This window comes from Prauserella muralis (assembly GCF_003202285.1).
Classification (GTDB): Bacteria; Actinomycetota; Actinomycetes; order Mycobacteriales; family Pseudonocardiaceae; genus Prauserella_B; species Prauserella_B muralis.
In genome coordinates this window covers 283,496-339,850 of record NZ_MASW01000002.1, presented here as the reverse complement: position 1 = coordinate 339,850, position 56,355 = coordinate 283,496, and the positions used below count along the sequence as shown (strand labels likewise).

Genomic DNA, 56,355 nt, shown 5'->3' with positions numbered 1-56,355 from the left:
GGTCAGCGAGCCGCGGGCGACCGCGCCCTTCGACTCCGCGAGGTCCTTGCGCGTCGGGTAGACGGAGCCCACCTTCACGGGCGGCGGCGTCCTGTGCCGCAGCGACTCCAGGTTGTAGAGGATCTCGCCGACGCCGAACACGCCCATGGCGACGATGACGAAGTCGATTCCGTCGAGCAGTTCGTCGGAGCCGAAGGTGAAGCGGGCGGTGCCGAGCAGCGGGTCCTGGCCGATCGTGGCCAGCAGCAGCCCGACGGCGGCCATGAGCAGGCTCCTGGCCGCCGAGCCGCTGCCGAGCGTGGTGACCAGCAGGACGCCGAGCAGAGCGAGCATCGTGTACTCGGCGGGCCCGAAGTCCAGCGCGAACCCGGCCACGAGTGGAGCGACGAAGGTCATCGCGACGATGGCGATCGTGGCGCCGACGAACGAGCCGATCGCGGCGATGCCCAGCGCCGCACCGGCTCTGCCCTGCTTGGCGAGTTCGTGCCCGTCGATCGCGGTGACCACGCTGGACGCCTCGCCGGGCAGGCGCAGCAGCACGGAGGTGATCGTCCCGCCGTACTGGGCGCCGTAGAAGATGCCGGCGAGCATGATGATCGCCGAGGTCGGCTCGATGTTGTAGGTGACGGGCAGCAGGATCGCGATCGTGGCGGCCGGGCCCAGCCCTGGCAGCACGCCGACGAGCATGCCGAGCGTCACGCCGAGCAGGCAGTAGAGCAGGTTCTCCGGCTGGAAGACGACCCCGAACCCGGCCAGCACCGGCGACAGGAAATCCACGTTGACACCCCTAGAAGTGCACGATGTGGGGCAGCGACACCTCGAGCCCGGTGATGAACAGCAGGTAACTGGCGGCGCTCGCGACGAGCGACACGGCGACGGTCATCCGCCACGACTCGCGGCCGAGCACCTTCAGCCAGAGCACGAGCAGCGCCACCGTCGGGATCTCGAAGCCGACGCGCTCGAACAGCAGGGCGTAGCCCAGCAGCGACAGCACGCCGACGGCGACGACGAGCGACTCGCGGCCGAACCGCTCCTCCGTTCCGGTCGGCCGGGGCTGCAGGAACAGCACCGCCGACACCACCACCATCGCGACGCTGACGATGAGCGGCCACAACCCGGGCCCGGGGTCGGCGGTGTCGCCGACCCCGAGCTGCCACGACGCGACCGCGGCGAGCGCCCCGATCGCGAGCGGCACGGCCGCCGCGATGCGGTTCTGCCTGCGGGCGTGAACATCGGTCATGACTGGCCGGACAGGTCGATGCCGAGCCGCTCGGTCATGGCCCGGAAGCCGTCGCGGGCACTCTTGAGCTGCTTGCCGACGGCATCACCGCCGACCTCCCAGCGGCCGATGTGGTTGTCCTCGAGCAGCTTGCCGTACTCCGGCGAGGCGACGGCCTTGTCGATGGCCGAGGCGAGCGTGTCGCGGACGTCGGTGGGAAGCCCGGGAGGTGCGGCGACGAAACGGCGCTGGTCGACGACGATGTCGTAGCCGGACTCGGTGGCCGTCGGCACCTCGGGCAGTGCCTTCAGCCGCTCCTTCGAGAACGCGACCAGCGGGCGCAGGGCCCCGGCCTGGATCTGCTCGTAGGCCTCCGCCACGTGCACGGTGCCGACGTCGACCTTGCCGCCGAGCACGGCGGTCAGCTGCGGCCCGCCGCCGTCGAACGGCACCGCGGTGGCGTCGACCTTGGCCGAGCCGAACAGCAGCGCCTGCGCCAGCTGGTTGCCGGTGCCCGCGCCGGACGTGCCGTACTTGACGCCGTCGGCGGCGAGCACGTCCTCGACGGTCTTGAACCGCGAGCCGGAGGGCACCACCATCACGTAGTCCTCGACCGTGAGGCCCTTGACGAAGGTCATATCCTCCAGCGTGATCGCGTCGGGGTCGTCGACCACGAGCGGGCCGACCGCGAACAGCGACTGGGGCATCACGGCGACCCGGTAGCCGTCGGGGTTGCCGGAGAAGACGTCCTTGCCCGCGATCTTGCCGTTGGCGCCCGGCTTGTTGACCACGGGGATCTGCGCGCCGAGGGGCTCCTCCAGGCTCTTGGCGAGTGCGCGGGTGATCAGGTCGGTGCTGCCACCCGGCTCGGTCGGCACGGTGAACTCGACGGGGCGACTCGGGTAGTCGCCGCCGCCCTCGCCGGAGCCGCCGCCCTGCACGGAACAGCCCGTGAGGGCGAGGGCTCCCGCGGCGAGCACCGCCGCCGCGCGGATGGTCGACGGAATCCTCATTGATCCTCCAAGGTGTAGGTGGGTTACCGGGTCGCGCCGACGAGGGCGAGCCCCGTGGTGAGCAGGGCCTCGAGTTCGGCGAGGTGCTCGGGTGGCGGGTCGGCCAGCGGCGCGCGCACCGGTCCGACCTCGGCTCCTCGCAGCCGGGCAGCGGCCTTCACCAGCGAGACGGCGTAGCCGGTGCCCCGGTCGCGCAGCTCCACGAGCGGCACGTAGAAGCCGCTCAGGAGCTTGTCCACGGTCTCGTCGTCGCCGCTGTGCAACGCGCGGAAGAAGGCCTGGGAGATCTCCGGGGCGAAGGCGTGCACCGCCGACGAGTACGCGGGCACGCCGACGCCACGGTAGGCGCGTGCCTGCAGCTCGGCGGTGGCGGCGCCGTTGAAGAACAGCCACTCGGGCGGCGCGGCCAGCCGCAGCCGTTGCAGCTGGTCGAGGTCGCAGTGCCCGTCCTTGATGCCGATGACGTTGCCGATCGCCGCCAGCTCGGGCACCGTGCCGAGCGCGATCTTGACCTGCGCCCGCTGGTAGACGACGAGCGGAAGGGACGTGCGCCGCGCGACCTCGCGCACGTGCTCGACGAGCCCGCGCTGCGGCGTCTCCACCAGGTAGGGCGGCATGAGCAGCACGGCGTCGGCTCCCGCCCGCTCGGCCGCCGCGACGAACCGCGCCGCCTGGGCCCAGCCGTAGCCCGCTCCCGCCACGACCGGCACGGCGCCCGCGGCCTCCTCGACCGCTGCCGTGACGAGCGCCTCGTACTCGTCCTCGGCCAGGGAGAAGAACTCCCCTGTGCCGCAGCACGGAAACAGCGCGCCCGGCCCCTCGGCGATCTGCCCGCGCACGTGGGACCGGAAGGCGGCGAGGTCGACGCGCCCCTCGTCGTCGAAGGGGGTCAGCGGGAACGACAGCACGGCCGCGTCCATGCCGCGCCGGAGGCGTTCGACGACCTCGGTTGTATACGTGGCGGTCAAGTTGTCTCCGTATGTAGACGACTGTCAGGTGTGGAGGAGTGTGACCCGAAGATTGGTAGGCTGTCAACCGTGGAGAGCGATCGGGAGAGCGGCGTGCGCGGGGTCAAGTCCGCGGCGCGCACCGTGGAACTGCTGGAGCTGCTGGCGTCGAGGCAGAACCGCCCGGCGCGCCTGCGCGAGCTGAGCGAGGCACTGGGCGCGCCACGCAGCAGCGTCTACGCGCTGATCCGCACGCTCGTCGAGCACGGCTGGGTGCGGGTCGACGCCACCGGTACGCAGTACAGCATCGGCATCCGCGCGCTGCTCGCCGGCACGACCTACCTCGACACCGACCCGTACCTGCGGATCGTCCAGCCGCTCATCACCGACACCAGCGCCGAGCTGAACGAGACCATCCATTACGGCAGGCTCGACCGCGGCGACATCGTCTACCTGGCCACCAAGGAGTCCAGCAAGTACATCCGGCCGTTCAGCCGGGTCGGGCGCAGGCTGCCCGCGTTCAGCACGTCCATGGGCAAGTGCCTGCTGGCCGAGCGCCTGGACACCGGCATCGACGAGCACGTGCCCGACTCGGTGACACCGCTGACGCCGAACACGATCGTCGACCGCGACGCGCTGCTCGCCGACCTGCGGCAGACACGGGAGCGCGGGTACGCCGTGGACAACGAGGAGAACTACGCGGGCGTGATGTGCTTCGGTTTCGCGCTGCGCTACTCCAGCCCGCCGATCGACGCGATCAGCTGCTCGCTGCCCGTCGACAGCGTGACTCCGCAGCGGCGCGAGGAGATCGTCAGCGCGATGGAGCGCACGCGGGCGGCCATCGAGCGGATGGCGCCGGTGGACCTCGCGAGCACGGCCGGCCTCCCCACGGGAATCTAGGCTTGGATCCGCTCTCGGCGGCCCTGCTGGCGCTGGCCGGTGTGGCCGCGGGTCTGGCGGGCTCGATGGCGGGCCTGGCATCGCTGTTCAGCTACCCGGCCCTGCTGGCGGCGGGGCTGCCGCCCATCGCCGCGAACGTCACCAACACCGTCGCGATGTTCTCCACCACGGTGGGCGCGGCCGCCGGATCGCGCCGGGAGCTGCGCGGGCAGCGGGGCCGCCTGCTGCGACTGGCCGTGCTGGCGATCGCGGGCGGTTCCGCGGGCGCCTTCCTGCTGCTGACCACCCCGGCGTCCGCGTTCGAACTGGTGGTGCCGTGGTTGATCGCGCTGGGCGCGGCGCTGCTGCTCTTTCGCGACCGGCTGCGGGAGGCGGCCGACGACCGCGCCCGCACGCGCGGCGGGCCGCCGTCGGCCCTGCCGCTGGCGCTGGCGGTGCTGGTCGTCGCCGTCTACGGCGGCTACTTCGGCGCGGGTGCCGGGGTGCTGATGCTCGCGGTGCTCTCGGTGTCGGCCACCGAACCGCTTCCGGTGACCAACGCGGTGAAGAACGTCGTCACGGGCGCGGCGAACGTGACGGCGGCGGTGGCCTTCGCCTTCGTGGCCCCTGTCGACTGGGTGGCGGCTGCCGTGCTCGCGGCCGGCTCCCTGGTGGGCAGCTGGCTCGGCCCTGCCGTCGTGCGGCGGCTGCCGGAGCGGCCGCTGCGGATCGCGGTCGCCCTGGCCGGGTTCGGCCTGGCCGCGCACCTGTGGTTCGAGGCCGTCTAGTTGTCATATAACTAAGCAAGTCATAATATGACTATCCATGACCCGCGACCGCATCTCCCACGTCCGCCTCTCCTCCGTCACGCTGCCGCTGGCCACGCCCATCAGCGACGCGAAGGTGTTCACCGGCAGGCAGAAGCCGATGACCGAGGTGGCGCTGCTCTTCGCCGAGATCCGCACCGAGAGCGGCCACGAGGGGCTGGGGTTCGGCTACTCGAAGCGAGCAGGCGGGCCCGGCCAGTACGCGCACGCCAGGGAGGTCGCGCCGGACCTGCTCGGTGAGGACCCCAGCGACATCGGCCGCCTGTGGACGAAGCTGGTGTGGGCGGGTGCGTCGGTCGGGCGAAGCGGGCTGGCGACGCAGGCCGTCGCCGCGCTCGACATCGCACTGTGGGACCTCAAGGCCAAGCGGGCCGGGCTGCCGCTGGCCAAGCTGATCGGCGCCCACCGCGACTCCGTGCGCTGCTACGACACCTCCGGCGGCTTCCTGCACGTGCCCGTGGAGCAGGTGATCGACAACGCCGCCGCCTCGCTCGGCAGCGGCATCGGCGGCATCAAGATCAAGGTCGGGCACCCCGACCGCCGGGTGGACCTGGCCCGGGTCACGGCCGTGCGCGAGCATCTCGGCGAGGACGTCCCGCTGATGGTGGACGCCAACCAGCAGTGGGACCGCCCGTCGGCCCAGCGCATGTGCCGGGAGCTGGAGCGCTTCGGCCTCGTCTGGATCGAGGAGCCGCTCGACGCCTACGACGCCGCCGGGCACGCCGCGCTCGCGAGCGCGTTCGACACGCCCATCGCCACCGGTGAGATGCTCACCAGCGTCGCCGAGCACGCGGAGTTGGTCCGCGCCGGTGCGGCCGACATCCTGCAGCCGGACGCGCCACGCATCGGCGGCATCACCCAGTTCCTGCGCCTGTCCACGCTCGCCGACCTCCATCACCTGCAGCTGGCACCGCACTACGCGATGGAGATCCACCTGCACCTGGCCGCGACGTACCCGGCGGAGCCGTGGGTGGAGCACTTCGACTGGCTCGAGCCCCTGTTCAATGAGCGCATGGAGATCGCCGACGGCAGGATGCTCGTGCCGGACCGCCCCGGGCTCGGTCTCACGCTCAGCGACAAGGCCCGGGCGTGGACCGTCGAGACGTGCGAGGTGTCCGGCGGGTGAGCCGGACCGAGGACCTGGTCGCCCATCTCACGGCGCGGATCAGGGAGGGTGTCATCCGGCCCGGCGAGCGGCTGCCCACGGAGAGCGCACTCGTGTCCGAGCACGGGGTGAGCCGCACCGTCGTGCGCGAGGCCGTGTCACGGCTGCAGGCGGCCGGGCTGGTCGAGACGCGCCACGGCCGGGGCAGTTTCGTGTTGGCGCAGCCGAGCAGCACGCGGTTCGAGGTGGGCGCGGCCGGGGAGCTGACCGCGGCCGACGTGCTCGACCTGCTGGAGTTCCGCGCCGCCGCGGAGACCGAGGCGGCGGCGCTGGCCGCGCGGCGACGCACCGCGGCCCAGCTCGCCGACCTGCGCGAGGCGGTGGATGCCTTCGCCGCCGCCGCGGACAACCCGAGCGCGGCGGTGCACGCCGACTTCCGCTTCCACCTGCGCATCGCGCTCGCCTCGGGCAACCGGTACTTCGCCGACCTGCTGCGCTCGTTCGGGCCCGGGATGATCGTCATGCACCGCGACCGGCTGCCCCCCGACGCCGATCGCTTCGCGCGCATCGCCGCCGAGCACGAGCACGTCTACGCCGCCATCGAACGCCAGGATGCCGATGCCGCCCGCGCCGCCGTGCGCGTGCACCTGTCGAACAGCCGCGCCCGCTTCCAAGCCGCACAAGCGGAGCCATGACGCCGGCGAAAAAGCTCCCCAATGCGGCATTGGTAGCGCTCAACGCAACGAATGCCGCATTGGTGGCGTTGAACGCCACGAATGCCACATTGGGGAGCTTCAGGCGGCCACCACGCCGAGGGCGGTCAGCAGGATCGCCAGGGCGGGCAGGAAGTTGTTCACCTGGTGGGCGACGATGCTGCCCAGCAGCCGGCCGGTGACCAGGCGCGCGAGCCCGATCGGCACGGCGATCACGAGCAGCAGCGTGGTGCGCAGCGGCTCCAGATGGCTCATCGCGAAGACGGCCGTGGACAGCAGGAACGCCGCGAGCCGTCCCCATTTCTCCTGGCCCCACTCCAGCCGTTCCGTGGCACCCCAGAGCAGGCCGCGGTAGATGATCTCCTCGCAGATCGGGCCGAGCAGCCACAGGTACAGAAACATCACGACGGCCGCCGACACCGACATCGGCTTGTTCGCCACCAGCGCGCTGATGGCCGACGTCGCGTTCTGCTCCCCCACCACCTTCGTCCACACGAACACGCCGACCGTCGTGCACACCAGCCCGAGCACGCCGAACCGGAGGCCGACCTTGACGTCGGCCCAGTTCCACGACAGGCGCAGATCGGTCAGCGGGCCGTTGCCACGGATTCTGGTGATCGCCAGCGCGGTGAGGGCGGCGATCACCGTGGGCGCCATCGTGCCGATCAGCACGTCCCGCACCGGCAGGGAGCCAGGTGTCTGGCCCCTGCTGATGAGCACGCCGACGAACGTCGCCGTCGCCAGCAGCACCGCCTCGACAAGGAGGAACGCGCCGAACCCCCAGCGGTGCCCCGGCGGGGCGGGCGCCTCTGCCCCTGCCCCGGGTTCGGGGCCGTCGGCGGGAGCGGAGGCCGCGGACTCGACGCCGGACACCGGTTCCCCCGAGTTCGGTGACGTCACGCCGGCCCTCCTTGTCGCACCAGATGCTCCCGCGAGCCTACTGTGAGCACACGGCCGGTCACGAGGAGGCGAACAGCAGCAGTGCGGGCGGCAGGTTGTTGGCGGCGTGCGCCACGAGGCTCGCACCCACGCGACCGGTCACCATTCTGGCCGTGCCGATGGCGATGCCCTGCCCGAGCAGCGCCAGCATCCGAGTGGGTTCCCCGTGCAGTTGCGCGAAAACCAGCGCCGTCAGCACCAGCGTCACCCACTGGGGCACCCGGTAGTGGGCGAGCGCGTTCCACAGCGCGCCCCGCACGAGCAGCTCCTCGGTGAGGGGCGCGCCGAGCACCACGATCAGCGCCGCGACGACGAGCCACGCGGTGTCGCCCGCGATGCCGCCGAACACCTCGTGCAGGGGATCGTCGAACCGGTCGGGTCCGTAGACCTGCATCAGCACCAGGTTCACCACATAGCCGGCGAGCAGCGCGAAGCCGCCGCAGGCCAGCCCGACCCTGAGGTCCCTTCCGTTCGGCAGCAGCCCGTAGTCGGCGAGCAGACCCCGGCCCCACCGCCACGAGCCGAGCGCCGGAGCGAGGCCCAGCAGGACGTTCGGCACGAAGGCGAGCAGCACCAGGGGCCCGAGCGCGGGCAGCTGGGTCGCGCCGAGCCCGATGTCGCCGCTGAACACGACACCGGCCACGAGCAGGGAGAGCAGGTAGTAGCCCGCGAGCCCGCCGAGGAAGGCGAGGACGCCCCAGTGGGCGCCGAGTACCAGGCCGTCGACGGCCCGGGGTGCCGGCTGCTCGTCGCCGTGCTCCACCCGCACCTCCCCGCGTGACGTGCGGCCGCCCGTGCGCCCCCGGCCGCCCGGCCGTCACGCTACTTGATCACGGCGCCGCGGAGCACGATGTGCGCGGGGCTGCGCAGGACGCTCAGGTCCTCGCGCGGGTCGGCATCGAGGACGACCAGGTCGGCGGGGGCGCCCTCGGCGATGCCCTCGTGGCCGAGCCACGCCCGCGCCGCCCAGGACGCGGAAGCCAGCGCCTGCTCCCGCGACATGCCCGCCCGATGCAGCGCCTCGATCTCGTCGGCGATCCTGCCGTGGGCCACCATGCCGCCCGCGTCCGTGCCCGCGTACACGGCGACACCGGCGTCGAGCGCGGCGCCCACCATGTCGCCGACCCCGGCGTGCAGGGCGCGCATGTGGGCGGCATAGGTGGGGTACTTGGCTGCCTGGTCGGCGATGCCGGGGAAGTTCTCAATGTTGACGAGTGTGGGCACCAGCGCCGTGCCGCGGCGGGCCATCTCGCCGAGCAGGTCCGGCCAGAGGCCGGTGCCGTGCTCCAGGCAGTCGATGCCCGCGTTGACCAGGCCGGGCAGCGCGGCCTCGCCGAACACGTGCGCGGTCACCCTGGCACCGGCCTGGTGCGCCACCGCGATGGCCTCCGCCAGCACGTCGTCGGGCCACAGCGGCGCCAGATCACCCACCGACCTGTCGATCCAGTCGCCGACGATCTTCACCCAGCCGTCGCCGTCGGCGGCCTGCTCGGCGACCGCGCGGGGCAGGTCGTCGGGGCTGTCCAGGTCGATCCCGAGCCTGGGCACGTACCGCTTCGGCAACGCCAGATGCTGCCCGGAGCGGATGATCCGCGGCAGGTCGGCGCGCCGCTGCAACGGCCGGGCGTCGATGGGCAGCCCGCAGTCGCGGATCAGCAGGGTGCCCGCGTCCCGGTCGGTGAGGGCCTGCTCGGTCGCCTCCTCCAGCGTGGTCGGCCCCTGCACCCCGATGCCGGGATGGCAGTGGGCGTCCACGAGGCCAGGAAGGACGTACCCGCCGTCGCTGAGCGTGCGAGCCCCGTCGACCGGCTCGAAGGTGATCCGGCCTTCGGTGATCCAGACGTCGCGTTCGTCGCCGTCCGGCAGGACGACACCACGCAGGTGCAGCATCGCGGTGACTACCTCGGGTGCGGCGCTACTTGTTCTTGGGCAGCTTCAACTTCGACGGGTCGAAGCCGGGGGGGAGGTCGTTGAGGCCGCCGCCGAGCTGCGACAGGTCCGGCATCCCGCCGCCACCGCCCGCGGCGGGCGGAAAGGCACCGGGGAAGCCGCCGCGCACCTTCGGCTGCGTGGGGCCGCGCCCCTTGCCCTTCTTGCCCTTCTTGCCCTTGCGGTTCTGCTTCTTGGTGGCGCTGCCACCGCCGAAGCCGAACCGGCCCGCCATCTGCTGCATCATCTTCCTGGCCTCGAAGAACCGGTTGACCAGGTCGTTGACGTCGCGCACCGCCACGCCGGAGCCGCGCGCGATGCGCTGCCGCCGCGACGCGTTGATCATCTTCGGGTTGGCGCGCTCGGCGGGCGTCATGCCGCGGATGATCGCCTGCAGCTTGTCCAGGTGCTTGTCGTCGACCTGGGACAGCTGGTCCTTCATCTGCCCCGCGCCCGGCAGCATGCCGAGCAGGTTGCCGATCGGGCCCATCTTGCGCACGGCGAGCATCTGCTCGAGGAAGTCCTCCAGCGTCATGTCCCCGGTGCCCAGCTTGGCCGCCGCCTGCTCGGCCTGCTCCTGGTCGAACGCCTGCTCGGCCTGCTCGATCAGGGTGAGCATGTCGCCCATGCCGAGGATCCGGCTGGCCATCCGGTCCGGGTGGAAGACGTCGAAGTCCTCGAGCTTCTCGCCGTTGGAGGCGAACAGGATCGGCTGGCCGGTGACGTGCCGCACCGACAGCGCGGCACCACCGCGGGCGTCGCCGTCGAGCTTGGTGAGCACGACGCCGTTGAAGCCGACGCCGTCGCGGAAGGCCTCCGCGGTGGTCACCGCGTCCTGGCCGATCATCGCGTCGACCACGAACAGCGTCTCGTCGGGCTGCACGGCGTCGCGGATGTCCGCGGCCTGCCGCATCAGCTCCTCGTCGACGCCGAGCCTGCCCGCCGTGTCGACCACGACCACGTCGTGCTGGGCGCGCCTGGCCTCGTCGATACTGCGCCGCGCCACGTCCACCGGGTCGCCGACGCCGTTGCCCGGCTCGGGAGCGAACGTCGGCACCCCGGCGCGCTCGCCGACCACCTGCAGCTGCGTGACGGCGTTGGGGCGCTGCAGGTCACAGGCCACGAGCAGCGGCGCGTGGCCCTGCTTCTTCAGCCACATCGCCAGCTTGCCGGCCAGCGTCGTCTTACCGGAGCCCTGCAGACCGGCCAGCATGATCACGGTCGGCGGCGTCTTGGCGAGGTTCAGCCTGCGGGTCTCGCCGCCGAGGATCGCGATGAGCTCCTCGTTGACGATCTTGATGACCTGCTGGGCCGGGTTGAGCGCCTGGGACACCTCGGCGCCCTTGGCCCGCTCCTTGACCTGGCTGATGAACGCCCGCACCACGGGGAGCGCGACGTCGGCCTCCAGCAGCGCGATACGGATCTCGCGGGCGGTGGCGTCGATGTCGGCGTCGGTCAGCTTGCCCTTGCCGCGCAGGTTCGCCAGGACCGACGTGAGCCGGTCGGAGAGTGTGTCGAACACGAGGTGCACGCTCCAGCGGGTCGTGGGTACTCAGCCGGCACACGGGCCGACAACATCCCAGGGTACTGACCACACGTCGGGCGTGGGCCCGCCGGGCCACCCGGCCGGCTCCCCCTGGTCACCGGCCGGGTGGGTGGATCCCCGGTGGGCGCCGGACGCCCGGCACGTTCGCCTGACCCCCAGTACAGGCGAGCGTCGCGGGCACGGGCACCTCACCGAGGCGGTTACCAGCCTGCCGGGCACGACCCCGGCCGCGGCAGCGTGAAGACACCGGATCGGGCGTGGGTAGAACTACTCAGCGAGGGCAGCCGCCGGGCGCCGAGCCCAAGGACACCGTGGGTACGCACCAGGTACCCGAGGTGCCCTTCGGCTCGCGGCCGGCAGGACGCTAACGCTTGCTCCTGGGCGCGGAGCGGGCCTTGCCGGCGGCCTTCGTGGCGCGCTCCGCGGCGGCTCCCGCCTTGCCCGCGGCGGCCTGTGCCCGCTCGACGCGCTCCTGTGCCTGCGCCTGGTCGGTGTCGGCGCGCTCCTGGCTGCTCTCCTGGAGTGCGCGCAGCAGCTCGGCCACGCCCTCGTCCTGGACGGCCGCGGTGGGCCTGGCCACCTCCCTGCCCTCGTGCCTGGCCTCGATGAGGGCACTCAGCGCGTCGGCGTAGCCGTCGGAGTAGTCGCCGGGAACGAAGTCCCGCGACAGGTTCTCGATCATGTTCGCCGCCGCCCGCACCTCCGCGACCCGCAGGTCGACGTCGGTGTGCAGGAACGGAAAGTCCGGCGCGCGGATCTCGTCGGGCCAGTGCATCGTGTCGAGCATGATCACCTGGCCGCGCACGCTCAGGGCGCCGAGTGTCTCCCGCTGCCGGAGGGCCACCTTGACCAGTGCCACGCGCTCGGCCTGCTGCAGCGCCTCGCCGAGCAGCACGTACGGCTTGAGCGCGGGAATCTCGGGCTCCAGGTAGTAGCTCTTGACGAAGTAGAGCGGGTCGATCTGTGCAGGCGGCACGAAGCCGAGGATCTGGATGGACTGCGCGGTCGGCAGCGGCAGGGAGTCCAGGTCCTCGTCGGTGAGCACCACGACGTCACCGTCGGGGGTGGCGTAGCCCTTGCCGATCTCCTCGGCCGGGATCTCCGCCTCGTCGACCTCGCAGACCCGCTTGTACCGCACGCGCCCGCCGTCGGTGGTGTGCACCTGGGTGAGGCCGGTGCTGCGTTCACCCGTGGCGCTGTAGGCCTTGACGGGGATGGCGAAGCTGCCGAACCCGATGGTGCCCTTCCATACGGTGCGCATGAGGACTGAGCCTAGCCAGCGGCGCGGTCCGTCCCATAGCTACAAACGGGTGTCCAGACCAGCTGTTCGCGCGATTTCCGTTGCCAGCGGGGCACTTTCGCCGAGTGCTTCGGCTGAACAGCCGAACGCGTCCGCCGCTGCGTGGAGTACGTCGGCCAGTGCCTCGACGTCGGCCGACGGCGCGGCGGCCAGCGCGCCGCTGTGGTGACCCTCGCTCACGCGGGCGGCCAGCGAGCCGAGCGCGCCCGCGAGCAGGCGTTGCCCGGCGACCACCTGCTCCAGCATCGTGGTGAGCTCCCCGAGTTCGACGCGCCCCGCACCCGCCAGCTCACCGGCACATGCGCGCAGGTGGGAGGCCGTCACCGTGACCGGCAGGACCGCGGGCTGCAGCTCCGTCATGCGCGTCATCCTGCCACCCGGCCCCCGCCGCCGCGCGGCACGACACCCCGGGTGGTCGCCGCGACCCGCCAACGGGGAACCAAAGCTCCCCAATGCCACATTTGTTCCACTCAGTGGAGCGAATGCGGCATTCGCTCCATCCAGTGGAGCGAATGCCGCATTGGGGAGCTCCCCCCGGCACCGGTGCGAGGTGGGCACGCGGGTACCGGCCCGGCGGCGGGGGCTCAGGAGGCCGCCGCGAGCACCGCCTGCTCCACCCGCGCCCGCCACGCCGCGTCGAGGCCGCCGTGGCGTGGCGAGACGGCGAACGAGTCGACCACCGCGCCGCCGAGCGTGGCGACCCTGGCCCACCGCACCTCGGCGTCACACCGGCGCAGCGCGCCCGCCACCCGGTACAGCAGGCCGATACGGTCGGCGGCGCGAAGCTCCAGCACGACGGTGCGCGGCCCGGACGTCTCGTCGTCGAACCACAGCACCCGGGGTGCCGCGGGCACGGCCACCGCCGCGTCGTAGGCCTTCTCCTTCTCCGCGAGCTTCTGCGTCAGCGGCAGCCCGCCCGCGACCGCCCTGGCGAACTGCTCGCGCAGCAGGCTCACGTCGGGCAGCGAGCCGAACTTCGGCGACGCGGTGAACACCCCCACCCGGCCCCCGCCGTGGCCCCGCAGCACGGCCGTGTGCACTTCGAGGGAGTTCAGCGCGAGCACCCCGGCGGCGGGGGCCAGCAGCTCGGCGGCGCCGGGCACGGCGAGCACCACGGTGGCGAGCTTGCCCTCCGTGCCGACCCGCACCTGGCCGCGTGCCGACGCGACCGCGGCGGCCACCAGCTCCCGTTGCGTGTCGTCGAGGTCGGCGGGCGGGGAGAACCCGTTGCCGTGCAGCACCTCGCGGCAGCGGCTCACCAGCTCGGCGACCAGCCCGGCCTTCCACTCGGTCCACACCCCCGGCCCCGTGGCCAGCGAGTCGGCCTTGGCCAGCGCGTGGAGCAGGTCCAGCAGCAGCGGCTGGCCTTCGAGCGTCTTGGCCACGCGCTCCACGGTCTCCTGCTCGCTGATGTCGCGGCGCGTGGCCGTGTGGGGCAGCAGCAGGTGATGCCGCACCATCCCGGCCACGATCGCGCAGTCCACATCGGACAGACCCACTCTGGCGGCGACCTGGGCGGCGATCTTGGCACCCAGCTCCGAATGGTCGGCGTCGCGGCCCTTGCCGATGTCGTGCAGCAGCGCGCCGAGCAGCAGCAGGTCCGGCCGCGCGACGTCGGTGGTCAGCCGGGACGCCTCGACGCAGGCCTGCACGAGGTGGCGGTCGACCGTCCAGGCGTGCACGGGCTCCCTCGGCGGCAGGTCGCGCACGGCGCCCCACTCCGGGAACAGCCGGGCCCACAGACCGGTGCGGTCGAGCGCCTCCACGGCGTCGACCAGCCCCTCCCCCGCGCCGAGCAGCTCGGTCAGCGCCTGCCGGGCCGACTCGGGCCACGGGGCGCGCAGTTCGGGCGCGGAGTCGGCGAGCGTCCGCAGGGTGCCGTGCGCGATCGGCTTGCCCGTCCGCGCCGACGCGGCCGCCACCCGCAGCAGCAGGCCGGGGTCGCGGGCGGGCACAGCGTCGCGCGCCAGCGCGACCTCGTTGCCGTGCAGCACCACGCCGTCGTCCAGCGGGGTGCGGCTTGGCCGCCTGCTGAACCGCCCGCGTGGCGGCTCGTCGGCAGCCCGCAGGGCGACGTCCACGGCGTAGGCCACGGCCCTGCCCGCGCCGGAGAGCCTGCGCGCCAGCGAGAACCGGTCGCCGAGCTCCAGCTCGGCGGCCACGAGCTCGGCGTCGGCGGCGCCGAGCACGTCGCGGTCGCGGCGCAGTTCCCTGCGCAGCTCGGTGCGCACGTCCAGCAGCAGGCCGCGTGCCTCGCGCAGCTCCTGTCCCGGCCGGTCGCACAGCTGTGCCGCGGCGAAGGCGTCGAGCAGGCCGAGGTCACGCAGGCCTCCCCGGCCGTACTTGAGGTCCGGCCCTGCCGACTGCGCGATCTCCCCGCTGCGCTGCCAGCGGGCGCGCGCCGACTCCGCCAGCTCGGGCAGGCGTTTGCGGGCCGTGCGCCGCCACTGGTCGCGGGCGGCGGCGGCGAGCCGGGCGGACAGCTCGGCGTCACCGGCCAGGTGCCGGGTGTCGAGCAGGCCCATGGCCGTGCGCAGGTCCTCGGAGGCCACCTTGAGTGCCTCCGCCGGGGTACGCACGGCGTGGTCGAGGCCGACCCTGGCGTCCCACAGGGGGTACCAGAGCGCGTCCGCGACCTTGCCGATGTCCGGGTTTCCGTTGTGGACCAGCACCAGGTCGAGATCGGAGAACGGCACGAGCTCCCGACGGCCGAGGCCGCCGACGGCGACCAGCGCGACACCGGGTTCGGCGGTGTCGACACCGGCCGCCGTGGCGGCCTTGCTCAGCCAGAACTCGTACAGGTCGACCAGCGCGGCGCGCAGTGCCGCCGCGCCCAGCCGTCCGTGGCGACCCTCCAGCAGCCGGTTGGCTGCCTCGACGAGTCCCCCTACGACCACGGCACGTGCCTAGAGAGCATCCGCGCCACGCTCGCCGGTGCGCACCCGGATCACCGTGTCCACCGGGGTCACCCACACCTTGCCGTCACCGATCTTGCCGGTGTGGGCGGCGCTGACGATCGCGTCGATGACCTTGTCCACGTTGGCGTCGTCGGTCACCACCTCGATCTTGAGCTTGGCCACGAAGTCGACGGCGTACTCGGCGCCGCGGTAGACCTCCGTGTGCCCCTTCTGGCGCCCGTAGCCCTGCACCTCGCTCACCGTCATGCCCAGCACGCCGAGCTGTTCGAGCCCCGAGCGGATGTCGTCGAGCGTGAACGGCTTGACGATCGCGGTGATCAGTTTCATGACTTGCTTCCCTCCAGCTTCTTGGCGTTGCCGGAGGCGACACTGGTGTCCACCGAAGCGGGCCTGCCACCGCGACCACCGGCGAAGTCGTAGGCCGACTCGGCGTGCTCCGCCTCGTCGATGCCGGCCACCTCGTCCTCAGTGGACACCCGGCCACCGGTGATCGCCTTGACGATGAGGCCGATGACGACAGCCGCGATGAGCGAGTATGCCAGCACCGCGAAGGCGCCGATGGCCTGCTTGCCCAGCTGTTCCGCGCCACCGCCGTAGAACAGGCCGTCCACGCCGTCGGCGTTGACGTTGGTGGTGCCGAGGAAGCCGATCAGCAGCGTGCCGACGAGGCCGCCCACGAGGTGGACACCGACGACGTCGAGCGAGTCGTCGTAGCCGAAGCGGTACTTCAGGCTCACCGCGAGCGCGCACACCACACCGGCGATGGCGCCGATGGCCAGCGCGCCCCACGTGTCGACGAACGCACACGCCGGGGTGATGGCGACCAGGCCCGCGACCACACCGGACGCGGCGCCGAGGCTGGTGGCCTTGCCGTCGCGGAGCCGCTCCAGCAACAGCCAGCCGAGCATCGCGGCGCAGGTGGCGGTGAGCGTGTTGATGAAGGCGACACCCGCGGTTTCGTTGGCGCTCAGCGCCGACCCGGCGTTGAAGCCGAACCAGCCGAACCACAGCAGGCCGGCGCCGAGCATGACGTAGGGCAGGTTGTGCGGCTTCATCGGCTCCTTGGGCCAGCCCGCACGCTTGCCCAGCACGAGCACGAGACCGAGCGCCGCGGCACCGGCGTTGATGTGCACCGCGGTGCCACCGGCGAAGTCGAGGGCACCGAGGTCGAAGATCCAGCCGCCCTCGGCCCACACCCAGTGCGCCACCGGGAAGTACACCAGGGTGGCCCACAGGCCGCCGAACAGCAGCCACGCGCCGAACTTCATGCGGTCGGCGACCGCACCGGCGATCAGCGCGACGGTGATGATGGCGAACATGCCCTGGAAGGCGACGAAACCGGTGCCCTCCAGCGCGTTACCGCCCATGAGGCCGGAAAGACCCATGATCTCGAAGGGGTTGCCGAGCAGCCCGCCCACGTCGGAGCCGAACGCCATCGAGTAGCCGTAGACCACCCACAGCACACCGATCAGGCCGATCGCGCCGAAGCACATCATCAGCATGTTCAGCACGCTCTTCGAGCGGACCATGCCACCGTAGAAAAACGCCAATCCCGGTGTCATCAGCAGCACCAAAGCGGCGCTGGTGAGCAACCAGGCCGTGTCTCCTTGCACGCTTCTCCTCCTTCGAGAGCCGGATCAGCCGGATCAACCCGGATCAGCCGAACTACTGAACTCGCAGTTGCGGCACAGCATCGGAAAGGCGTGTTGCACGGAGAGGCTCGGCAGGTTTCGACGTTGTGAACCGATCGGGCGGTCATGTTACGGATACGTTTCCCGCCACCGGTGCCGATTCGTCCCGATGCGAAACGTCGTGGTCGAATATGGTCCATGACCTCGCCCGAGAAGTCCGCGCGGTTGTTACCGTCCGCTGTCCTGGCGGCGCTGCGCTGCTCCGTCTGCGGGGGCGAGTTGGCGGTCTCCGGTCACGCGGTGTGCTGCGAACGCCGCCATGCGTTCGACATCGCGCGACAGGGCTACGTCAACCTGCTGCACGCCAAGGTGGCGGCGGGGACGGCCGACACCACGGACATGGTGGCGGCCAGGGTGGAGTTCCTCGGCGCGGGGTTCTACGCGCCGCTGGCGCGCCTGCTCGCGGCGCGTGCCGCCGCGCAGAGCCGCGCGCGGCTCGTGGTCGACGCGGGCGCGGGAACCGGCTACTACCTGGCCGCCGTGCTCGACGCGCTGCCCGCGGCGAGCGGGCTGGCGCTGGATGTGTCGGTGCCCGCGCTGCGCCGCGCGGCGAAGGCGCATCCGCGGATCGGGGCGGCGGTGTGGAACCTCTGGCACCCGTGGCCGGTCGGCACCGCCTCGGCCGACGTGGTGCTCAACGTCTTCGCGCCGCGCAACGCCGCCGAGTTCCACCGGGTGCTGCGGCCGGGTGGCACGCTGCTCGTGGCTTCGCCGGGCCGGCCGCATCTGCGTGAGCTCGCCTCGCGGCTGGGGCTGCTCGACATCGGCGAGGACAAGCAGCAGCGGCTCGACACCGCGCTCGCGGGCCGGTTCGAGGCCGTGGACCGCGACCGACACGAGGAGACGGTGCCGCTGCCGCCCGCCGACGCGCGGCGGGCGGTGCTGATGGGCCCGAACGCGCATCACCTGCACCGCGACGGGTTGCGTGAGCGGCTCGACGGACTGACCGGCACCGTCGAGGTGACCCTGTCGTTCCAGGTCTCGGTGTACCGGAGGCTGCCGTGAGCGTGGAGGTGTCCGCGACCGTGCTGGCCGACGAAGCGTGGCTCGCGGAGGACCTGGGCCGGGCACGGCGGCTGTACGGCGAGGCGAGCGACCGCGTGCTGGGCACGATCCGGTGGTACTCGGCGTCGTCGGTGCTCGTGGCGCCCGCGTTGGAGCCGCTGGTGCACACGGGGACCGCGCGCGATCCGTCACTGGACGCGGTGGTGTTCGACATGATGCCCGACGGCCGGTATCTCGACGCCCGCTCGGAACGCGTGCTCGGCCGCGACGTGGCCGCGCTGGGCGAGCGGCTCGGCGAGGCGGTGGGCACCGCCGTCGACGCGATCGCCGCGGTGTCCGGCGCGACGGCCCGCTCGCTGTGGGCCGTGGCCGTCGATTCGATCGCCAACCGGCTGCTGTGGGCGGGCTCGGCGGTGGGCGACCCCGCACGCGCCATGCGCCTTGCCGAGACGCTCGGTGAGGCCCTCGGCCCCGGCGTGCCCCGGCCCCGGTTCGTGCACGTCGGACGGCGGCCGGTGGTACGCCGGGCCTCCTGCTGCCTGATCTACGAGGCGACCGGCGGCGACAAGTGCGCGAGCTGCCCGCGGCAGACACCCGCCGAACGCGAGGAACGCCTGCGCCTGCTGCTCGGTTGACGCCGGGCCCTGCGAGTCGCGCGCCGCCCCTCGCCGCGCGCCGAGCCGAGCCCGAGGTCACCTTGGGTACACACCACGTGCCCAAGGTGACCGTGGGCACGACGACGGACGCGCGCTGTCTGGACCGGCTCCGGGAAACGCGGCAACCACGGCTGCCCCGCCCCCGGCGTACTGGCTCACGACGCCGCGCTGAAGCGCTCCGCGATCTCCTTGCGGCCGCGCTCGGTGAGCCCGCCGAACAGCCGCAGCCGGGCCAGGCCGCCGTCGGGATAGATGTCGAGCCGCACGTGGCTCGCCTCCCGCTGCTCGGGCACGGCGAAGCGGTGCCGGGTGTCGGGTTGCAGGCGGGTCTTCGGCAGCAGCTCGAACCAGGTCTCGCCGTCCACCGAACCGCTCAGCGACGCCCAGCCGGGCGCGTTGCCGCGCAGGTTGCTCGTGTCCAGCTCGGCGAACCGCACGATCCCGGAGCCCGCCAGCCGCACCACGACCCAGTCGTTGCCGCCGTCGCGCCTGCGCGCGGTCTCCCAGCCCTCGGCCTGGTTGGCGGCGAGGCCGGGCGCCAGCAGGTTGCCCGGCGACGAGTAGAACATGTCGCTGCACGCGGTGACCGCCGCGCCGTTCTCCAGCGCCGCGAGGTCGAGCGCGTCGGGTTCCAGCATGGCCGGGTCCGGGATCGGCTCGCCGTGCACGCGCAGCCGCGCGATCCCGCCGTCGGGGTGCATCGTCAGCCGGACGTGGGTGTAGCGGCGAGGCGAGTCCACCGCGAAGACGTTCTCGGCGTGCCCGGCAACGGGTGCGTGGGCGACGAGGGTGTCCCAGCCGGCGGCCGCCACCTCGGCGGCGCTGGGATAGCCCGGCAGCGCGCACGCCTCGACCGACACGAACGGCGGGTAGTTTCCCTTGAAGAACGCCGTGTCCACCACCACGCCCGCGATCGCTCCGGGCACGCCGAGCCGCAGGATGGCCTGGTCGTCGCCGGGTTCGCGGTGGCGCCGGGTCTCCCAGCCGTCGTAGAGCTGCCCCTTCGGGCCGAACGTCTCCGGCTGGTGGCGGGGCGGCCACGGGTTGACGAGGTTCTCCTTCTCCGCGAACAGCTCGTCGCTGGCCCACATCACGGTGCCACCGCAGCGCCGCGAAGCGAGGTCGGTCAGCTGTGTCCACTCCGGACGGTCGGTCACGGGTCCTCCCTGCGCAGTAGCATGCCGTGCGGCGCATCGCCGGTCACCGGTTCGCCGCGCAGCCAGGTCTGCCGCACGACACCGGCCAGCGGCCGGTCGTGGTAGGCGCTCACCGGGTTGCGGTGGCGCAGCCTGGCCGCGTCCACCACGAACGCCTCGTCCGGCGCGAACACGCAGAAGTCGGCGTCACACCCGGGGGCGATCCGGCCCTTGCGGTCAAGACCCACCTGCTCGGCGGGACGGCGCGCCATCCAGCGCACCACGTCGGCGAGCGTGAACCCGCGCTGCCGCGCACCCGTCCAGACGGCGGGCAGGCCCACCTGCAGGCTCGCGATGCCGCCCCACGCCTCGCCGAAGTCGCCGCTGTCAAAGCGTTTCAGCTCGGGCGTGCACGGCGAGTGGTCGCTCACCACACAGTCGATGACGCCGTCGGCGAGGCCCTGCCACAGCCGCTCGCGGTTGGCCGCCTCGCGGATCGGCGGGCAGCACTTGAACTCGGTGGCCCCGTCGCGGATCTCCTCGGCCGTGAAGCTCAGATAGTGCGGGCATGTCTCGACGGTCACCGGCACGCCCTCGGCTCGTGCGGCGGCGAGCATCGGCAGCGCGCCGCCGGAGGCAAGGTGCAGGATGTGCACCCGTGTGCCGGTGCGCCGGGCCAGCTCGACCACCCGCTCGATGGCCGTGTGCTCGGCCTCGGGCGGCCGGGAGCCGAGGAAGCCGCCGTAGTCCCGGCCGTGGGCCGCGGGCGCGCCGTCGATGGTGCCCGCATCCTCGGCGTGCACGATGAGCAGCCCGCCGAAGGCGCGCAGCTGTCGCATCGCCTGCTCGAGCCCTTCGGAGTCCAGCGGAGGGAACTCGTCCACGCCGGAGTGCAGCAGGAAGCACTTGAAGCCGAACACGCCCGCGTCGTGCAGCGGGCGCAACTCGGCGGCGTTGCCGGGCACCGCGCCGCCCCAGAACCCGACGTCGACGTGCACCCGCCCGGCCGCGGTCTTGCGCTTGACCTCCAGCGCCGCCACGTCGACGGTCGGCGGCAGGCTGTTGAGCGGCATGTCGACGATCGTGGTGACGCCTCCGGCCGCCGCCGCACGGGTCGCGGTCTCGAAGCCCTCCCACTCGCTGCGGCCGGGGTCGTTGACGTGCACGTGGGTGTCGACGAGGCCGGGCAGCAGCACCACGTCGCCGTCCAGCTCGACCTGCCGCGCGCCCTCCAGCGGCGCGTCGTAGGGCTCGACGGTGGCGATGCGGCCGTCGCGGACGCCGACGGTGCACGCCGTCTCGGTGTCGCCGGTGATGGCGCGCGGCGCCCGGATGACGAGGTCCATGCCGCTCATTGTCCGAGCCTCACCAGGGTCTGCGCGAGTTCGACGGCGGCGGGCACCGGGTCCACGACGGGCCGCCCGATCGCCTCGGCCACGGCGGGTGCCAGCCCGGCCATGCCGCCGCAGCCCAGCACCACGACGTCGCCCTGCGCCCGCTTGGCCACGTCGATCACCACGGACTGGGCCTCCTCCCTGCGGCCGACCAGGTCGGGCACGCCGAGCCCGGTGGCCAGCACCTCAGCGCAGCGGCCGTCGAGATGCAGCGTGTGCAGCCGGTCCTCGACGACGGGCACCGCCTCCTCGGTGGAGGTGACGACCGTGTACCGGCGGCCGCGCAGCTGGGCGAGCGCGGGCCCGCACTCGGTGATGTCGAGCACCGGGACCCCGGCGAGTTCCTGCGCCGCCTCCCTGCCGGGCTCGCCGAACCCGGCGAGCACGATCGCGTCAGCGCCCTCCCGCAGGCTCTCGACGCGGTCGAGCACGCCGATCGCCGAACGCAGGACCTCGTTCTGCCCGCTCAGCACCACGGGCCCCGAGGCGGGGTGGGTCACCTCGACCTCGGTGCCCGGTGCGGCCGCCGCTGTCGCGACGGTGCGGATCAGCTCGGTGCAGGCGTCGACCCGGTTGGGGTTGACGACGAGGATGCGCACGCAATCACCTCATTCGGTAGGGGGCCGGTGCGGACGCGGCCGCTGCGCCAGTAGTAGATGCCGCCCGCGATGCCGACGCCCAGCACCCACGAGAACGGGGCCACCGCGGAGAAGGCGGGCACGAGCGCGAGCACGCCGGACACCACCGCGGCGGGCAGGAAGGCCTGCAGCGCGATGGGATTGAAACCGCGGCGGTAGTAGTAGGCCGCCGACGTCTCGTCGGTGAACAGGTCGTCGACGACGATGTGCCCCCGCCGCACGAGGTAGTAGTCGACCAGCAGGATCGCCACCAGCGGCGCGAGGAACGCCGCCAGGCCGCCGAGGAAGTAGTTCACCACGACGGGGTTGGAGTACAGCTCCCACGGCATCACCAGCACGGCGAGCACGGCGCTGATGAGCCCGCCACGCTTGAAGTTCAGGTACTTCGGCGCCAGGTTCGCCAGGTCGTAGGCGGGGGACACGAAGTTGGCGACGATGTTGATGCCGACGGTGGCGACGATGAACGTGATCGCGCCGACGAGGGTGACCCACGGGTTGTCGATGCGGGCCACGATCTCGACCGGCTCGGTGATGGCCTCGCCGAACACCGCGATGGCGCCCGCCGTCGTGAGCACCGAGGCCAGCGCGAACAGCGAGAAGTTCAGCGGCAGGCCGAGCAGGTTGCCGCGCCGGTAGGCCCGGTGGCTCTTGGTGAACCGGGCGAAGTCGCCGTAGTTGAGGATCAGCGTCATGAACGTGGCGATGGTCAGGCCCACCGCCGCGATGCTCTGCCGCCACTGCTCACTCGCGGGCAGGTCGGTGAGCGAGTCGGTGAGCGAGATGTCGAAGCCGGCCTTGATCAGCAGCCAGCCCGCCAGGAAGAGCATGATGATCCACACCAGCGGACCGGTGGCCCAGTCCTGGACCTTGCGGATGGTCTCCATGCCGCGGGAGAGGATCAGCAGCTGGACCAGCCACATGAAGCCGAACGCCGCCCAGCCCAGAGTGGACAGTCCAAGGACGTCGTTGGTGGTGTGGGGCGAGAGCCCAGGGAACACCTGCACGGCCAGCACCACCAGCGCCACCGAGGCGAGCCACGTCTGGATGCCGTACCAGGCGATGGCGATGATCGCGCGGATCAGGGCCGGGATGTTGGCGCCGTACACGCCGAAGCTGACCCTGGCCAGCACGGGGAACGGCACACCGGTGCGGTGCCCCGCGTGGCCCATGAGGTTCATGCCGATGTAGACGATCGTGATGCCGACGAGCAGGGCGAGAAAGACCTGCCATGCGGCGAGGCCGAGAACGAACAGCCCGGCCGCGAACGTGTAGTTGCTGATGGCGTGCGTGTCCGCCATCCAGAGGGCGAAGATGCTGTAGGTGCCCCACGTGCGTTTGCGCACGGGCGCGAGGTCGTCGTTGTAGAGGTGCGGCGCGTACCGGACGGGCCGCGTGGTCGCTGCCTGTGTCGTGCGTGCGGGAGTGGCCATCGCCAACCTCCGTGCTCGGGTGCGTTCAGGGTAGCGAGTGTGAAGCTATAACTGAACACCTTGTGAAGGGTTTCCTTCACGTAAAGACCCGAGCCCGCTGCGTAACAGGCTCGTAGACTGGGGCTCATGCTCCCCGGTGCGCCGCCCGACGACCAGGAACTCGGGGCCCGGATCCGGGCACTCCGGGAGGAGCGCGGCATGTCACTGCGCGCGCTGGCAGGGGCGCTCGGCATCAGTCCCAGCGCGCTGTCGCAGATGGAGCGCGGCAAGATGCGGCCGTCGGTGACGCGGCTGTTCCAGATCGTGTCGATCCTGGAGGTGCCGCTGGCCGCCGCGTTCGGCGAGGACGCGCCCGAGGCGCTCGCCGAGGAGGCCGCCGCCGAGGTCAAGCCCGACGACGTCGTGGTCGCGCGCGCCGGCGAGGGGCCTGCCCTCTCGCTCGGCCACGGCGTGCGCTACCGCAGGCTCACCCCGGTGCCGATCCCGGGCGTGGAGATCTTCGAGTCGACCTACCCGCCCGGCTCCAGCTCCAGCCAGGATTCCGAGTACCTGCGGCACAGCGGGCACGAGATGGGCAGCGTGCTCACGGGCAGGCTGACCCTCGACATCGGCTTCGAGCAGTACGAGCTGGGGCCCGGCGACTCGATCCGGTTCCCGTCCACCACCCCGCACCGCATCCGCAACGCGGGCGAGGACCCCGCGGTCGCCATCTGGGTGAACCTGCCCTGACAGGCGGAAACGGCCCGCTCCACGATGCCGGGGAACGGGCCGTTCGCCGCGCGGGTCAGGACGGTTCGAACTCCCTGACGTTGTCCAGCGCGGTGCCCATCGCGGCGTTGGCCTCGCGCTCGATCATGATCTCCACGAGCACCGGGCGGCTGGTGCGGTCGGCCTCCTTGCGGGCCCACTCCAGCGAGCCGCGGATCTCGCCCGGCTCCACCACGCGCACCCCGGAGCAGCCGTAGGCCTCCATGATCTTCACGTTGTCGGTGCCGTACTCGTCGTAGTGCAGATCGACCTGGAAGTTCATGTCGTAGCCCGTCTCGGCCTGCCGGATCAGGCCCAGATACTCGTTGTTGAGCATGATCAGCACGAACGGGATGTCGTACTGCGCGGCCACCGCCAGCTCCTCGACCAGGAACTGGAACGAGTAGTCGCCGACGACGCCGACCACCTCGGCGCCGGGCCGGGCCTTCTTGACCCCGATGGCGGCCGGGATCTCCCAGCCGAGCGGCCCGGCCTGCCCGCACACCTGGTAGTGCCGTGGCTTGTGCGCACGCTGGAACTGCCCGGACCAGATCTGGTACAGCCCGATGGCGGTGACGAAGTAGGTGTCCTCGCCGTAGCAGTCGTTGATCTCCTTGAAGACCCTGGGCGCCTTGATCGGCACGGCGTCGAAGTCCTCGCGCCGGGGCAGCTCCTTCTTGAGCTCGGCGATGCGGTTGACCCACACCGGCACGCCCGGGTCGATCGGCGCGTCCCGTTCGTCGATGGCCAGCAGCAGCGCCTCCAGGAACGCGCCGGTGTCGGCCACGACGCCGAGATCCGGCCCGAACACCTTGCCGATCTGGGTCGGCTCGATGTCGACGTGGATGAACTTGCGCTCACCCCGGTAGACGTCGAGCGCGCCGGTGTGCCGGTCGCCGAACCGCGCGCCGAGTGCGAGCACCAGGTCGGCCTCCAGGAACGCCGCGTTGGCCCAGCGCTGCGACGTCTGGATGCCCGCCATGCCCGCGAACAGCGGGTGGTCCTCGGGAAAGCACCCCTTGCCCATGAGCGTCACGCCCACCGGCACGCCCAGCCGTTCCGCGACGGCCCGCAGCCGCTCACTCGCGTCGCCGAGGATGACGCCGCCCCCGGCGAGGATCAGCGGCCGCCGCGCCGCCAGCAGCATGTCCAGCGCCCGCTCGACCCGCGCGGGCGAGGGTGCGGGCGTGACCACGGGAAACGGCGCGTCGATGGCCGAGTCCCACTGGATCTCCTGCTTCTGCACGTCCAGGGGCAGGTCGATGAGCACGGGCCCCGGCCTGCCCGACCGCGCGACCCGGAACGCCTCGCGGAAGATCCACGGGGCCTGCGCGGCCTCCTTCACCTGCACCGCCCACTTGGTGACCGGCTTGGCGATCTCGACGATGTCGACCGCCTGGAACGCCTCCTGGTGCAGCTTCGAGGACACGGCCTGCCCCGTGATGCACAGGATCGGGATCGAGTCGGCCTGCGCGGTGTACAGGCCGGTGATCATGTTGGTGCCCGCGGGACCCGACGTGCCGATGGCGACGCCGACGTTGCCGGTCGTGCGCGCCCAGCCGTCGGCCATGTGCGTGGCGCCCTCCTCGTGGCGCACGACGAGATGCTCGATGTCGCTGTCCTGCAGCGCCTGGTACAGCGGCAGGATCGCCGCGCCGGGGCAGCCGAACGCGGTGTCCACGCCTTCGGACGCGAGCACCTCGACGACCGCCTGCATCACCGGAATCTTCGCCATGGTCTCTGGTGTCCCTTCAGGCCCGGCCGGAGAGCTGCTCGGTGACCTTGAGCAGCGCGGAGTGGTCGAGTGAGCCGTGCCCCATCGCGCGGGCCGCGGCCACGAGCTGCGTCACCAGCCCCGTCATCGGCAGCGACACGTCGGCCTGCCTGGCCGCGGCCATCGCGATGCCCATGTCCTTGTGGTGCAGGTCGATGCGGAAGCCGGGCTCGAACTGCCGGGCCACCATCGACTCGCGCTTGAGGTCGAGGATGCGGTTGGCGGCCAGGCCCCCGGCGAGCACGTCGAGGCCGGTCTTCGCGTCGACGCCGCAGCCCTCCATGAGCACGATGGCCTCGCCCACCAGGGCGTAGATGCCACCCACCACCAGCTGGTTCGCCGCCTTGACCACCTGGCCGGCGCCGTGCGGGCCGACGTGCACGATGGTCTTGCCGACGGCCTCCAGCAGCGGCCGCGCGACGGCGAAGTCGGCCTCGTCGCCACCGACCATGATGGACAGCGCGGCCTGCCTGGCCCCGGCCTCGCCGCCGGACACCGGGGCGTCGAGCACGCGCACGCCCTTCTCCTGCGCGGCCTTGGCCACCTCGATCGAGGTCTCCGGCCGGATCGTGCTCATGTCGACGAGCAGCGTGCCCGGCTTGGCGTTGTCCAGCACCCCGCCCGCGCCGAGCACGACCTCCTCGACCTGGGGATGGTTGGGCAGCATGGTGATGACGACCTCGGCGCCCTCGACGGCGTCGGCCACCGACGACGCGGCGCGCCCGCCCGCGGCGGCGAGCTTCGCGACGGCCTCGGGAACCACGTCGTAGCCGCCGACCGCGTGGCCCGCGGCCACCAGGTGCCCGGCCATCGGCGTGCCCATGATCCCGAGACCGATGAATCCGACGTTCATGACTGCGCCCTCCTTGCCTCTTCTGCCCGTGCCGCCCTGCGAGCCCTCGGCAGCCAGCCGAGGGACGACTCGCTGTCGGTGGTCGGCTTGTACTCGAGTCCCACGAACCCGCCGTATCCGGCGGCCTGGAGTGCGGCGAGGTGACCGTCGAGGTCCAGCTCGCCGCTGCCCGGCTCGCCGCGGCCGGGCGCGTCGGCGATCTGCACGTGACCGATGCGCCCGGTGTGCTCGGCGATCACGCTCGCGAGGTCGTCGCCGTTGACGGCGAGGTGGTAGAGGTCGGCCAGCAGCGTGACGTTCGGGCGGCCGACCTTGTCGATCACCGCGAGCGCGTCGGCGGCGGTGCGCAGCGGGTAGCGGGGTGCCGCCGACAGCGGCTCGAGCACCACCTGCCCGTCGAGCTCCGCGACGGCGCCCGCGAGCTGGTCCAGAGTGGACAGCGCCAGCTCGTCCTGCTCGGCGGGTTCCACGCCGTCCACCCGGTTGCCGTAGAGCGCGTTGAACGTCCGGCAGCCGAGCCTGCGCGCGATGCCCAGCGCCACGTCGACGCTGTCGCGGAACTCCGGTTCCCGGCCGACCCAGGACACCAGCCCCCGGTCGCCACCCGGCATGTCGCCGGCGAAGAAGTTGAGTCCGACGAGCGCGACGCCGGCGTCGGTGACCGCGGAGACGAACGCGTCGACCTCGGCGTCGCCGGGCACCGCGACCTCGAACGGCCACCAGAACTCGATCGCGTCGAATCCGGCCGCCCTGGCCGCCTCCGGCCGCCGGAGCACCGGCAGCTCGGTGAACAACAGGGACAGGTTGATGTCGTAGCGCAGGCCGTGCCGTGCGCCGGAGTGATCGGCCATAGCACCGTACTTCCGGGACGAATTTCGCAATACGGAATCAAACTTTCGTACTATGACAGTAACCAGGTGACGGCGGTCTCGTCAACGGCCTGGCCGGGAGCTACGTTGCGGGTGTGGAGCTGGAAGCGGAGTTCACGAGCGAACCGTTCCGGGGCGAAGGTGAGCCGCCCGAGCACGCCGTGCGGGCCCGGCAGGCGGCCGACGACGCGGGTCTGACCACGTCGTTCGGCCCGCTCGGCACCTCGGCGCGCGGCGAGGCCGACGCCCTGCTGGACGCGCTGCCGTCGATCGCCCGCGCCGCGCTGTCCGGCGGCGCCACCCGGCTGACGTTGCGGCTGCAGGTGCCCGGCGGCGAGCCCGCCGCGGCTCCCGCCGCCGAACCGGGCAGCGTGCTGGCCCGCATGCTCCGCGAGGTGGAGAACGAGCTCGGCCGCCCGCTGGCCGGCCTGGACCGGCCCGGCAAGCAGCGGGCCGTGCGGCTGCTGGAGGAACGCGGCGCCTTCCAGCTCAGGAAGTCCGTCGCGGCGGTCGCCGACGCGCTCGGCGTCACGCGGTTCACCGTCTACAACTACCTGAACCGCACCTCGCCGGAATCTTGATCGAGTTCAACAAATTGTTGACGCCGTCGGATTGTCGGCTTACGTTCTTGCGGGTGACCGAACTCCGGCTGGCCGAGTTCAACTCCGCCGATCCCGACCGGCTCCGCGCACCCCTGACCGAATGCCTGGCGGTGCCGCGCTGGGTCGACACCGTGCTGTCCGGGCGCCCGTACCCCGACACCGAAAGCCTGCTCGCCGCGGCGGATCTTCCGCTGCGGCCCGACGAGATCCACGCCGCCATGGCGGCACATCCGAGAATCGGCGAGCGGCCCTCGGCGGGGCACGCGAGCTCCGAACAGTCCGGTGTGGACGACGAAGCGGCGCGGCGGTTCCGTGCGGCCAACGCCGAGTACGAGGACCACTTCGGACACGTCTTCCTTGTGTGCGCCAGCGGGCGCAGCGGGGAGGAGCTGCTGGCGAACCTGCGGCGGCGCATGAACAACGACCCCCAGACCGAACTCGCCGTCGCGGGCGGCGAACTGGTGAAGATCGCGAAGCTGAGGCTGGCGAAGATGGTGATCCCATGAGCCTGGTGACCACGCACGTGCTCGACAACGCCGCGGGGCGGCCCGCCGCCGGTGTCCCGGTACGGCTGGAGGACCGCGACGGCACCGTCCTCGCGCGGGCGCACACCGACGCCGACGGCCGCGCCCGCGACCTCGGCCCCGACACCCTTCCCGCCGGCGTCTACCGCCTCGTCTTCGACACCGAGTCCTACCTCGGCGCGGACGGCTTCTTCCCCGAGATCACCATCGCCTTCCGCATCAGCGACCCCGCCGCGCACCACCACGTCCCGGTGCTGCTCAGCCCGTATGCCTACTCCACCTATCGAGGGAGCTGATCGGTATGGCCATCACCCTGGGCCCCAACCAGTACGGCAAGGCCGAGGTCCGGCTCGTCACCGTCGACCGTGACGGCCCCGTGCACAACCTGACCGACCTCACGGTGTCCACCGCCCTGCGCGGCAACCTCGACGCCACGCACCTCACCGGCGACAACGCCGACGTCGTCGCCACCGACACCCAGAAGAACACCGTCTACGCCTTCGCCAAACAGGCCCCCGTCGGCGAGATCGAGGATTTCGCGCTGCGGCTGGGCAGGCACTTCACGTCCTCGTTCGAGCAGATCACCGGCGCCCGCATCCTCATCGAACGGCACGGCTGGCAGCGCATCGACGTGGGCGGCACGCCGCACGACCACGCGTTCTCCCGCTCCGGCGACGAGCGGCGCACCACGGCGGTCACGATCGCCGACGGGCAGGCGTGGGTCGTGTCCGGCGTGAGCGGTCTGGTGGTGCTCAAGTCGACCGGCTCGGAGTTTCACGGCTTCCCCCGCGACCGCTACACCACGCTCGCCGAGACCAGCGACCGCATCCTGGCCACGGCCGTCACCGCACGCTGGCGCTACCGCGACGTCACCGGCATCGACTGGAGTGCCTGTCACGCGGACGCCCGCGCCGCACTGGTGGAGACGTTCGCGACCAAGCACAGCCTCTCGCTGCAGCAGACCCTCTACGCCATGGGCGAGGCCGTGCTCGAACGGCGCCCGGAGATCGCCGAGGTACGGCTGTCGCTGCCGAACAAGCACCACTTCCTGGTGGACCTGAGCCCGTTCGGGCTCTCCAACGACAACGAGGTCTTCCATGCCGCCGACCGGCCCTACGGGCTGATCGAGGGCACCGTGCTCAGAGACGACGCCGGCGATCCCGGCCTCGCCTGGCACACCCTGCCCGCCTTCTGAGCCTGCTCACCTGGGAGTCCCCATGCACCCCGTCGACCAGAAGCCCCCGTTACCGCAACTGCTCGCCGGCGGCCTGCAGCACGTCGCCGCCATGTACGCCGGGGTCGTGGCCCCACCGCTCATCATCGGCGCCGCCGTGGGCCTGAGCCCCGGCCAGCTCAGCCTGCTCATCAGCGCCAGCCTGTTCACCGCCGGGCTCGCCACCCTGCTGCAGACGCTCGGTGTGTGGCGCTTCGGCGCCCGGCTGCCACTGGTCAACGGCGTCACATTCGCGACGGTCGCGCCCGTGCTCGCCATCGTCGAGCAGCACGGCGAGCGCGGCTCGCTGGGTGTCGTCTACGGCGCCACGCTCGTCGGCGGCCTGCTCGTGGTGCTCGCGGCGCCGTTCTTCTCCCGGCTGACGCGGTTCTTCCCGCCGCTGGTCACCGGCACCGTCATCACGCTGATCGGGGTGTCACTGCTGCCGGTCGCGGTCGGCTGGATCGCCGACCAGCAGTCCTCGGCCCAGGGCTCCGGGCTGCTGCTCGCCGCCATCACGCTCGTCGCCGTGCTGGCGTTCAACCGGTTCCTGTCCGGATTCGCCGGCCGGATCGCGTTGCTGCTGGGGCTCGTCGTCGGCACGCTCGTCGCCTGGCCACTCGGTGAGGTGGACTCGTCGGCGCTCACCGAGGCGCCCGCGTTCGGCATCGCGACGCCGTTCCACTTCGGAACGCCGGTGCTCGACGTCGCGGCCACCGTCTCGATGGCGATCGTCATGCTCGTCGTGATGGCCGAGAGCACGGCGGACATGCTGGCGCTCGGCGAGATCGTCGAGCGGCCCACCTCCGAGCGCACACTGGCGGACGGGCTGCGCGCCGACGGCTTCGCCACGGCCGTGGCCACCGTGTTCGGCGGCTTCGCCTGCACCGCGTTCGCCCAGAACGTCGGTCTCGTGGCGCTGACGAGGATGGTGAGCCGCTACGTGGTCGCGGCGAGCGGTGCGATGCTCGTGCTGCTCGGCATGTTCCCGGTGACGGGCGGGATCATCGCGCTCGTGCCGCAACCGGTGCTCGGTGGCGCGGGCCTCGTGCTGTTCGGCAGCGTCGCCGTCGCCGGAGTGCGCACGCTGGCGAAGGCCTCGTTCGAGCGGCCCGCCAACATCACGATCGTCGCCGCCGCCCTCGGCATCGGCCTCATTCCCATCGCGGCGCCGGAGTTCTACGCCCACTTCCCGTCGGCGGTGCGCACCGTGCTCGACTCCGGCATCAGCGCGGGCTGCGTGGCGGCGGTGGTGCTCAACCTCGTGTTCGGCGACCGGGCGGCCATGCGCCGCAAGGTGCCCACGCCGACCGGATAGCCCCGGCGAGCCCCGGCGAGCCCACGGAACCCCCGCGAACCCCGCGAGCCCAAGGGCACCCCGGGCACACACCAGACACCCAAGGTGCCCTTCGGCTCGGTGCCACCGCCGAACGGCTCGGTTCCGCCGCCGCTGCCCTGAAAAAGCCGTGCGCTGCGGGGCGCTTTCCCGCACTACGCTGGGTCGATGCGGGTGCTGTTCTCCTCCACCGCCGGGGCCGGGCACGTCGGGCCGCTGCTGCCGTTCGCGCGGTCGTGGCTGCGGGCGGGACACGACGTGCTGTTCTGCGGCCCGCCTGCGCTCGGCGAGGCGGGCCTGCCCGACGGCGCGCGGTTCTGGCCGGTGGACGACCCCGCGGAGGACGTCATGGCCGGTGCGCTCGGCAGGCTGCGCGGCATGTCCCACCACGAGGCCAACGAGTTCATGTGCCGCGACATCTTCGGCAGGCTGCGGCCCGCCGCCGCGCTGCCGCGCCTTGCCGAGGCGGTGGGCACGTGGCGCCCGGACGTCGTCGTGCGGGAGTCGGCGGAACTGGCCGCTCCGGTCGCGGCCGAGCTGTACGACGTCCCGCACGCCCGGATCGGCATCGGACTCGGCGCGATGGAGGAGTACCTGCTGCGGCTGGTCGCCGCTCCCGTCGGCGCGCTGCGCAGGGCCCACGGCCTGCCCGAAGACCCGGACGCGGCGCGCCTGCGCGGGTCCGCGTACCTGACCCTGTTCCCCGCTGGGCTGGAGGATCCCGCGCTGCCTGCCCCGCCGCACGCCCAGCGGTTCCGGGATCCCCCCTGGGCCACTCCCCCGGACGGGCCGGGCGGCGAGCTGGTCTACGTGACCTTCGGCAGCGTGACCGGCGCGATGCCCGAGCTGAGCTCGGTGTATGTGGAGGCGATGCGCGCCGTGGCCGATATCGGCACCGACGTCCTGCTCACCGTCGGCCACGGCGCGGACCTCTCCGCGCTGGGCACACCGCCACCGAACGTCCGGATCGAGCGCTGGGTCGACCAGGCCGAGGTGCTGCCGCGCGCCGCCGCCGTCGTGTGCCACGGCGGTGGCGGGACCACCCTCGGCGCCCTCGCGGCCGGGGTGCCGCTCGTGGTGGTCCCGCTGTTCGCCGAGGACCAGCATCTCAACGCGCACCGGGTCGCCGCTGCCGGAGCGGGAGTCGAGACGACGACGGCGCAGGCCGGCGCCATCCGCTCCGCGCTCGAGGAGGTTCTCGGCTCGGCGTCCCACCGCAAGGCCGCGCGGGCGCTCGCCGCGGAACTGGCGGGCCTGCCGAGCACGGACGACGCGCCGGTCGGTGGTCTCAGCCCAGCCACGCGGTGATGCCCTCGATGGCGAAGTAGACGGTGAACACGGCCGCCAGCCCGCCGAGCAGCCACCCGATCTCACCCACCTTGCCCTTGCACAGCTTGACGACGACATAGGCGACGAGCCCGGCGCCGATGCCGTTGGTGATCGAGTAGGTGAACGGGATCAGCGCCGCGATGAGGAACACCGGAATCACCACGTCGGTGTCCTCCCACGGGATCCGGCGGCACTGCGCCATCATCATCCCGCCGATCACCACCAGCGCGGGCGCCGCGGCCTGTGCGGGCACCACGGCGGCCAGCGGGGTCAGGAACAGCGTCGCGGTGAACAGCCCGCCGGTGACGACGCTGGCCAGCCCGGTCCGCGCACCCTCCCCCACACCGGCCGCCGACTCCAGGAACACCGTGTTCGGCGACGAGCCGGTGACACCGCCCGCCACCGCACCGAGCCCGTCGACGAACAGGATGCGGCCCATGCCCTCGACCTTGCCGTCGCGCACGAGCCCGGCCTCCTGCGCCACCCCGGTGATCGTGCCCATCGCGTCGAAGAAGCCGGACAGCACCAGCGTGAACAGGAACACGCAGGCCGTGACGACGCCTGCCGAGACGAACCCGCCGAACAGGTCGATCCTCCCGAGCAGCCCGAAGTCGGGACTCGCGACGAGCTGCCCCGGCACCGACGGTTCGACCAGGCCCCAGCCGTCGACGTCGAACGCGCTGTTCACGGCGATCGCGAGGACGGTGGCGGCGACGATGCTGATGAGCACCGCCCCCGGCACGGCACGGCTCACCAGCACGATCATGAGCAGCAGCCCGAGGCAGAACACGGCGATGGGCCAGCCGGTGAGGTGCCCGCCGTCGCCCATGCGCACGGGCACCGTGGAGTTGGCCGCGTCCGGGGTTCGCGTGACGAACCCGGCGCTGACCAGACCGACCAGTGCGATGTAGAGACCGATGCCGACGGTGATCGCGGTCTTGAGCGCCATCGGGATCGCGTTGATGATCCGCTCGCGGACACCGGAGACGGCCATCAGCACGATGCAGAAGCCCTCCACGACGACGAGACCGAACGCCTGGCCCCACGTCATCGCCGGGGCCAGCTGGAAGGCGACGATGCCGTTGACGCCGAGACCGGCCGCCAGCGCGAGCGGCGCGTTGCCGATCAGTCCCATGAGGACGGTGGTGACCCCGGCAGCGAGCGCCGTGGCGGTGGTGACCTCCTCGGTGCTCAGCCGCGCGCCGGTGATGTCGGCCGACGCGCCCAGGATCAGCGGGTTGAGCAGCACGATGTAGCACATGGCGACGAACGTGGTGATGCCGCCGCGCACCTCGCGGCCGGTGGTGCTGCCGCGTGCCGAGATGCGGAAGAAGCGGTCCAGCGGCGAGCCGCCGGGGCCGGGGGTGGGCTGGTGCTGGGGTCGGTCCGCGCGCAACTGCGTCATGGCAACCTCCACGGTGAGGCGGTGGGGAGCGCAGGCGGAAGCCCCGGAAAGGGCACCGCACCCTTCCCGGCCTCCGGCTACGGCCCGCTCAGGCCGTCAGATGATGTGCTCCGGGCGGACGGGCACCCTGGTGAGGGGCTTGCCCGTGGCCGCGCGGATGGCCGCGACGATCGCGGGGGTGGACGAGATCGTCGGCGGTTCCCCGACGCCGCGCACGCCGTACGGCGCGTGCGGATCGGCGAGCTCCAGCACGTCGATGTTCATCGGCGGCATGTCGAGCACGGTCGGGATGAGGTAGTCGGTGAACGAGGGGTTGCGGATCAGTCCGCCGTCGGTCTGGATCTCTTCCATGACGGCCAGCCCGAGGCCCTGCGCGGAACCGCCCTGGATCTGGCCGAGCACGGCCTGCGGGTTGAGTGCCTTGCCGACGTCCTGCGCGCAGTCCAGCGCCACGACCTTCACCAGGCCGAGCTCGGTGTCGACGTCCACCACGGCGCGGTGCGCGGCGAAGGCGTACTGCACGTGCGCGGTGCCCTGCCCGGTCTCCGGGTCGAGCGACTCGGTGGGCCGGTGCCGCCACTCGACGGTCTCCTCCAGCACGTCGTCGCCGAGCACGTCGACGATGTCGGCGAGCACACCGTCGCGTGTGGACACCACCTTGCCGCCGGACACGCTCAGCTCGCCGGGCACGTGGCCGACCCGGCCGAGCAGGCCCTTGCGCACGGCCAGCGCGGCGGCGCGGACGGCTCCGCCGGTGACGTAGGTCTGCCGGGAAGCCGAGCTGGACCCTGCGCTGCCGATCGAGGTGTCCATCGGTTCGACGGTGACCTGCTCCACGCCCAGTTCGGTCCGCACGATCTGCTGCAGCACCGTCACGAGCCCCTGCCCCACCTCGCAGGCGGCGGTCTGCACCGTCGCGGCGGGTTCGCCGCCGACGGCCTGCAGCCGCACCCGCGCCGTGGAGTAGTCGTCGAAGCCCTCGGAGAAGCAGATGTTCTTGATGCCCACCGCGTAGCCGACGCCGCGCACGACGCCCTCGCCATGGGTGGTGTTGGACACCCCGCCGGGCAGGCGGCGCAGGTCCGGCTCGCCGGAGGGCCCGGCGGGCAGCGGCATGTCCCGCACCCTGCGCAGCAGTTCCGCCACCGGGGCGGCCGAGTCGACCACCTGGCCGGTGGGCATGACGGTGCCCTCGCTCATCGCGTTGCGCGTGCGCACCTCCACCGGGTCGAGACCACACGCCTGCGCGAGCTTGTCCATCTGCGACTCGTAGGCGAAGGCGGCCTGCACCGCGCCGAACCCGCGCATCGCGCCGCACGGCGGGTTGTTGGTGTAGACGCCCCAGCAGTCGACGCTGACGTTCGGCACGTCGTAGGGGCCGACGCCGAGCGTGGCCGCGTTACCGGCGACGGCGCCGGTGGTGGAGGCGTACGCACCGCCGTCGAGCACGATCCGCGCCCGCACGTAGACGAGCCTGCCGTCCCGGTCGGCGCCGTGCTCGTAGTGCAGGACCGCGGGGTGCCGGTGCACGTGGCCGTAGAACGACTCCTCGCGGTTGTAGACCATCTTGACGGGCTTGCCGGTGTGCAGGGCGAGCAGGCAGGCATGAACCTGGATCGACAGGTCCTCGCGGCCGCCGAACGCTCCTCCGACGCCGCCGAGGGTGAGCCGCACCTTCTCCGGCGGCAGCCCGAGCGCGGCGACGATCTGCTGCTGGTCGACGTGCAGCCACTGCGTGGCGACGTAGAGGTCGATGCCGCCGTCCTCGGCGGGCACCGCCAGCCCCGACTCGGGTCCGAGGAAGGCCTGGTCCTGCATGCCGACCTCGTAGGTGCCGGTGACCACCACGTCGGCGGTGGCCCGCGGGTCGCCGCGGCGGATCGGCACGTGCCGGACGACGTTGCCACCAGGGTGCACCGCGGGCCCCTTGCCCTCGGCGGCGGCCTGGGCGTCGGTGACGGGCTCGAGTTCCTCGTAGTCCACGCGGATGCGCTCCATGGCACGGCGGGCGGTCTCCGGATGGTCGGCCGCCACGAGCGCCACCGGCTCGCCCTGGTACCGCACCACGTCCTCGGCGAGCACCGGCTGGTCGGGCTGCTCGAGGCCGTAGCGGTTGACGCCCGGCACGTCGGCGTGCGTGAGCACGGCGTACACACCGGGCACGGCGAGCGCCCCGGCGATATCGAGGCCCGTGATCCGCGCGGAGGGGTGGGGGCTGCGCAGCGTCGCGCCCCACAGCATGTCCTCGTGCCACAGGTCGGAGGAGTAGGCGAACTCGCCGCGCACCTTCGTGGTGCCGTCGGGGCGGACCGGGCTGGAGCCGATGCCGCCCGCCGCCTCCTCCGACGTCCTTGCCGGCGTGGTGACGGGTGTCGTGGATGTCGGGGATGTCGCAGACGTCATCGCAGCCTCCCGCTGGCGGAGCTCAGTTCCGTGGCGATCGTGGTCTCGTCGGCCGTGCGCAGCTCGCCGTCGGCCACGACGGTCCGCCCGCCGACGAGCAGCAGCCGCACGTCGGGCACGGCGCCCAGCACGAGCGCCGCGACGGGGTCGTCGATCCCGGCGTGCCGCAGCCCGTCCAGCCGCCACACGGCCAGGTCGGCGAGCTTGCCCGGCTCCACCGAGCCCAGCTCGGCCTGCCTTCCGAGGCAGCGCGCGCCACCCATCGTGCCCAGCCAGAGCGCCTGCCGGACGGTGAGCGCGCGCGGGCCGCCACGCTGGCGGGCCTGCAGCAACGCCTGGTGCAGCTCCTCGCCGAGGCCGCCGGACTCGTTGGAGGCGGCCCCGTCCACGCCGAGACCCACCGGCGCTCCGGCGTCGAGCAGGTCGCGCACGGGCGCGATGCCGGTGCCGAGCCTGCCGTTGGACGTCGGGCAGTGGGCGGATCCGGTGCCGGTCTCGCCGAACCTGCGGATCGCCTCCGGTGCCAGGTGGACGGTGTGGGCGAGCCACACGTCGTCGCCGAGCCAGCCGAGGGACTCGGCGTACTCGGCCGGCGTGCAGCCCACCTCGGCAAGGCACTGCTGCTGCTCGTCGAGTGTCTCGGCGAGGTGCGTGTGCAGCCGGACGCCCTTGCGGCGGGCCAGCTCGGCGGCCTCCTTCATCAGCCGCTCGGTGACCGTGAACGGCGAGCACGGGCCCGCCGCGATCCGGACGCGCGCGTTCGGCGCCGGGTCGTGGTGGGCGTCGATGGCCCGCTCGGTGCCCAGCAGCGCCGACTCCAGGTCCTCGACGAGGGTGTCCGGGGGCAGCCCGCCGTGCGACTCGCCGCGGTCCATGGACCCGCGCACGAGATGCCCGCGCACACCGACGCGGTGGACCGCCTCCACGAGTGCGGCGATCTGGTCGCCGCCGTCGCGCGGGAGCACGTAGTGGTGGTCGGCGACGGTGGTGCACCCGGTCAGCGCGAGGCGGGCCAGCCCGGCACTCGCGGCGGCGTGGGTGATCCCGGCATCCAGCCGGTTCCACACCGGGTACAGCCGAACCAGCCATTCGAACAGGGTGCAGTCGGCGGCCAGTCCCCTGGTCGCCCACTGGTAGAGGTGATGGTGGGTGTTGACGAGCCCCGGGGTGACGAGGCAGCCGGTGGCGTCGAGGCGCTCGCCGCCGAGGCCCTCCGGCGCGGGGCCCTCGCCGACGGCGGTGATGTGCTCGCCGTCGATCACGACGTGCCCGCTGCGGTGTTCGGTGCCCGCGGCGTCCACCGTGGCGATGGCGGCGTTCTCGATGATCATGACGTGGCCGCCGCATTCCGTACCGCGTCGAGGATCTTCTCGTAGCCGGTGCACCGGCAGAGGTTGCCCGCCAGCGCCTCGCGGATCTCCTCGTCGCTGGGGTCGGGCACGCGGTGGAGCAGGTCGTGGGCGGCGACCACGAGCCCGGGTGTGCAGAACCCGCACTGCACCGCCCCGGCATCCACAAAGGACTGCTGCACCGGGTCGAGGGTGTCGCCGTCGGCCAGCCCCTCCACGGTGCGCACGTCGTGGCCCTCGGCCTGGCCTGCCGCCACGAGGCACGAGCACACGGGCACGCCGTCGAGGTAGACGGTGCAGGAGCCGCACTCGCCCTGCTCGCAGGCGTTCTTGGAGCCGGGCAGGCCGAGCCGTTCGCGCAGCACGTAGAGCAGGCTCTCGCCCTCCCACACGTCGTCGGCCTGCTTGGGCTCGCCGTTGACGGTCACGTTCAGGCGCACTGCCGCTCACCTCCGTTGTTCCGGTAGTCGTCCCACGCCCACGTCAGTGCCCTGCGCGCGAGCACGCCGAGGGCGTGCCTGCGGTAGGCGGCGCTGCCGCGCACGTCGTCGATGGGATCGGCCGCGCCCGCGACCAGCTCGGCGAAGGCCCGCTTGAGCGAGTCGGCCAGCGGCACGGGGGTCTGCCACGGCAGCTCCGCGACGAGGAAGCGCTCGGCCTCGGCGGCGCGGCGCGGCACCGGGGCGGCGGAGCCGAGCGCGACGCCCGCGTACCCGGGCCGCAGCACGACGGCGAACGAGCACACCGCGATGACCATGGCGTTGCGCGTGCCGACCTTGGCGAACTGCTCGGCGCCCGAGGCCGGAGGCAGGTGCACGGCGGTGATCAGCTCGTCGGGCTCCAGCGCGTTGCGCTTCACGCCCGTGTAGAACGCCTCGGCCGCGATCGTCCTGCCGCCCCGCACCGAGGCGACCTCCACCCGGGCGCCCGTGGCCAGCAGCACCGGGTGGGTGTCGCCCGCGGGCGAGGCGGCGCCGAGGTTGCCACCGACCGTGCCGCGGTTGCGGATCTGCGGGGAGCCGACCGTGCGCGAGGCCATCGCCAGGCCCGGCAGCACATCGCCCAGTTCGGTGATGACCCGCGTGTAGGGCACTCCGGCGCCGAGGCGCACCTGCCCGTCCGAAGTGGACCACTCCGCCAGCTCGGCGACGCCCGTCAGGTCGAGCAGCGCCTCGGGGCGGCGGTGGTCGAAGTTGAGCTCCACCATGACGTCGGTGCCGCCCGCGATGGGCACGGCCCCTGGTCGCTCGGCCTTCAACGCGAGCGCCTCGTCGAGGGTGGTCGGTCGCAGGAAGTCCACGCTGTCTCCAGTGGTTTCGGGGTGTGTTCCAGTACACACAGCGGCGGCGGGCACCGGCAACGGCGCGGAAGCATGAAAGACGGGGCAGCGTGAACCCGGCCGGTTGTGCTTTCCTACAAACCTCATGACGCTGGTGCGAACTCTGCTGGAGCTGCCCGAGCTGCGCCTGCGGCTGCGGGCCGGTGGCGACCTGCTCGACAACGAGGTGAGCCGGATCTACGTCACCGAGCTGCCCGACCCCAGCCGTTACCTGGCGCGGGGCGAGCTCGTGCTGAGCGGCCTGCTGTGGTGGCGCGACGCCGGTGACGCGGAGCCGTTCGTGGCCGCACTCGCCCGCGCCGGGTGCGCCGCCCTCGCCGCCTCCGGCGCCGATACCGGCGGCATCCCGGACGAGCTGGTGCGGGCGTGCGAACGGCACCGCCTCCCGCTGCTGGAGGTGCCTGCCGACCTGTCGTTCGCCGTGATCACCGAGCGGGTGGTGCTGGCTCTGGCGGCCGAGTCCGGAGGGGCGCGCAAACGCTTGCTCTCGGCCGCGGCCGACAACGCGACGCTGACGGCGTTGCTGCAGCAGGGTGCCGCCGAGCTGGGTGCCGACTGCTGGGTGCGCTCGGCGACCGGCAGGGTCGTGGCCGCGAGCACGCCCGCGCCGCCGCGCCAGCGCTCCGTGGTTCGCGTCGGCGGGCGGCACGCGATCCCGTGGTCGCTGGTGGTGGACGCCAGGCTCGGGCCGGGCGCGGCGGAGGTGGCCGACGAGCTGGCGGGCCTGGTGGGGCTGGCCCGGTCGCGGGAGGACGAGGTGCGCGCGGCGCGGATGCGGGTGGCCGAGCCGCTGCTCGCGCTGCTGGCGAGCTCCGGCGGCAGCGCGGCGGAGCTGACCACCGCGTTCGCCGCCACCGGCCTGCCGCCGGACACCGAACTGCGGGTGCTCGTCGCGCGCACGCCCGGCAGCCGCAGGGCGGCCGAGGTCCTGGGTGAGCTGCTGGCCGAGCACCCGGAGCCGGTGTTCGTCGGCAGGCCGGGCTCCGGCGACGACGAGGCGTACGCGCTGGTGGCGCTCGCCCGCCCGTGGCCGGCGGACTGGGCCGCGACGGCGGAGCACGCGCTGTCGGCGCTGGGCGGCGGGCGGGTGCTCATCGGCACGGGCGGGCCCGCCACGGTCGCGGGCCTGCGCGGGGCGAGTGAGGAGGCCCGCCATGCCGTGGTGGCGGCCGCGCGCAGCGACGACCGGGTGGCGGTGGTGTCCGGCGAGCAGATCGGGCCGCACCGGCTGCTGCTCGCGGGCGCGCCCGACGAACTACGGCTCGCGCTGCGGCAGCGGATGCTGGGCCCACTGCTGGACCATCCCGACCTGCTGCACACGGTGCGGGTGTTCCTGGAGCGCTCCGGCTCTCCCGCGCGCGCGGCGAAGGTGCTGCACGTACACGTCAACACACTGCGGTACCGCATCGCGCGGGCCGGTGAGCTGCTGGGAGCCGACCTCAGCGACTTCCGCACGCAGGTGGACCTCTACCTGGCGCTGTCGGTGGAGAACTGACGCTCCCGGCGTAGAGAGGTCTTTCGACTCTGCTGCGCACCGGGGGCCGCGTGAAGAGTCGGTGGAGCACGCAGTACCTGCCGCAGGCCGGAGAACCACCATGTCCCCCTTCACCGACATCGAGACGCTGTCCCCCGAGGAGTGCGTGCGCCTGCTGGGCTCCGCACCGGTCGGCAGGCTCGTGTTCACCGAGCACGCCATGCCCGCCATCCGCCCGGTGAACTTCGTGCTGGACGGCACGGACGTGATCGTGCGGACGGCGGCCGACTCGTGGGCGCGCGGGCTCAACGGCGCGATCGTCGCGTTCGAGGCCGACCACATCGACCCGGAAACGCACACGGGCTGGAGCGTCGTGGTGCTCGGCAAGGCGTCCGCGGTGACCGACGTCGACGCGCTGGTGCGGCTGAACGATCCGTCCCGGCGGCCGTGGGCGCCGGGCAGGCACGACCGCTGCATCCGGATCAGGGCCGGTCAGATCACCGGCCGCCGCCTGGTCCGCACGGCTGCGTGAGCACGGCGGTCACGCGAACGGGCGTACCTCGACACCGGCGTCCAGCAGCCCCTCCCGCACCCGGCGGGCGATCTCGACCGCACCCTGGGTGTCGCCGTGCACGCACAGCGAGCGGGGGCGGACCGCGACCACGCTGTCGTCGATCGCGGTGACGGTGCCGTCGGTGGCCATCCGGACGCTGCGCTTGACCACCTCGTCCGGCTCGTGGACGACGGCGCCGGGCTGGCGGCGCGACACGAGCCTGCCCTCCGGCGTGTAGGCGCGGTCGGCGAAGGACTCCTGCACCGGCCGCAGCCCCGCCTCCTGTGCCTGGCGCAGCAGTTCCGAGCCGGGCAGGCCGAGCACCGGCAGCTCCGGGTCGTAGCGCCGCACGGCGTCGACCACCGCGGCCGCCTGCTCGGCGTGGTGGACGACGGCGTTGTAGAGGGCGCCGTGTGGTTTGACGTAGCGGACCCGGGTGCCCGCGACCCTGGCGAAGCCGTCGAGGGCGGCGATCTGGTAGATGACGTCGTTGACCAGCTCGTGCGGATCCATGTCGATGAATCGCCTGCCGAAGCCCGCGAGGTCGCGGTAGCCCACCTGCGCCCCGATGACCACGCCGCGCTCGGCGGCCTGCTCGGTGACCCTGCGCAGCACCGACGGGTCACCGGCGTGAAAGCCGCAGGCCACGTTGGCGCTGGTCACGATGCCGAGCAGCGCCTCGTCGTCGCCGAGGGGCCACGCCCCGAACCCTTCTCCCAGGTCACTGTTGAGATCGATCACCGTGTCCGCCACCCCGCCAGGGTAACTCCGGCGCTCAGGCGGCGCGGCGGGCCAGCGCGTCGAGGCGGGCACGGTCGAGCGTGGTGAGTTCGGCGACCTCGGCCTCGTCGACGGCTCCGCAGTCGAGGCCCCGCGCGAGGTAGGCGGCCAGCGCCTGGGCGGTCGCCGGCTCGTCCAGCACCCCGCCCTCGGTGGCCGTCACGTAGTCGCGCAGCCGGGCCGCGGTGGCCGGCAGGTCCTCCCTGAAGAAGGCGTACGTCGCGGCGAACCGGCTCGGCAGCTGGTGCGGGTGCAGGTCCCAGCCCTGGTAGAAGCCGCGCTCCAGCGAGCGGCGCACCAACCGCTGGTGCTCGGCCCACGCGCCACGGACCGCGTCGGCGTCGCCGACGGGCAGCCGGTTGGTGGAGCCGTCGGACAGGCGCACTCCGGTGCCCGCGGCGGCCACCTGCATCAGCTCCTTGGCGAAGTCGGCCGCCGGGTGCTCCATGCTCTGGTAGGCGCCGCTGATGCCGAGCCCCGCGCTGTAGTCGTAGGTGCCGAAGTGCAGCCCGCTGCACCGGCCGTGTGCGGCGGCGATGATCCGCGGCAACGCCACCGTGCCGTCGTGGGCCAGCACCGACTGGGCGGTCTCGATCTGCACCTCGAACCGCAGCGCGCCGGCCGCGAGCCCGTGCGCCTTCTCCACCTCGGCCAGCACCTCCGCGGCGGCCTCGACCTGCTCGATCGCCGTCACCTTCGGCAGGGTGACGACGAAGCCGGGCGGCGGCTCGCCCAGCGCGGAGAGGAACACGTCGAGCGTGCGGATGCCGCGGCGGCGGGTCGCGGCCTCGAAGCTCTTGAACCGGATGCCGGAGAACGGCGTCGCCGCCTCCGCCGCCAGCTCCCGGGCGCAGCGCCGCGCGTCGGCGTCCTCGGCCTCGTCGCCGGGATGGCCGTAGCCGTCCTCGAAGTCGAGGCGCAGGTCCTCGATCGGCTGGCTCGCCAGCTTGGCGCGCACCCGCTCCAGCACGGCGGCCGGGGCGCCGAGCGCGTCGCCGTGCTCGGCGAGCACGGCCTGCGCCTGCTCGCCCCACTCGGCGACGAGCCCGGCGCGGTACCGGCCCGCGGGCACGTAGACGGTGTGCACCGGCTGCCTGCCCGCGGGCTCGCCCGGGTACGCCGCGGCCACGCGCGCATCGGCCTCGGCGAGCGAGGCGTCGATGCGCGCGTAGACCTCCTCGGACAGCCCCGCCACTACTTGATCCGCTCGTAGGCGGGCAGGGTCAGGAAGTCGGCGAAGTTCTCGGCCAGCGCGACCTCCTCGAACAGCTCGACGGCCTGCGCCAGCGCGTCGGCGGGCACGACGTCGGACAGCTCGGCGCGCACGTCCTCGAGCACCGAGCGCACCAGCTGCTCGGTGACCTGCTCGCCGCTGTCGAGCGTGATGCCGTTGCGGACCCACTGCCAGACCTGCGAGCGCGAGATCTCGGCGGTGGCGGCGTCCTCCATCAGGTTGTGGATGGCCGCCGCACCGTTGCCGCCCAGCCACGAGGCGATGTAGCGGACGCCGACGTCCACCGCGCCGCGCAGCCCCGCCATGGTGGCCTTGCCCTCGGTGGAGGCGATGTCGAGCAGCGCCTCGGCGGTGACGGAGACGTCCTCCCGCTGGCGGTCCACCTGGTTCGGCCTGTCGCCGAGCACCTTGTCGAACTCCTCCTTGCAGAGCTCGACCATGCCCGGGTGCGCCACCCAGGAGCCGTCGAAGCCGTCGCCTGCCTCGCGCGCCTTGTCGTCGCGGACCTTGGCGAAGGCCTTCTCGTTGGTCTCCGGGTCCTTGCTGGGGATGAACGCGGCCATGCCGCCGATGGCGAACGCGCCGCGCCGGTGGCAGGTGCGCACCAGCAGCTCGGTGTAGGCGCGCATGAACGGCGCGGTCATCGTGACGCTGTTGCGGTCGGGCAGCACGAACGCCTCGCCCGCGTCGCGGAAGTACTTGATGATGCTGAACAGGTAGTCCCAGCGGCCCGCGTTGAGCCCCGAGGCGTGCTCGCGCAGCTCGTAGAGGATCTCCTCCATCTCGAAGGCGGCCGGGATCGTCTCGATGAGCACGGTGGCGCGGATGGTGCCGTGCTCGATGCCCAGCTCGCGCTCGGCGTGGGTGAACACGTCGTTCCACAGCCGCGCCTCGAGGTGGCTCTCCAGCTTCGGCAGGTAGAAGTACGGGCCACGGCCGCGCGACAGCAGCTCGCGGGCGTTGTGGAAGAAGTAGAGCCCGAAGTCCACCAGCGCGCCGACGGCCTTGCGGCCCCCGATCTCGATGCCGCGCTCGTCGAGGTGCCAGCCGCGGGGGCGGACCACGATGGTGGCGTGCTCGACGTCGTCGCGCAGGGCGTAGTGCTTGCCGCCGCTGTCCAGCTCGATGGTGCCCCTGATCGCGTCGGAGAGGTTCACCTGGCCGGACACCACGTTGGCCCAGTGCGGCGTGTTGGCGTCCTCGAAGTCGGCGAGCCACACCTTGGCGCCGGAGTTGAGCGCGTTGATCGTCATCTTGCGGTCGGTGGGACCGGTGATCTCCACGCGGCGGTCGCGCAGGGCGGGTGGCGCCTCGGCCACCTGCCACTCGGACTCGCGGATCTCCCTGGTCTCGGGCAGGAAGTCGAGCCTTCCCGTGCGCTTGGCCTCCTCCCGGCGCTGGGCGCGCGCCTCGAGCAGCTTGTCCCGCGTGGCCGCGAAGGCGTCGTGCAGACCGCCGAGGAACCGCAGAGCCTCCGGGGTGAGCACTTCGTCGCCACGCTCGACCGCGTCGCCGACCACACGAACTTCAGACATGCGAACACCTCAAACAGTGCCTCTGGATGCCAATCCGGCCGGACGAGCCTCCGGCCTCTTAGCATGACGATCATCTTGTTTTACATCTCGGACTATAGTTTCTACATTGCGGAAGCTCAACGTGAGTGATCGCGAGAGGAGAGCCAGTGGCCCCCGAGAGATCAGCAGGCGGCGGGGTGCAGTCGCTTCAGCGTGCCTTCGAGCTGCTGGAACGGCTCGCGGACACCGGAGGCGAGGCGAGCCTGTCCGAGCTCGCGACGTCCTCCGGACTGCCGATGCCGACGATTCACCGGCTCATCCGCACGCTCGTGGCGCTCGGCTACGTCCGGCAGAACACCAACCGCCGCTACGCGCTGGGGGCCCGGCTGATCCGGCTCGGCGAGAACGCCAGCCTGCAGTTCGGCACGTGGGCCCGGCCCCTGCTGGCCGAGCTGGTGGACGAGGTCGGCGAGACGGCCAACCTCGCGGTGCTGGAACGCGACGAGGTGGTCTACGTCGCGCAGGTGCCGTCGCGGCACTCGATGCGGATGTTCACCGAGGTCGGCCGCAGGCTGCTGCCGCACGGCACCGGCGTGGGCAAGGCGATCCTGTCGACCCTGCCCCCGGACGAGGTACGGGCCCTGCTGGAGCGCACCGGCATGCCCGCCTACACCGACCACACGCACACCGACGTCGAGCGGTTCCAGCGGCACCTGGCCAAGATCGCCAAGCAGGGCTGGGCGCTCGACGAGAGCGAGCAGGAGCTCGGCGTGCGCTGCCTGGCCGTGCCCGTGCCGGGCGCGCCGACGCCCACCGCGGTGTCGGTGTCCGGGCCGGAGGGCAGGCTGACGAAGGAGGTCGTCACGCGCATCGCGCCCGTGGTGCAGCGCATCGCCACCGCGCTGTCGGAGCAGCTGACCTCGCGCGACCTCTCCGCGTAGGCCTGTTCCGCGCTCAGCCGAGCAGGGCGTCGACGAACGCCTTCGGCTCGAACGGGGCGAGGTCGTCCGGGCCCTCGCCGAGGCCGACCAGCTTCACCGGAACGCCCAGCTCGCGCTGCACCTGGAAGACGATGCCGCCCTTGGCGGTGCCGTCCAGCTTGGTGAGCGCGATGCCGGTGACGTCCACGACCTCGGAGAACACCCTGGCCTGCGCCAGGCCGTTCTGCCCGGTGGTGGCGTCGAGCACGAGCAGCACCTCGTCGACCTTGGCCTGCTTCTCGACCACGCGCTTGACCTTGCCCAGCTCGTCCATCAGGCCGGTCTTGGTGTGCAGCCTGCCCGCGGTGTCGACGAGCACCGCGTCCACGCCCGTGTCGATGCCCCGCTTCACGGCGTCGAAGGCCACCGAGGCCGGGTCGGCGCCCTCCCTGCCGCGCACGACCTCGGCGCCGACACGCTCCGACCAGGTCTGCAGCTGCTCGGCCGCGGCGGCGCGGAACGTGTCGGCCGCGCCCAGCAGGACCTGGCGGCCCTGCGCGACCAGCACCCTCGCGAGCTTGCCGGTGGTGGTGGTCTTGCCGGTGCCGTTGACCCCGGCCACGAGTACGACAGCGGGCTGCTTCACGCCCTCGACGGTGTGCGGCAGCGCGCGCACGGAGCGGTCGGCGTCCGGCCACAGCGCGTCGGTGAGCACCTCGTGCAGCAGCGCGCGCGCGTCGTCGGACGTGCGGACCCCGCGCGCGGACAGCTCGGTGCGCAGCTTCTCGACGATCTCCGTGGTGGTCGAGGCGCCGAGGTCGGCGACGAGCAGCGTGTCCTCGATGTCCTGCCAGGAGTCCTCGTCCAGATCACCCGCGCCGAGCAGGCCGAGCAGGCTCTGGCCGAACGCCGAGCGCGACTTCGACAGCCTGCCGCGCAGCCGCTCCATGCGGCCCGCCGCGGGCTCGGGCTCCTCGGTCTTCGCCGCGGGGGCGGCCTCCGGTTCCGGCGCGGGCTCCGGCCGGGCCTCCGGCTCCGGTTCGGCCTCCTCGCGCGGCTCGGGCACGGGTGCCTGCCGCTGCTCGTCCGGGAGGCCGACGTCGACGATGCCGCGCCTGGGCGCGTCCCTCGGCACGGCGGCATCGTCGCCGACGCCGGGCTCGCCGTCGGTCTCGGTGCGCTCCTGCGCCGGGTGCTCGGGCGCCTGCGTGCCACCCGGGGCGAACGCGATGCCGCCACCGGCCTGGTAGCTGCCGCGCTGCGGCGCCTGCTCGCGCTCGCGTTCGAGGCTGATCCTGCGCTTGCGGGAGATCACCAGCCCGGTGACGAGCGCGGCGATCACCACGACAACCGCTACGACGACAATCCAGATCCAGGCGCTGCTAGACACGCCTGTCATCCTCGCATCCGCGCAGGACCGGAGCAGGGCACCCCTGGAGGTCGTCAATGACCAACGTCGTTTGCGTATTTTTGGACAAACTTTCACCGAATGTCTTGCGCGCGGCCGCTGACCTGGACTAGACCACTGCCGTGGCCGATTCCCCTGCGGCGCTGCGGGTCGCCGGACTGATCTCGGGCACGTCGGTCGACGGCATCGACGTCGCCCTCGCCGCGCTGCACGCCGACGGCGAGGACCTCGTGCTGGAGCCGCTCGGCCACCTGGAGGTGCCCTACCCCGGCACGCTGCGCGACGACCTGCTCGCGGCGCTGCCTCCGGGCGCGTGCGACGCGGAGCGGCTCACCCGGCTCCACACCGGGGTCGGGCAGGCCTTCGCCGAGGCCGCCGTCACCGCGATCGACCGGTTCGGCGGCGGCCACGCCGACCTCGTCGCCTCGCTGGGCCAGACGATCTTCCACTGGGTCGAGGGCGGGACCGCGCGCGGCACGCTCCAGCTGGGGCAGCCTGCGTGGATCGCCGAGCGCACCGGGCTTCCCGTGATCGCCGACCTGCGCGCCAGGGACGTCGCCGCGGGCGGCCACGGCGCGCCGCTGGCGAGCACGCTCGACGCGCTGTGGCTGCGCGCGCTCGCCGAGCGGGAGCGCGAGCCGGTGGCGGCGCTCAACCTCGGCGGCATCGCCAACCTCACCGTGGTGCGGGCAGGTGGCGCGGTGCTCGCCTACGACACCGGGCCCGGCAACGCGCTGCTCGACGCCGCCGCCACCGAGGTCACCGGCGGCGCGTGGCACAGCGACGTCGATGGGGCGCTCGCCGCGCAGGGCACGGTGCACCCGGGCCTGCTCGACCGGCTCCTCGCCGACCCGTACTACGCGGCGCCGCCGCCGAAGTCCACCGGCAAGGAACACTTCCACGCCGCCTACCTGCACGAGGCGCTGGCCGGGCTCCCGCAGGTGAGCGGCCCGGACCTGCTCGCCACGCTCACCGAGCTCACGGCGGTGACCGTCGCGCGGGAGTGCGCGCGCCACGGCGTGAGCACCGTCGTCGCCTCCGGCGGCGGCCTGCGCAACCCGGCGCTGGTGCGGGCGCTCGGCGCGCGGGTGCGCCTGGCCGCCAGCGACGAGCACGGGCTGCCCTCCGACGCCAAGGAGGCCTACCTCACCGCCGTGCTCGGCTGGCTGGGCTGGCACGGCGTCTGCGCCAACGTGCCCGCCGCCACCGGGGCGCGCGGGCCGCGCCTGCTGGGCAGCATCACACCCGGCGACTCCCCACTGTCACTGCCGGCGTCACGGCCGGTCATTACCCGCCTGCGAGTGGCGAAGCCCACACCGACACGGTAGGAGAGAGCAATGCGCGCACTGGACCTCGTGATCGTCGCGGTTTTCCTGGTGGGCACGCCGCTGCTCGGGGTGGCGCTCGCGGGCAGGCAGCGCTCGTCGGCCGACTACTTCGTGGGCAGCAGGCAGATCCCGTGGTGGGCGGTGACGTTCTCCGTCGTCGCCACGGAGACCTCGACGCTGACGGTGATCAGCGTGCCGACCGTCGCGTACCTCGGCAACGTCACGTATCTGCAACTGGCGATCGGCTACCTCATCGGGCGCGTCGTCGTGGCGTTCGTGCTGCTCCCCCGCTACTACGCCGGCAACCTGGTGAGCGCCTACGGGTTCCTGGGAACGCGGTTCGGCAGCGGCATGCAGGGCACCGCGTCGGTGACCTTCCTGGTGACGCGCCTGCTCGCCGACGGCGTCCGGCTGTTCGCCACCGCGATCCCGGTGAAGGTGATGCTCGCCGCGTTCGGGGTGGAGGTGCCGTACTGGGTGGTGGTCGCCGCGATCGCGCTGGTCGCGGTCGTCTACACCTATCTCGGCGGCATCCGCGCGGTGATCTGGGTGGACGTCGTGCAGATGGGCATCTACGTCCTGGGTGCGCTCGCCGCCGTGTTCGTGCTGGCGGGCAAGCTGCCGGACGGCTGGTTCTCCTCCGCCTCGGCCGAGGGCAAGTTCCAGCTGTTCGAGTTCTCCTCCAACCTGCTCACCGACCAGTACGCGTTCGTCACCGCCGTGGTGGGCGGCGCGCTGTTCGCGATGGCCTCGCACGGCGCCGACCAGCTGATGGTGCAGCGCCTCCTCGCCTGCCGGAACGTCCGCGACAGCCAGAAGGCGGTGATCGCCAGCGGCGTCGTGGTGTTCGTGCAGTTCGCGCTGTTCCTGTTCGTCGGCGCGATGCTGTGGTCCTTCTACCGGGGTGCCGACCCGGCGCGGCTGGGAATGAGCGCCAGCGACGAGCTGTTCCCGACGTTCATCGTCGAGCAGCTGCCGAGCGGGCTGTCCGGCCTGCTCGTCGCGGGGATCCTCGCCGCCGCGATGAGCACGATCTCCTCGTCGCTGAACTCGCTGTCCACGTCGACGATCAGCGACCTGTACCAGCGGCTCACCAAGCGCCCGCTGCCCGACGCCGCCGTGCTGAGGCAGGCCAAGCTGTGGACGCTGATCTGGGCGGGCGTGTTCGTGCTGTTCGCGTCGCTGTTCACCAGCACCGACCAGCCGGTGGTGGAGCTGGGCCTGAGCATCGCCAGCTACACCTACGGCGCGCTGCTCGGCGCCTTCGCGCTCGGCATCCTCGTCAGGCGGGCCAGGGAGGCCGACGCGATCGTGGCGTTCGTGGCGACCATCGTCGTGGCCGCGGTGTTCGTGCTCGGCGTGGAGTTCACCGTCGACGGTGAGCGGGAGCCGCTGGCCTTCCCGTGGTACGTGCCGCTGGGCGTGGTGGTGACGCTGCTCGTCGGCGGGCTACTGTCGCTGCGACACCGCACCCCCGACCCGAAGGCCGTCGAGGAAACCCCCCGTGAAGCCACCACCTGAGCCCGGAGCGCGCACGCTGCTCGACATCGGCGAGTTCTGCACCACGTTCCTGCGCGCCCAACCTGCGTCCTGCTGGGACGACCGCGCACCGGACATGGAGTGGACGACGCGGCAGGTCGTCGCCCACATCGCGAACACCCTGCTGTGGTACGCCTTCGACTTCGCGGCGGGCGACACCGAGCTGTCCACTGCGGACGTCGCGGTGCGCGACGACGCCGAGCCCGCCGAGCTGGTGCGCACGGTCTCGGCGAGCGTGCGCCTGCTCGCGGCGCTGGTGCAGACCGCGGAGGGCGACCGGCGCGGCTGGCATCCGCGCGGGCGCGCCGACGCCTCCGGCTTCGCGGCGATGGCGTGCGACGAGCTGCTGGTGCACACCGACGACGTGGCCCGCGCGGCAGGCGTGCCGTTCGCGCCGCCGCCGGAGCTCGCCGAGGCGACGCTGCGCAGGCTGTTTCCCTGGGCGCCCGCGGACGGCGAGCCGTGGCCGAACCTGTTGTGGGCCAACGGGCGGATCGCGCTGCCCGACCGTCCCCGGCTCGAGACGTGGACGTGGCACTGCGCGCCGCTGTCCGAATGGGAGCCCTCAGACTCCGGCTGTGCCTGACACCGAGCCGACGAAGCGAGCCCTGCCGTCTGCCTGCCACTCCACCGGCACGCCGAGCCGGGTCGGCGGGCGGCGCAGCGACTCGTGCAGCTCCTCGTACGGGATGCGGCTCAGCCTGCTCCAGCTGCGGCGGATCCCGGCCACCCTGGCCGTGCCCGCGCGCAGCTGTTCCCACTCGGCCTGCGGGATGACGTTGCTCGCGCGGTCCAGCACGTCAGGATCGGCGGTCGCCCACACGACGGGGGACGCCTCGAAGTTCCACCACTGCCTGCTCCACGGCGGTGCGACGAAGCCGTGCATCACGCACGGAACCCACTGGCCGGGCACGAACCGGGTGCCCTCCCTGGCCTCGAAGGTGACGAGGCGGTAGGCGAACGCGGGCGGGGCCGCCGGGTCGCGGGAGGTGTCGCCGAGCACGAGCAGTTGCACGGTGGCGTCCGCCTGCTCGACGACGAGGCCGGGGACCAGCGGCCCGCCGCGGTAGGGCTTGCTCGCGTTGCCGGCCAGCAGGCCGCGCACCAGCAGACCGAGGCCGACGACCAGCGCGAGCGCACCGAGCAGCACCGACCACCAGCGGCCGTCGACGATGGCCCACGCGCCGAGGCCGATCAGCCCGCCGCCGACCCCGAGCCCGAGGGCGATCCACACGGCGCGCCGGTAGACGTTCGGGCTGCTCGCGCGCAGGTGAGCGGGGTCGATCGGGGCGTCGAAGAACCGCCGGGGATCACCCGAGGGCCAGCCGTCGTCACTCATGCGGGCATCTTGGCAGAACCAGCCGCCGCCCGGCACCGCCTCACCGATTCCCGCCGCCAGAAGCTCCCCAATGCGGCATTCGCTCCACTGGATGGAGCGAATGCCGCATTCGCTCCGTTGAGTGGAACAAATGTGGCATTGGGGAGCTTGGGGGCGCGGTCAGACGGGGGCGGGTTCCGGTTCGGTGACCTCGCCCTCGTCGGTGCGCAGGCGCTGGGAGATCACCTTGGTGATGCCGTCGCCCTGCATGCTCACGCCGTAGAGCGCGTCGGCGATCTCCATCGTCGGCTTCTGGTGCGTGATGATGATGAGCTGCGAGTTGGCGCGCAGCTGCTCCAGCAGCCCGATGAGCCGGCGCATGTTGGTGTCGTCCAGTGCCGCCTCGACCTCGTCCATGACGTAGAACGGCGACGGCCTCGCCCGGAAGATCGCCACCAGCATCGCCACCGCGACCAGCGACTTCTCGCCACCGGAGAGCAGCGACAGCCGCTTGACCTTCTTGCCGGGCGGCCGGGCCTCCACGTCGACGCCCGTGGCCAGCATGTCCTCCGGCTCGGTGAGCACCATGCGCCCCTCGCCGCCGGGGAAGAGCACCGAGAACACGGTCTCGAACTCCCGCGCGACATCGTGGTAGGCGCTGGTGAACACCTCGAGGATCTTGTCGTCGACCTCCTTGATGACGGTCAGCAGATCCTTGCGGGTGGCCTTGAGGTCCTCCAGCTGCGTGGACAGGAACTTGTAGCGCTCTTCCAGCGCGGCGAACTCCTCCAGCGCCAGCGGGTTGACCTTGCCCAGCAGCGCCAGGTCCTTCTCGGCGCGCTTGGCCCGGCGCGCCTGCGTGTCGCGGTCGTACGGGATCGGCTGCGGCGCCATCACCGTCTCACCGCGCTCCTTGGCGGCCTCGTACTCGGCCATCTCGCCCGCGCCCGGCGGCACGGGCACGTCCGGCCCGTACTCGGCGACCAGGTCGTCAAGGCCGATGCCGAACTCCTCGGTGATCTTCGCCTCGAGCTGCTCCAGCCGCAGCCGCTGCTCGGCGCGCTGCACCTCGTCGCGATGCACGGCATCGGTGAGCTTCTCCAGCTCGCCGGTCAGCTCGCGGACCCGGGCGCGCACCTGGGCCAGCGCGGTCTCCCGCCGTTCCCGCTGCGCCTGCGCGGCGTCGCGTTCCTGCGCCGCCCGCTGCAGCGACGTCTCGATGCGCTCCAGCGCGATCTCGCCGCCGTTCACCACGGCCGCCGCGATCTCGGCGCCCCTGGCCCGGGCGATCCGGGCCTTCTCGGCGCGCTCCCGGGCCTGCCGCTCCGCTTCGGCGGCACGGCGCAGCGAGTCGGCCCTGCCCGCGATGCCCCGCGCCCGCTCCTCGGCGGTCCGCAGCGCCAGCCGCGCCTCCACCTCCTCCTGCCGGACGGCGGCCAGCGACTCGGCGGCCTCGTCCCGCTCGGTGGTGTCGGGGTCCTCGTCCACGGGCTGGTCGGACACGGCGGCCAGCCGCTCCTCCAGCTCCGACAGCTGGGCGAGCACCTCCTCGCGGTTGCGCTCGATCTTGGCCCGCTGGTTGTAGAGCCGCTCCAGTTCCGACGACGCCGACCGGGCGGCGTGCTCCAGGCTGGACAGCCGCTCCGTGGACCGGGCCCGGCGCACCTTGGCCTCGTTGAGCGCCTCCTTGGCCTCGGCGACCTCCGCGCGCCGGTCCTGCTGCTCGGCGCGGGCACCCTCCAGCTCGGCGGCGGTGCGTTGCAGCACCCGCTCGGCGGCGGCCAGCCGGTCCTGCGCCTCGTCGACGGCGGCCTGCACCTCGATCACGCTCTCGTCGCGCGCCGAGCCGCCCATCGCCCAGTGGCTGCCGAAGACGTCGCCGTCGTTGGTGACGGCCGTGACCTCGGGGTGCTCGGCGACCAGGCTGCGCGCGTCGTCGAGGGCGGGCACCAGCGCCACGCGCTCGAGTGCGCGTTCCACGGCGGGACGCAGCGGCTCCGGCGCGGTGACGACCTCGCGCGCCCACCGGGCACCCGGGGGCAGCGCGGGCCAGCCGGAGGTGTCCACAGTGGCCTGCGCGCCACCGAGCAGGAGTCCGGCACGGCCGGACTCGTTGGCCTTCAGGTACCGCAGTGCGGCGAGCGCGTCGGGACCGGCCTCGACGGCGACCGCGTCGGCCACGGGCCCGAGGGCGGCGGCCAGCGCCACCTCGTAGCCGGGGTCGACGGTGAGCAGCGCCGCGACGGAGCCGAGCAGCCCGGGCAGCTCGTCGGCCGCACCGAGCAGCGCACCGGCGCCGTCCTTGCGTTTCAGGCCCATCGACAGCGCGTCGACCCTGGCCTTCTCGGAGGCGATGTCGCGCTCGGCGGCACGCTCGGCCTTGACCAGCTCCTCGACCCGGGCCTTGGCGGCGTTGTTGGCCTCGACGGCGCGGTCGTGCCGTTCCTGCAGCCCGGCGTCGTCGGACTCCTCGACGCCACCCTCCGCGCGAGCCTGCTCCAGTTCCTCGGCGGCCGCCTCGGCGCGGGCGCCGGCCTCCTCGATGCCGGTGGTGAGGCGCTCGATCTCCTCGGCGGTGGCGTTGTCCTTGCTGCGCAGTGCGTCGACCTGGCCAGTGAGCTTGGCGATGCCCTCCCGGCGGTCGGCGATGGCGCGCACGGCGGCCATGTGCGCGCGCTCGGCGGCCTGCACGGCCTGCTCCAGGTGCTCGCGGCGCTCGACGGTGCCCGACAGCAGCGCCCTGGCCTCGGTGACGGCCTCGTTGAGCTCCTGTTCCCGCTCCGCGGCGCTCTCGGCCTCGGCGAGCAGTTCCTCGGGGTCCCGGCCGGTGGAACCGGTCTCGACCTCGGCGGAAAGGTGCCGCTGACGCTCGACGGCCAGCCGGACCGTGCCGCGCAGCCGCTCGGCCAGCGCCGACAGCTTGTACCAGGTGTCCTGGGCGGCGGACAGCCGCGGCGCGTCCTCGGCGAGCGCGGCCTCCAGCTCCGTCTCCTCCGCGGTGGCCACCTCCACGGCCTGCTCCACCTCGGCGCGCCGGGCGCGGGCGGCGCTCTCGTCGGCCTCCTCCTTGGCGATGGCCTCGCGTTGTGTGACGAGGTCGTCGGCGTAGAGGCGCAGCTTGGCGTCGCGCAGCTCGGACTGCACCACCTGCGCCTTGCGCGCGATCTCGGCCTGCTTGCCCAGCGGCTTGAGCTGGCGGCGCAGCTCGGCGGTGAGGTCATTGAGGCGGTCGAGGTTGCCCTGCATCGCGGTGAGCTTGCGCAGCGCCTTCTCCTTGCGCTTGCGATGCTTGAGCACACCGGCGGCCTCCTCGATGAAGGCGCGCCGTTCCTCGGGCTTGGCCTGCAGGATCTCCGACAGCTGCCCCTGGCCGACGATGACGTGCATCTCGCGGCCGATGCCGGAGTCCGACAGCAGTTCCTGGATGTCGAGCAGGCGGCAGGAGCTGCCGTTGATCTCGTACTCGCTCGCGCCGTCGCGGAACATGCGGCGCGTGATGGAGACCTCGGTGTACTCGATGGGCAGGGCACCGTCGGCGTTGTCGATGGTCAGCGTCACCTCGGCGCGGCCGAGCGGCGCGCGGCCCGCGGTGCCGGCGAAGATGACGTCCTCCATCTTGCCGCCGCGCAGGTCCTTGGCGCCCTGGGTGCCCATGACCCAGCGCAGGGCGTCGAGCACGTTCGACTTGCCGGATCCGTTCGGGCCGACGACACACGTGATGCCCGGTTCGAACCGCAGGGTGGTCGCCGACGCGAAGGACTTGAAGCCTCTGAGCGTCAAGCTTTTCAGGTGCACGCTCGCGTTGCCCTTCCCCTACGACTCCCTTTTCCAGTCGGATGATGCTACCCGGGGCGCCGTCGGGCCCGTGGGATGCCGGGCCCGGGCGCGCCCGCACCACCACCGGTGTCCCACCCCCTCTGTCACACCCGCCTCACACGCCCCACCCGGAACGGGAGCAAGGGACATTTACTCTCGTTTTGTGGGAGTAAAGCTCCCTTGCTCCCGGCTTGGGGGCGGTCAGCGCTCGACGAAGCCGGTGAGGCCTCCCCGAGCGGGTGACCAGCGCTCCGCTACGTGATCCACTCGACCGGGTGACTCCCCGGAGCGCAGGGCCTCCAGGAGCCGCTCACAGTTGTCCCGCGGCCCCTCGGCGATCACCTCGACCCGGCCGTCGGCGAGGTTGGCCGCGCTGCCGACGAGACCGAGCTCCAGCGCCCTGCTCCGCGTCCACCAGCGGAAACCGACTCCCTGAACCATGCCGTGCACCCAGGCGGTGAGGCGGGTCACTTCCACTCCGTCAGCCACGTCCCCATCGTGCCGCACCCGATCGGTCGCACACAGTGAGCCTGATTCACGGAGTCGCGTGTCCGCCGTCACCTCGTGGTGGTACTGTCCCGGCCGGGGTCCGCCAGTTGGGCTAATCGTCCGCGAAAACTCCGAAGGAGTCATGCATGACCCAGTCGCAAGGGTCAGAGCACCGCGCCGAGGTCGCACCGCCTCGCGAGGCGACCGGAAGGCTGCACCGCACCGGCTACGTCGCGCTCGCCGCGAGCGGACTGGTCCTCGCCACGGCGTTCGGCGCCATCGCGCAGGTCACCGGCGGCGCCTCGCCGTCGGACGCCGACGGGCAGACATCCGCCCAGCACGACGGCAGCACCGGCGCACCCGGTGGCGGCGGGCCGCAGCTCGTCCCCGGCCAGGCGATCCCCGGCGAGACGACCATCATGATCGACGGCGTGGCCGTCACCGGCACACTGCCGCCCTCGTCCACCTCGCCGACCACGGTCGTCAGCCGCGGCCCCGACGGCAACACGACCACCACGGTCATCACCCGGCCCGCCCGCGGCTCGTCGTCACACAACCCGAGCAGGCCCGGCAACGGCGGCGGCGACCTGCCACCGTCCACCGGCAGCCGCAGCGACCCACCGGCGAGCACATCGACCGGCGGCAACAGCACCAGCACGCAGACCTCGACAAGCTCGTCGACCACGACTACCGAGACGGCGACACCAACAACGACGAGAACGGGCTCCTCTGACGGCTCGTCCTCGGATCCCGGCACCACCGGCCCGAGCGGCACCTAGGGTTCGAAGCGGTAGCCCATTCCCGGCTCGGTGAGCAGGTGACGGGGCCGGGACGGCTCCGCTTCGAGCTTGCGGCGCAGCTGCGCCACGTAGACGCGCAGGTAGTGCGACTCCGTGTCGTAGGACGGTCCCCACACCTCGTGCAGCAACTGTTTCTGCGTCACCAGCCGGCCCC

Annotated in this window: 53 protein-coding genes (2 of these 53 only partly in view); 20 read left to right on the top strand and 33 right to left on the bottom strand. The window is 72.5% G+C overall.

The window, feature by feature from the left end; genetic code table 11:
* The 4 genes in view from BAY60_RS12650 to BAY60_RS12635 are tightly spaced (at most 23 nt apart) and all read right to left on the bottom strand, a layout consistent with a single transcriptional unit that may run on beyond the window.
* Positions 1-777 carry the start of a tripartite tricarboxylate transporter permease gene (locus tag BAY60_RS12650; RefSeq protein ID WP_112281143.1) on the bottom strand. 801 nt of this gene lie to the left of the window's left edge, so 777 of the gene's 1,578 nt are visible here — the first part of the coding sequence; it begins with the start codon at positions 775-777; the stop codon falls past the left edge of the window.
* A gap of 10 nt (positions 778-787) precedes the next feature.
* On the bottom strand, positions 788-1,240 hold the full coding sequence (locus tag BAY60_RS12645; RefSeq protein ID WP_112281142.1) for a tripartite tricarboxylate transporter TctB family protein: 453 nt from the start codon (positions 1,238-1,240) through the stop codon (positions 788-790).
* Positions 1,237-2,232 (bottom strand): Bug family tripartite tricarboxylate transporter substrate binding protein, encoded by a 996-nt coding sequence (locus tag BAY60_RS12640; RefSeq protein WP_112281141.1) that lies wholly within the window; start codon positions 2,230-2,232, stop codon positions 1,237-1,239. The genes BAY60_RS12645 and BAY60_RS12640 overlap by 4 nt, the downstream gene beginning before the upstream one ends.
* Positions 2,233-2,255: 23 nt before the next feature.
* Positions 2,256-3,200, bottom strand: coding sequence for a 5-dehydro-4-deoxyglucarate dehydratase (locus BAY60_RS12635; RefSeq protein ID WP_112281140.1), 945 nt, complete (start codon positions 3,198-3,200; stop codon positions 2,256-2,258).
* A 69-nt stretch (positions 3,201-3,269) separates the two neighbouring features.
* Here BAY60_RS12635 and BAY60_RS12630 point away from each other — a divergent pair, with 69 nt between their 5' ends.
* The 4 genes from BAY60_RS12630 to BAY60_RS12615 are packed head-to-tail and all read left to right on the top strand — an operon-like array spanning position 3,270 to position 6,685.
* Positions 3,270-4,079: an IclR family transcriptional regulator gene (locus BAY60_RS12630; protein WP_170160391.1), complete on the top strand. Its 810-nt coding sequence runs from the start codon at positions 3,270-3,272 to the stop codon at positions 4,077-4,079.
* A gap of 2 nt (positions 4,080-4,081) precedes the next feature.
* Complete coding sequence (locus BAY60_RS12625) at positions 4,082-4,846, top strand: sulfite exporter TauE/SafE family protein (RefSeq protein WP_112281139.1); 765 nt, start codon at positions 4,082-4,084, stop codon at positions 4,844-4,846.
* 37 nt (positions 4,847-4,883) lie between these two features.
* Positions 4,884-6,011 (top strand): L-talarate/galactarate dehydratase, encoded by a 1,128-nt coding sequence (locus BAY60_RS12620; protein ID WP_112281138.1) that lies wholly within the window; start codon positions 4,884-4,886, stop codon positions 6,009-6,011.
* Positions 6,008-6,685, top strand: coding sequence for a FadR/GntR family transcriptional regulator (locus BAY60_RS12615; RefSeq protein ID WP_211330314.1), 678 nt, complete (start codon positions 6,008-6,010; stop codon positions 6,683-6,685). Before BAY60_RS12620 ends, BAY60_RS12615 begins: the two co-directional genes overlap by 4 nt.
* Positions 6,686-6,784: 99 nt before the next feature.
* On the opposite strand, the gene BAY60_RS12610 is transcribed toward BAY60_RS12615, so the two are convergent.
* From BAY60_RS12610 to BAY60_RS12570, 9 genes are all read right to left on the bottom strand, one after another.
* Positions 6,785-7,603, bottom strand: coding sequence for a CPBP family intramembrane glutamic endopeptidase (locus BAY60_RS12610; RefSeq protein ID WP_112281136.1), 819 nt, complete (start codon positions 7,601-7,603; stop codon positions 6,785-6,787).
* Positions 7,604-7,661: 58 nt separating this feature from the next.
* Positions 7,662-8,411: a CPBP family intramembrane glutamic endopeptidase gene (locus BAY60_RS12605; protein WP_112281135.1), complete on the bottom strand. Its 750-nt coding sequence runs from the start codon at positions 8,409-8,411 to the stop codon at positions 7,662-7,664.
* Between the two features lie 53 nt (positions 8,412-8,464).
* Positions 8,465-9,532 carry an amidohydrolase family protein gene (locus BAY60_RS12600; protein ID WP_112281134.1) on the bottom strand — a complete coding sequence of 356 codons (1,068 nt, stop codon included), beginning with the start codon at positions 9,530-9,532 and terminating at the stop codon, positions 8,465-8,467.
* A 25-nt stretch (positions 9,533-9,557) separates the two neighbouring features.
* Positions 9,558-11,093 carry a signal recognition particle protein gene (gene ffh, locus BAY60_RS12595; protein ID WP_112282340.1) on the bottom strand — a complete coding sequence of 512 codons (1,536 nt, stop codon included), beginning with the start codon at positions 11,091-11,093 and terminating at the stop codon, positions 9,558-9,560.
* A gap of 388 nt (positions 11,094-11,481) precedes the next feature.
* Complete coding sequence (gene ku, locus BAY60_RS12590) at positions 11,482-12,378, bottom strand: non-homologous end joining protein Ku (RefSeq protein WP_112281133.1); 897 nt, start codon at positions 12,376-12,378, stop codon at positions 11,482-11,484.
* 39 nt (positions 12,379-12,417) lie between these two features.
* The gene (locus tag BAY60_RS12585; RefSeq protein WP_112281132.1) at positions 12,418-12,777 is read right to left on the bottom strand and encodes a hypothetical protein; all 360 of its coding nucleotides are present in this window, start codon (positions 12,775-12,777) and stop codon (positions 12,418-12,420) included.
* Positions 12,778-13,001: 224 nt separating this feature from the next.
* Positions 13,002-15,314: a [protein-PII] uridylyltransferase gene (locus BAY60_RS12580; protein WP_112281131.1), complete on the bottom strand. Its 2,313-nt coding sequence runs from the start codon at positions 15,312-15,314 to the stop codon at positions 13,002-13,004.
* A gap of 9 nt (positions 15,315-15,323) precedes the next feature.
* Positions 15,324-15,662 (bottom strand): P-II family nitrogen regulator, encoded by a 339-nt coding sequence (locus BAY60_RS12575; protein WP_112281130.1) that lies wholly within the window; start codon positions 15,660-15,662, stop codon positions 15,324-15,326.
* Positions 15,659-16,948, bottom strand: coding sequence for an ammonium transporter (locus BAY60_RS12570; RefSeq protein WP_112281129.1), 1,290 nt, complete (start codon positions 16,946-16,948; stop codon positions 15,659-15,661). The genes BAY60_RS12575 and BAY60_RS12570 overlap by 4 nt, the downstream gene beginning before the upstream one ends.
* A gap of 216 nt (positions 16,949-17,164) precedes the next feature.
* On the opposite strand from BAY60_RS12570, the gene BAY60_RS12565 reads away from it, so the two are divergent.
* Both BAY60_RS12565 and BAY60_RS12560 read left to right on the top strand, forming a co-directional pair.
* On the top strand, positions 17,165-18,031 hold the full coding sequence (locus tag BAY60_RS12565; RefSeq protein WP_112281128.1) for a putative RNA methyltransferase: 867 nt from the start codon (positions 17,165-17,167) through the stop codon (positions 18,029-18,031).
* 2 nt (positions 18,032-18,033) lie between these two features.
* Positions 18,034-18,666, top strand: coding sequence for a (2Fe-2S)-binding protein (locus tag BAY60_RS12560; RefSeq protein WP_112282339.1), 633 nt, complete (start codon positions 18,034-18,036; stop codon positions 18,664-18,666).
* A gap of 176 nt (positions 18,667-18,842) precedes the next feature.
* On the opposite strand, the gene alc is transcribed toward BAY60_RS12560, so the two are convergent.
* From alc to BAY60_RS12540, 4 genes are read right to left on the bottom strand one after another with little or no spacing between them, the layout of a single operon-like run.
* Positions 18,843-19,844 (bottom strand): allantoicase, encoded by a 1,002-nt coding sequence (alc, locus tag BAY60_RS12555; protein ID WP_112281127.1) that lies wholly within the window; start codon positions 19,842-19,844, stop codon positions 18,843-18,845.
* Positions 19,841-21,169, bottom strand: coding sequence for an allantoinase AllB (gene allB / locus BAY60_RS12550; protein WP_112281126.1), 1,329 nt, complete (start codon positions 21,167-21,169; stop codon positions 19,841-19,843). Before allB ends, alc begins: the two co-directional genes overlap by 4 nt.
* Positions 21,170-21,174: 5 nt before the next feature.
* Positions 21,175-21,816: an aspartate/glutamate racemase family protein gene (locus BAY60_RS12545; RefSeq protein WP_211330313.1), complete on the bottom strand. Its 642-nt coding sequence runs from the start codon at positions 21,814-21,816 to the stop codon at positions 21,175-21,177.
* Entirely contained in the window at positions 21,765-23,285 is a 1,521-nt protein-coding gene (locus BAY60_RS12540) for an NCS1 family nucleobase:cation symporter-1 (protein WP_112281125.1), read from the bottom strand. Before BAY60_RS12540 ends, BAY60_RS12545 begins: the two co-directional genes overlap by 52 nt.
* Positions 23,286-23,411: 126 nt before the next feature.
* On the opposite strand from BAY60_RS12540, the gene BAY60_RS12535 reads away from it, so the two are divergent.
* Positions 23,412-24,014 carry a helix-turn-helix domain-containing protein gene (locus BAY60_RS12535; protein WP_112281124.1) on the top strand — a complete coding sequence of 201 codons (603 nt, stop codon included), beginning with the start codon at positions 23,412-23,414 and terminating at the stop codon, positions 24,012-24,014.
* Positions 24,015-24,069: 55 nt separating this feature from the next.
* Here the strand turns inward: BAY60_RS12535 and gcl are convergent, their stop codons facing one another.
* Genes gcl through BAY60_RS12520 form a run of 3 tightly spaced genes read right to left on the bottom strand, consistent with a single transcriptional unit; the run spans position 24,070 to position 27,510 of the window.
* The gene (gcl, locus tag BAY60_RS12530; RefSeq protein ID WP_112281123.1) at positions 24,070-25,767 is read right to left on the bottom strand and encodes a glyoxylate carboligase; all 1,698 of its coding nucleotides are present in this window, start codon (positions 25,765-25,767) and stop codon (positions 24,070-24,072) included.
* A gap of 16 nt (positions 25,768-25,783) precedes the next feature.
* On the bottom strand, positions 25,784-26,659 hold the full coding sequence (locus BAY60_RS12525; RefSeq protein ID WP_112281122.1) for a 2-hydroxy-3-oxopropionate reductase: 876 nt from the start codon (positions 26,657-26,659) through the stop codon (positions 25,784-25,786).
* Positions 26,656-27,510 (bottom strand): hydroxypyruvate isomerase family protein, encoded by an 855-nt coding sequence (locus tag BAY60_RS12520; RefSeq protein WP_112281121.1) that lies wholly within the window; start codon positions 27,508-27,510, stop codon positions 26,656-26,658. The genes BAY60_RS12525 and BAY60_RS12520 overlap by 4 nt, the downstream gene beginning before the upstream one ends.
* Positions 27,511-27,623: 113 nt before the next feature.
* Here BAY60_RS12520 and BAY60_RS37060 point away from each other — a divergent pair, with 113 nt between their 5' ends.
* From BAY60_RS37060 to BAY60_RS12485, 6 genes are all read left to right on the top strand, one after another.
* A complete protein-coding gene (locus BAY60_RS37060; RefSeq protein WP_170160390.1) occupies positions 27,624-28,109 on the top strand; it encodes a helix-turn-helix domain-containing protein in 486 nt (161 codons plus the stop codon).
* 53 nt (positions 28,110-28,162) lie between these two features.
* Positions 28,163-28,636, top strand: coding sequence for a 2-oxo-4-hydroxy-4-carboxy-5-ureidoimidazoline decarboxylase (uraD, locus tag BAY60_RS12505; RefSeq protein ID WP_112281120.1), 474 nt, complete (start codon positions 28,163-28,165; stop codon positions 28,634-28,636).
* On the top strand, positions 28,633-28,950 hold the full coding sequence (gene uraH / locus BAY60_RS12500; RefSeq protein ID WP_112281119.1) for a hydroxyisourate hydrolase: 318 nt from the start codon (positions 28,633-28,635) through the stop codon (positions 28,948-28,950). Before uraD ends, uraH begins: the two co-directional genes overlap by 4 nt.
* Positions 28,951-28,955: 5 nt before the next feature.
* Positions 28,956-29,849 carry a factor-independent urate hydroxylase gene (gene pucL / locus BAY60_RS12495; protein ID WP_112281118.1) on the top strand — a complete coding sequence of 298 codons (894 nt, stop codon included), beginning with the start codon at positions 28,956-28,958 and terminating at the stop codon, positions 29,847-29,849.
* A gap of 22 nt (positions 29,850-29,871) precedes the next feature.
* Positions 29,872-31,185 carry a nucleobase:cation symporter-2 family protein gene (locus BAY60_RS12490; protein ID WP_112281117.1) on the top strand — a complete coding sequence of 438 codons (1,314 nt, stop codon included), beginning with the start codon at positions 29,872-29,874 and terminating at the stop codon, positions 31,183-31,185.
* Between the two features lie 186 nt (positions 31,186-31,371).
* Positions 31,372-32,511 carry a glycosyltransferase gene (locus BAY60_RS12485; protein WP_146771004.1) on the top strand — a complete coding sequence of 380 codons (1,140 nt, stop codon included), beginning with the start codon at positions 31,372-31,374 and terminating at the stop codon, positions 32,509-32,511.
* On the opposite strand, the gene BAY60_RS12480 is transcribed toward BAY60_RS12485, so the two are convergent.
* From BAY60_RS12480 to BAY60_RS12460, 5 genes are all read right to left on the bottom strand, one after another.
* On the bottom strand, positions 32,492-33,937 hold the full coding sequence (locus tag BAY60_RS12480; RefSeq protein ID WP_112281115.1) for an NCS2 family permease: 1,446 nt from the start codon (positions 33,935-33,937) through the stop codon (positions 32,492-32,494). The genes BAY60_RS12485 and BAY60_RS12480 overlap by 20 nt on opposite strands.
* A gap of 96 nt (positions 33,938-34,033) precedes the next feature.
* Entirely contained in the window at positions 34,034-36,340 is a 2,307-nt protein-coding gene (gene pucD / locus BAY60_RS12475; RefSeq protein WP_112281114.1) for a xanthine dehydrogenase subunit D, read from the bottom strand.
* Complete coding sequence (locus tag BAY60_RS12470) at positions 36,337-37,671, bottom strand: 8-oxoguanine deaminase (protein WP_112281113.1); 1,335 nt, start codon at positions 37,669-37,671, stop codon at positions 36,337-36,339. Before BAY60_RS12470 ends, pucD begins: the two co-directional genes overlap by 4 nt.
* On the bottom strand, positions 37,668-38,129 hold the full coding sequence (locus tag BAY60_RS12465) for a (2Fe-2S)-binding protein (protein WP_112281112.1): 462 nt from the start codon (positions 38,127-38,129) through the stop codon (positions 37,668-37,670). The genes BAY60_RS12470 and BAY60_RS12465 overlap by 4 nt, the downstream gene beginning before the upstream one ends.
* A complete protein-coding gene (locus BAY60_RS12460) occupies positions 38,120-38,989 on the bottom strand; it encodes an FAD binding domain-containing protein (protein WP_112281111.1) in 870 nt (289 codons plus the stop codon). Before BAY60_RS12460 ends, BAY60_RS12465 begins: the two co-directional genes overlap by 10 nt.
* Positions 38,990-39,113: 124 nt before the next feature.
* Between BAY60_RS12460 and BAY60_RS12455 the strand changes: the two genes are divergently transcribed.
* Positions 39,114-40,523 carry a PucR family transcriptional regulator gene (locus tag BAY60_RS12455; protein ID WP_112281110.1) on the top strand — a complete coding sequence of 470 codons (1,410 nt, stop codon included), beginning with the start codon at positions 39,114-39,116 and terminating at the stop codon, positions 40,521-40,523.
* Between the two features lie 100 nt (positions 40,524-40,623).
* Positions 40,624-41,034 carry a pyridoxamine 5'-phosphate oxidase family protein gene (locus tag BAY60_RS12450; RefSeq protein ID WP_112281109.1) on the top strand — a complete coding sequence of 137 codons (411 nt, stop codon included), beginning with the start codon at positions 40,624-40,626 and terminating at the stop codon, positions 41,032-41,034.
* 9 nt (positions 41,035-41,043) lie between these two features.
* On the opposite strand, the gene BAY60_RS12445 is transcribed toward BAY60_RS12450, so the two are convergent.
* From BAY60_RS12445 to aceB, 3 genes are read right to left on the bottom strand one after another with little or no spacing between them, the layout of a single operon-like run.
* On the bottom strand, positions 41,044-41,808 hold the full coding sequence (locus tag BAY60_RS12445) for a LamB/YcsF family protein (RefSeq protein WP_245992463.1): 765 nt from the start codon (positions 41,806-41,808) through the stop codon (positions 41,044-41,046).
* Between the two features lie 22 nt (positions 41,809-41,830).
* Positions 41,831-43,030 carry a DUF6986 family protein gene (locus BAY60_RS12440; protein WP_112281108.1) on the bottom strand — a complete coding sequence of 400 codons (1,200 nt, stop codon included), beginning with the start codon at positions 43,028-43,030 and terminating at the stop codon, positions 41,831-41,833.
* Complete coding sequence (aceB, locus tag BAY60_RS12435) at positions 43,030-44,604, bottom strand: malate synthase A (protein WP_112281107.1); 1,575 nt, start codon at positions 44,602-44,604, stop codon at positions 43,030-43,032. The genes BAY60_RS12440 and aceB overlap by 1 nt, the downstream gene beginning before the upstream one ends.
* A 146-nt stretch (positions 44,605-44,750) precedes the next feature.
* Here aceB and BAY60_RS12430 point away from each other — a divergent pair, with 146 nt between their 5' ends.
* Positions 44,751-45,524, top strand: a complete 774-nt coding sequence (locus BAY60_RS12430) for an IclR family transcriptional regulator (protein ID WP_112281106.1) — start codon at positions 44,751-44,753, stop codon at positions 45,522-45,524.
* 13 nt (positions 45,525-45,537) lie between these two features.
* Here BAY60_RS12430 and ftsY read toward each other — a convergent pair whose 3' ends face one another.
* A complete protein-coding gene (gene ftsY / locus BAY60_RS12425) occupies positions 45,538-46,902 on the bottom strand; it encodes a signal recognition particle-docking protein FtsY (protein WP_211330312.1) in 1,365 nt (454 codons plus the stop codon).
* A gap of 131 nt (positions 46,903-47,033) precedes the next feature.
* Between ftsY and BAY60_RS12420 the strand changes: the two genes are divergently transcribed.
* From BAY60_RS12420 to BAY60_RS12410, 3 genes are read left to right on the top strand one after another with little or no spacing between them, the layout of a single operon-like run.
* A complete protein-coding gene (locus BAY60_RS12420; protein WP_112281104.1) occupies positions 47,034-48,239 on the top strand; it encodes an anhydro-N-acetylmuramic acid kinase in 1,206 nt (401 codons plus the stop codon).
* 9 nt (positions 48,240-48,248) lie between these two features.
* Complete coding sequence (locus BAY60_RS12415) at positions 48,249-49,760, top strand: sodium:solute symporter (RefSeq protein ID WP_112281103.1); 1,512 nt, start codon at positions 48,249-48,251, stop codon at positions 49,758-49,760.
* Positions 49,744-50,364 (top strand): maleylpyruvate isomerase family mycothiol-dependent enzyme, encoded by a 621-nt coding sequence (locus BAY60_RS12410; RefSeq protein ID WP_245992462.1) that lies wholly within the window; start codon positions 49,744-49,746, stop codon positions 50,362-50,364. The genes BAY60_RS12415 and BAY60_RS12410 overlap by 17 nt, the downstream gene beginning before the upstream one ends.
* Here BAY60_RS12410 and BAY60_RS12405 read toward each other — a convergent pair.
* From BAY60_RS12405 to BAY60_RS37850, 3 genes are all read right to left on the bottom strand, one after another.
* On the bottom strand, positions 50,344-51,117 hold the full coding sequence (locus BAY60_RS12405) for a DUF3239 domain-containing protein (protein ID WP_112281102.1): 774 nt from the start codon (positions 51,115-51,117) through the stop codon (positions 50,344-50,346). The two genes, BAY60_RS12410 and BAY60_RS12405, sit on opposite strands and share 21 nt — an antisense overlap.
* Positions 51,118-51,276: 159 nt before the next feature.
* Positions 51,277-54,891 carry a chromosome segregation protein SMC gene (gene smc / locus BAY60_RS12400; RefSeq protein WP_112281101.1) on the bottom strand — a complete coding sequence of 1,205 codons (3,615 nt, stop codon included), beginning with the start codon at positions 54,889-54,891 and terminating at the stop codon, positions 51,277-51,279.
* Between the two features lie 222 nt (positions 54,892-55,113).
* Positions 55,114-55,401, bottom strand: coding sequence for an acylphosphatase (locus BAY60_RS37850; RefSeq protein WP_281272716.1), 288 nt, complete (start codon positions 55,399-55,401; stop codon positions 55,114-55,116).
* 146 nt (positions 55,402-55,547) lie between these two features.
* Here BAY60_RS37850 and BAY60_RS12390 point away from each other — a divergent pair, with 146 nt between their 5' ends.
* Positions 55,548-56,180 carry a hypothetical protein gene (locus tag BAY60_RS12390; protein ID WP_112281099.1) on the top strand — a complete coding sequence of 211 codons (633 nt, stop codon included), beginning with the start codon at positions 55,548-55,550 and terminating at the stop codon, positions 56,178-56,180.
* Here BAY60_RS12390 and BAY60_RS12385 read toward each other — a convergent pair.
* Positions 56,177-56,355, bottom strand: the end of a protein-coding gene (locus tag BAY60_RS12385; RefSeq protein WP_112281098.1) for a response regulator. The gene runs 514 nt beyond the window's last position; only the last 179 of its 693 coding nucleotides appear in the window; its start codon lies off the right edge, out of view; the stop codon is at positions 56,177-56,179. The two genes, BAY60_RS12390 and BAY60_RS12385, sit on opposite strands and share 4 nt — an antisense overlap.

What these genes read in the sequence shown, in the direction of transcription:
- BAY60_RS12645 (WP_112281142.1), bottom strand. Translation starts at nt 1,240, where the DNA reads ATGACCGATGTTCACGCCCGCAGGCAGAACCGCATCGCGGCGGCCGTG.
- BAY60_RS12640 (WP_112281141.1), bottom strand. Translation starts at nt 2,232, where the DNA reads ATGAGGATTCCGTCGACCATCCGCGCGGCGGCGGTGCTCGCCGCGGGA.
- BAY60_RS12620 (WP_112281138.1), top strand. Translation starts at nt 4,884, where the DNA reads ATGACCCGCGACCGCATCTCCCACGTCCGCCTCTCCTCCGTCACGCTG.
- BAY60_RS12600 (WP_112281134.1), bottom strand. Translation starts at nt 9,532, where the DNA reads ATGCTGCACCTGCGTGGTGTCGTCCTGCCGGACGGCGACGAACGCGAC.
- ku (WP_112281133.1), bottom strand. Translation starts at nt 12,378, where the DNA reads ATGCGCACCGTATGGAAGGGCACCATCGGGTTCGGCAGCTTCGCCATC.
- BAY60_RS12585 (WP_112281132.1), bottom strand. Translation starts at nt 12,777, where the DNA reads ATGACGGAGCTGCAGCCCGCGGTCCTGCCGGTCACGGTGACGGCCTCC.
- BAY60_RS12575 (WP_112281130.1), bottom strand. Translation starts at nt 15,662, where the DNA reads ATGAAACTGATCACCGCGATCGTCAAGCCGTTCACGCTCGACGACATC.
- BAY60_RS12565 (WP_112281128.1), top strand. Translation starts at nt 17,165, where the DNA reads ATGACCTCGCCCGAGAAGTCCGCGCGGTTGTTACCGTCCGCTGTCCTG.
- allB (WP_112281126.1), bottom strand. Translation starts at nt 21,169, where the DNA reads ATGGACCTCGTCATCCGGGCGCCGCGCGCCATCACCGGCGACACCGAG.
- BAY60_RS12540 (WP_112281125.1), bottom strand. Translation starts at nt 23,285, where the DNA reads ATGGCCACTCCCGCACGCACGACACAGGCAGCGACCACGCGGCCCGTC.
- BAY60_RS12535 (WP_112281124.1), top strand. Translation starts at nt 23,412, where the DNA reads ATGCTCCCCGGTGCGCCGCCCGACGACCAGGAACTCGGGGCCCGGATC.
- gcl (WP_112281123.1), bottom strand. Translation starts at nt 25,767, where the DNA reads ATGGCGAAGATTCCGGTGATGCAGGCGGTCGTCGAGGTGCTCGCGTCC.
- BAY60_RS12525 (WP_112281122.1), bottom strand. Translation starts at nt 26,659, where the DNA reads ATGAACGTCGGATTCATCGGTCTCGGGATCATGGGCACGCCGATGGCC.
- BAY60_RS12520 (WP_112281121.1), bottom strand. Translation starts at nt 27,510, where the DNA reads ATGGCCGATCACTCCGGCGCACGGCACGGCCTGCGCTACGACATCAAC.
- uraH (WP_112281119.1), top strand. Translation starts at nt 28,633, where the DNA reads ATGAGCCTGGTGACCACGCACGTGCTCGACAACGCCGCGGGGCGGCCC.
- pucL (WP_112281118.1), top strand. Translation starts at nt 28,956, where the DNA reads ATGGCCATCACCCTGGGCCCCAACCAGTACGGCAAGGCCGAGGTCCGG.
- BAY60_RS12490 (WP_112281117.1), top strand. Translation starts at nt 29,872, where the DNA reads ATGCACCCCGTCGACCAGAAGCCCCCGTTACCGCAACTGCTCGCCGGC.
- BAY60_RS12485 (WP_146771004.1), top strand. Translation starts at nt 31,372, where the DNA reads ATGCGGGTGCTGTTCTCCTCCACCGCCGGGGCCGGGCACGTCGGGCCG.
- BAY60_RS12480 (WP_112281115.1), bottom strand. Translation starts at nt 33,937, where the DNA reads ATGACGCAGTTGCGCGCGGACCGACCCCAGCACCAGCCCACCCCCGGC.
- pucD (WP_112281114.1), bottom strand. Translation starts at nt 36,340, where the DNA reads ATGACGTCTGCGACATCCCCGACATCCACGACACCCGTCACCACGCCG.
- BAY60_RS12470 (WP_112281113.1), bottom strand. Translation starts at nt 37,671, where the DNA reads ATGATCATCGAGAACGCCGCCATCGCCACGGTGGACGCCGCGGGCACC.
- BAY60_RS12455 (WP_112281110.1), top strand. Translation starts at nt 39,114, where the DNA reads ATGACGCTGGTGCGAACTCTGCTGGAGCTGCCCGAGCTGCGCCTGCGG.
- BAY60_RS12450 (WP_112281109.1), top strand. Translation starts at nt 40,624, where the DNA reads ATGTCCCCCTTCACCGACATCGAGACGCTGTCCCCCGAGGAGTGCGTG.
- aceB (WP_112281107.1), bottom strand. Translation starts at nt 44,604, where the DNA reads ATGTCTGAAGTTCGTGTGGTCGGCGACGCGGTCGAGCGTGGCGACGAA.
- ftsY (WP_211330312.1), bottom strand. Translation starts at nt 46,902, where the DNA reads ATGACAGGCGTGTCTAGCAGCGCCTGGATCTGGATTGTCGTCGTAGCG.
- BAY60_RS12415 (WP_112281103.1), top strand. Translation starts at nt 48,249, where the DNA reads ATGCGCGCACTGGACCTCGTGATCGTCGCGGTTTTCCTGGTGGGCACG.
- BAY60_RS12405 (WP_112281102.1), bottom strand. Translation starts at nt 51,117, where the DNA reads ATGAGTGACGACGGCTGGCCCTCGGGTGATCCCCGGCGGTTCTTCGAC.
- BAY60_RS12390 (WP_112281099.1), top strand. Translation starts at nt 55,548, where the DNA reads ATGACCCAGTCGCAAGGGTCAGAGCACCGCGCCGAGGTCGCACCGCCT.